Source organism: Curtobacterium sp. WHRI 8282 (assembly GCF_040223925.2).
Lineage (GTDB): Bacteria > Actinomycetota > Actinomycetes > Actinomycetales > Microbacteriaceae > Curtobacterium > Curtobacterium flaccumfaciens.
Window position 1 is genome coordinate 109,202 of the sequence record NZ_JBEHCD020000003.1, and the last position, 57,671, is coordinate 166,872.

54 protein-coding genes and 2 tRNA genes (2 of these 56 running past the window's edge) are annotated in these 57,671 nt (G+C 71.5%); 17 read left to right on the forward strand and 39 right to left on the reverse strand.

Features of this window, described 5'->3' with window-relative positions:
* The 3 genes from ABRP24_RS11465 to ABRP24_RS11475 form a co-directional block, all read left to right on the forward strand.
* Positions 1-476, forward strand: partial view of a hypothetical protein gene (locus ABRP24_RS11465; RefSeq protein WP_071248010.1) — the 3' portion only. 58 nt of this gene lie to the left of the window's left edge; only the last 476 of its 534 coding nucleotides appear in the window; the start codon falls outside the window, past its left edge; the stop codon is at positions 474-476.
* A 77-nt stretch (positions 477-553) separates the two neighbouring features.
* On the forward strand, positions 554-1,534 hold the full coding sequence (locus tag ABRP24_RS11470) for an aldo/keto reductase (protein WP_349848298.1): 981 nt from the start codon (positions 554-556) through the stop codon (positions 1,532-1,534).
* A complete protein-coding gene (locus ABRP24_RS11475; protein ID WP_349848300.1) occupies positions 1,531-2,082 on the forward strand; it encodes a hypothetical protein in 552 nt (183 codons plus the stop codon). Before ABRP24_RS11470 ends, ABRP24_RS11475 begins: the two co-directional genes overlap by 4 nt.
* An 18-nt stretch (positions 2,083-2,100) precedes the next feature.
* On the opposite strand, the gene ABRP24_RS11480 is transcribed toward ABRP24_RS11475, so the two are convergent.
* On the reverse strand, positions 2,101-3,675 hold the full coding sequence (locus tag ABRP24_RS11480) for a CoF synthetase (RefSeq protein ID WP_349848302.1): 1,575 nt from the start codon (positions 3,673-3,675) through the stop codon (positions 2,101-2,103).
* Positions 3,672-4,709 (reverse strand): hypothetical protein, encoded by a 1,038-nt coding sequence (locus tag ABRP24_RS11485; protein WP_349848304.1) that lies wholly within the window; start codon positions 4,707-4,709, stop codon positions 3,672-3,674. The genes ABRP24_RS11480 and ABRP24_RS11485 overlap by 4 nt, the downstream gene beginning before the upstream one ends.
* Before the next feature lie 106 nt (positions 4,710-4,815).
* On the opposite strand from ABRP24_RS11485, the gene ABRP24_RS11490 reads away from it, so the two are divergent.
* The 5 genes from ABRP24_RS11490 (at position 4,816) to ABRP24_RS11510 (ending at position 9,282) form a co-directional block, all read left to right on the forward strand.
* The gene (locus tag ABRP24_RS11490) at positions 4,816-5,190 is read left to right on the forward strand and encodes a holo-ACP synthase (protein ID WP_171907809.1); all 375 of its coding nucleotides are present in this window, start codon (positions 4,816-4,818) and stop codon (positions 5,188-5,190) included.
* Positions 5,191-5,271: 81 nt separating this feature from the next.
* Positions 5,272-5,559 carry an acyl carrier protein gene (locus tag ABRP24_RS11495; protein ID WP_051596691.1) on the forward strand — a complete coding sequence of 96 codons (288 nt, stop codon included), beginning with the start codon at positions 5,272-5,274 and terminating at the stop codon, positions 5,557-5,559.
* Positions 5,556-6,731: an acyl-CoA dehydrogenase family protein gene (locus tag ABRP24_RS11500; protein ID WP_349848306.1), complete on the forward strand. Its 1,176-nt coding sequence runs from the start codon at positions 5,556-5,558 to the stop codon at positions 6,729-6,731. The genes ABRP24_RS11495 and ABRP24_RS11500 overlap by 4 nt, the downstream gene beginning before the upstream one ends.
* Positions 6,728-7,699: an amino acid--[acyl-carrier-protein] ligase gene (locus tag ABRP24_RS11505; RefSeq protein ID WP_349848308.1), complete on the forward strand. Its 972-nt coding sequence runs from the start codon at positions 6,728-6,730 to the stop codon at positions 7,697-7,699. The genes ABRP24_RS11500 and ABRP24_RS11505 overlap by 4 nt, the downstream gene beginning before the upstream one ends.
* On the forward strand, positions 7,696-9,282 hold the full coding sequence (locus ABRP24_RS11510; RefSeq protein ID WP_349848310.1) for an alpha/beta fold hydrolase: 1,587 nt from the start codon (positions 7,696-7,698) through the stop codon (positions 9,280-9,282). Before ABRP24_RS11505 ends, ABRP24_RS11510 begins: the two co-directional genes overlap by 4 nt.
* A 15-nt stretch (positions 9,283-9,297) precedes the next feature.
* Here the strand turns inward: ABRP24_RS11510 and ABRP24_RS11515 are convergent, their stop codons facing one another.
* Entirely contained in the window at positions 9,298-10,224 is a 927-nt protein-coding gene (locus ABRP24_RS11515) for an alpha/beta fold hydrolase (protein WP_214522469.1), read from the reverse strand.
* Positions 10,225-10,280: 56 nt separating this feature from the next.
* Positions 10,281-10,769: a peroxiredoxin gene (locus tag ABRP24_RS11520; protein WP_071248033.1), complete on the reverse strand. Its 489-nt coding sequence runs from the start codon at positions 10,767-10,769 to the stop codon at positions 10,281-10,283.
* Positions 10,770-11,010: 241 nt separating this feature from the next.
* Here ABRP24_RS11520 and aceE point away from each other — a divergent pair, with 241 nt between their 5' ends.
* The 6 genes from aceE to ABRP24_RS11550 all read left to right on the forward strand — a co-directional run bounded on the left by aceE (position 11,011) and on the right by ABRP24_RS11550 (position 18,761).
* Positions 11,011-13,755 (forward strand): pyruvate dehydrogenase (acetyl-transferring), homodimeric type, encoded by a 2,745-nt coding sequence (aceE, locus tag ABRP24_RS11525; protein ID WP_071405343.1) that lies wholly within the window; start codon positions 11,011-11,013, stop codon positions 13,753-13,755.
* A gap of 7 nt (positions 13,756-13,762) precedes the next feature.
* Positions 13,763-14,989, forward strand: a complete 1,227-nt coding sequence (locus tag ABRP24_RS11530; protein ID WP_027465341.1) for a CdaR family transcriptional regulator — start codon at positions 13,763-13,765, stop codon at positions 14,987-14,989.
* Positions 14,990-15,067: 78 nt separating this feature from the next.
* On the forward strand, positions 15,068-16,009 hold the full coding sequence (locus ABRP24_RS11535) for an ACP S-malonyltransferase (RefSeq protein WP_176708632.1): 942 nt from the start codon (positions 15,068-15,070) through the stop codon (positions 16,007-16,009).
* Positions 16,006-17,058: a beta-ketoacyl-ACP synthase III gene (locus ABRP24_RS11540; protein ID WP_349848313.1), complete on the forward strand. Its 1,053-nt coding sequence runs from the start codon at positions 16,006-16,008 to the stop codon at positions 17,056-17,058. Before ABRP24_RS11535 ends, ABRP24_RS11540 begins: the two co-directional genes overlap by 4 nt.
* Positions 17,059-17,180: 122 nt before the next feature.
* Positions 17,181-17,429, forward strand: coding sequence for an acyl carrier protein (locus ABRP24_RS11545; protein ID WP_017886710.1), 249 nt, complete (start codon positions 17,181-17,183; stop codon positions 17,427-17,429).
* 87 nt (positions 17,430-17,516) lie between these two features.
* Positions 17,517-18,761, forward strand: a complete 1,245-nt coding sequence (locus ABRP24_RS11550; protein WP_027465338.1) for a beta-ketoacyl synthase — start codon at positions 17,517-17,519, stop codon at positions 18,759-18,761.
* A 242-nt stretch (positions 18,762-19,003) separates the two neighbouring features.
* On the opposite strand, the gene ABRP24_RS11555 is transcribed toward ABRP24_RS11550, so the two are convergent.
* The 6 genes from ABRP24_RS11555 to ABRP24_RS11580 form a co-directional block, all read right to left on the reverse strand.
* Entirely contained in the window at positions 19,004-19,504 is a 501-nt protein-coding gene (locus ABRP24_RS11555) for a DUF3145 domain-containing protein (RefSeq protein WP_027465337.1), read from the reverse strand.
* Positions 19,505-19,680: 176 nt separating this feature from the next.
* Positions 19,681-20,526: a DUF1684 domain-containing protein gene (locus ABRP24_RS11560; protein WP_349848317.1), complete on the reverse strand. Its 846-nt coding sequence runs from the start codon at positions 20,524-20,526 to the stop codon at positions 19,681-19,683.
* A complete protein-coding gene (locus ABRP24_RS11565) occupies positions 20,523-21,647 on the reverse strand; it encodes an AI-2E family transporter (protein ID WP_173033412.1) in 1,125 nt (374 codons plus the stop codon). The genes ABRP24_RS11560 and ABRP24_RS11565 overlap by 4 nt, the downstream gene beginning before the upstream one ends.
* 7 nt (positions 21,648-21,654) lie before the next feature.
* A tRNA-Ile gene (locus ABRP24_RS11570) sits at positions 21,655-21,729 on the reverse strand.
* Positions 21,730-21,742: 13 nt separating this feature from the next.
* Complete coding sequence (locus tag ABRP24_RS11575; protein WP_027465335.1) at positions 21,743-22,954, reverse strand: glycosyltransferase; 1,212 nt, start codon at positions 22,952-22,954, stop codon at positions 21,743-21,745.
* Positions 22,955-23,067: 113 nt separating this feature from the next.
* Positions 23,068-23,982: a DMT family transporter gene (locus ABRP24_RS11580; RefSeq protein WP_173033410.1), complete on the reverse strand. Its 915-nt coding sequence runs from the start codon at positions 23,980-23,982 to the stop codon at positions 23,068-23,070.
* 39 nt (positions 23,983-24,021) lie between these two features.
* On the opposite strand from ABRP24_RS11580, the gene def reads away from it, so the two are divergent.
* The gene (gene def / locus ABRP24_RS11585) at positions 24,022-24,597 is read left to right on the forward strand and encodes a peptide deformylase (protein WP_071405349.1); all 576 of its coding nucleotides are present in this window, start codon (positions 24,022-24,024) and stop codon (positions 24,595-24,597) included.
* 58 nt (positions 24,598-24,655) lie between these two features.
* Here def and ABRP24_RS11590 read toward each other — a convergent pair whose 3' ends face one another.
* The 11 genes from ABRP24_RS11590 to dusB all read right to left on the reverse strand — a co-directional run bounded on the left by ABRP24_RS11590 (position 24,656) and on the right by dusB (position 38,542).
* Positions 24,656-25,144, reverse strand: a complete 489-nt coding sequence (locus ABRP24_RS11590) for a hypothetical protein (protein ID WP_214523899.1) — start codon at positions 25,142-25,144, stop codon at positions 24,656-24,658.
* Between the two features lie 145 nt (positions 25,145-25,289).
* Positions 25,290-25,362: transfer RNA gene (locus ABRP24_RS11595), tRNA-Asn, on the reverse strand.
* Positions 25,363-25,477: 115 nt separating this feature from the next.
* A complete protein-coding gene (locus ABRP24_RS11600) occupies positions 25,478-26,536 on the reverse strand; it encodes an NAD(P)-dependent oxidoreductase (protein ID WP_349848321.1) in 1,059 nt (352 codons plus the stop codon).
* Entirely contained in the window at positions 26,533-27,462 is a 930-nt protein-coding gene (locus ABRP24_RS11605) for an ATP-binding cassette domain-containing protein (protein WP_173033404.1), read from the reverse strand. The genes ABRP24_RS11600 and ABRP24_RS11605 overlap by 4 nt, the downstream gene beginning before the upstream one ends.
* A gap of 148 nt (positions 27,463-27,610) precedes the next feature.
* Positions 27,611-29,308, reverse strand: a complete 1,698-nt coding sequence (locus tag ABRP24_RS11610; protein WP_071248066.1) for an ABC transporter ATP-binding protein — start codon at positions 29,306-29,308, stop codon at positions 27,611-27,613.
* A complete protein-coding gene (locus ABRP24_RS11615; RefSeq protein WP_349848324.1) occupies positions 29,305-30,393 on the reverse strand; it encodes an ABC transporter permease in 1,089 nt (362 codons plus the stop codon). Before ABRP24_RS11615 ends, ABRP24_RS11610 begins: the two co-directional genes overlap by 4 nt.
* A 2-nt stretch (positions 30,394-30,395) precedes the next feature.
* Complete coding sequence (locus ABRP24_RS11620) at positions 30,396-31,472, reverse strand: ABC transporter permease (RefSeq protein WP_083404423.1); 1,077 nt, start codon at positions 31,470-31,472, stop codon at positions 30,396-30,398.
* A 117-nt stretch (positions 31,473-31,589) separates the two neighbouring features.
* Positions 31,590-33,206, reverse strand: coding sequence for an ABC transporter substrate-binding protein (locus tag ABRP24_RS11625; protein WP_071248075.1), 1,617 nt, complete (start codon positions 33,204-33,206; stop codon positions 31,590-31,592).
* Positions 33,207-34,117: 911 nt separating this feature from the next.
* Positions 34,118-36,037, reverse strand: coding sequence for a DNA primase (dnaG, locus tag ABRP24_RS11630; protein ID WP_349848326.1), 1,920 nt, complete (start codon positions 36,035-36,037; stop codon positions 34,118-34,120).
* A gap of 40 nt (positions 36,038-36,077) precedes the next feature.
* Entirely contained in the window at positions 36,078-37,373 is a 1,296-nt protein-coding gene (locus ABRP24_RS11635) for a deoxyguanosinetriphosphate triphosphohydrolase (protein WP_349848328.1), read from the reverse strand.
* A complete protein-coding gene (dusB, locus tag ABRP24_RS11640) occupies positions 37,370-38,542 on the reverse strand; it encodes a tRNA dihydrouridine synthase DusB (protein ID WP_301600608.1) in 1,173 nt (390 codons plus the stop codon). Before dusB ends, ABRP24_RS11635 begins: the two co-directional genes overlap by 4 nt.
* A gap of 47 nt (positions 38,543-38,589) precedes the next feature.
* On the opposite strand from dusB, the gene ABRP24_RS11645 reads away from it, so the two are divergent.
* Positions 38,590-39,075 carry a YbaK/EbsC family protein gene (locus tag ABRP24_RS11645; RefSeq protein WP_349848330.1) on the forward strand — a complete coding sequence of 162 codons (486 nt, stop codon included), beginning with the start codon at positions 38,590-38,592 and terminating at the stop codon, positions 39,073-39,075.
* A gap of 8 nt (positions 39,076-39,083) precedes the next feature.
* Here the strand turns inward: ABRP24_RS11645 and ABRP24_RS11650 are convergent, their stop codons facing one another.
* From ABRP24_RS11650 to ABRP24_RS11665, 4 genes are all read right to left on the reverse strand, one after another.
* Positions 39,084-39,329, reverse strand: a complete 246-nt coding sequence (locus ABRP24_RS11650; protein ID WP_232749416.1) for a hypothetical protein — start codon at positions 39,327-39,329, stop codon at positions 39,084-39,086.
* Positions 39,330-39,334: 5 nt separating this feature from the next.
* A complete protein-coding gene (locus ABRP24_RS11655; RefSeq protein ID WP_027465323.1) occupies positions 39,335-40,069 on the reverse strand; it encodes a DsbA family protein in 735 nt (244 codons plus the stop codon).
* 131 nt (positions 40,070-40,200) lie between these two features.
* On the reverse strand, positions 40,201-41,586 hold the full coding sequence (locus tag ABRP24_RS11660) for a glycine--tRNA ligase (RefSeq protein WP_027465322.1): 1,386 nt from the start codon (positions 41,584-41,586) through the stop codon (positions 40,201-40,203).
* A gap of 107 nt (positions 41,587-41,693) precedes the next feature.
* A complete protein-coding gene (locus tag ABRP24_RS11665) occupies positions 41,694-42,749 on the reverse strand; it encodes an aminotransferase class V-fold PLP-dependent enzyme (protein WP_349848333.1) in 1,056 nt (351 codons plus the stop codon).
* 70 nt (positions 42,750-42,819) lie between these two features.
* On the opposite strand from ABRP24_RS11665, the gene ABRP24_RS11670 reads away from it, so the two are divergent.
* Positions 42,820-43,767, forward strand: a complete 948-nt coding sequence (locus ABRP24_RS11670) for a LysR family transcriptional regulator (protein ID WP_349848335.1) — start codon at positions 42,820-42,822, stop codon at positions 43,765-43,767.
* 41 nt (positions 43,768-43,808) lie between these two features.
* On the opposite strand, the gene ABRP24_RS11675 is transcribed toward ABRP24_RS11670, so the two are convergent.
* The 14 genes from ABRP24_RS11675 to dnaJ form a co-directional block, all read right to left on the reverse strand.
* The gene (locus tag ABRP24_RS11675; RefSeq protein ID WP_214526339.1) at positions 43,809-44,606 is read right to left on the reverse strand and encodes an isoprenyl transferase; all 798 of its coding nucleotides are present in this window, start codon (positions 44,604-44,606) and stop codon (positions 43,809-43,811) included.
* The gene (gene recO / locus ABRP24_RS11680; protein WP_027465318.1) at positions 44,603-45,457 is read right to left on the reverse strand and encodes a DNA repair protein RecO; all 855 of its coding nucleotides are present in this window, start codon (positions 45,455-45,457) and stop codon (positions 44,603-44,605) included. Before recO ends, ABRP24_RS11675 begins: the two co-directional genes overlap by 4 nt.
* A 211-nt stretch (positions 45,458-45,668) precedes the next feature.
* A complete protein-coding gene (gene leuA / locus ABRP24_RS11685) occupies positions 45,669-47,438 on the reverse strand; it encodes a 2-isopropylmalate synthase (protein ID WP_110860436.1) in 1,770 nt (589 codons plus the stop codon).
* 464 nt (positions 47,439-47,902) lie between these two features.
* Positions 47,903-49,303, reverse strand: a complete 1,401-nt coding sequence (locus ABRP24_RS11690; RefSeq protein WP_301566662.1) for an FtsX-like permease family protein — start codon at positions 49,301-49,303, stop codon at positions 47,903-47,905.
* A complete protein-coding gene (locus ABRP24_RS11695; protein WP_232749410.1) occupies positions 49,300-50,052 on the reverse strand; it encodes an ABC transporter ATP-binding protein in 753 nt (250 codons plus the stop codon). The genes ABRP24_RS11690 and ABRP24_RS11695 overlap by 4 nt, the downstream gene beginning before the upstream one ends.
* Before the next feature lie 112 nt (positions 50,053-50,164).
* Entirely contained in the window at positions 50,165-50,854 is a 690-nt protein-coding gene (locus ABRP24_RS11700; protein ID WP_035808237.1) for a response regulator transcription factor, read from the reverse strand.
* Positions 50,851-52,089, reverse strand: a complete 1,239-nt coding sequence (locus ABRP24_RS11705; RefSeq protein WP_349848339.1) for a histidine kinase — start codon at positions 52,087-52,089, stop codon at positions 50,851-50,853. Before ABRP24_RS11705 ends, ABRP24_RS11700 begins: the two co-directional genes overlap by 4 nt.
* A 73-nt stretch (positions 52,090-52,162) precedes the next feature.
* Complete coding sequence (era, locus tag ABRP24_RS11710; RefSeq protein WP_027465313.1) at positions 52,163-53,101, reverse strand: GTPase Era; 939 nt, start codon at positions 53,099-53,101, stop codon at positions 52,163-52,165.
* On the reverse strand, positions 53,098-54,420 hold the full coding sequence (locus ABRP24_RS11715) for a hemolysin family protein (RefSeq protein ID WP_138803112.1): 1,323 nt from the start codon (positions 54,418-54,420) through the stop codon (positions 53,098-53,100). Before ABRP24_RS11715 ends, era begins: the two co-directional genes overlap by 4 nt.
* Before the next feature lie 3 nt (positions 54,421-54,423).
* Entirely contained in the window at positions 54,424-54,885 is a 462-nt protein-coding gene (gene ybeY / locus ABRP24_RS11720) for an rRNA maturation RNase YbeY (RefSeq protein WP_017886675.1), read from the reverse strand.
* Complete coding sequence (locus tag ABRP24_RS11725) at positions 54,882-56,024, reverse strand: PhoH family protein (RefSeq protein WP_071248113.1); 1,143 nt, start codon at positions 56,022-56,024, stop codon at positions 54,882-54,884. The genes ybeY and ABRP24_RS11725 overlap by 4 nt, the downstream gene beginning before the upstream one ends.
* The gene (locus ABRP24_RS11730) at positions 56,014-56,367 is read right to left on the reverse strand and encodes a histidine triad nucleotide-binding protein (RefSeq protein ID WP_232749409.1); all 354 of its coding nucleotides are present in this window, start codon (positions 56,365-56,367) and stop codon (positions 56,014-56,016) included. Before ABRP24_RS11730 ends, ABRP24_RS11725 begins: the two co-directional genes overlap by 11 nt.
* A gap of 38 nt (positions 56,368-56,405) precedes the next feature.
* The gene (locus ABRP24_RS11735) at positions 56,406-57,143 is read right to left on the reverse strand and encodes a 16S rRNA (uracil(1498)-N(3))-methyltransferase (protein WP_027465309.1); all 738 of its coding nucleotides are present in this window, start codon (positions 57,141-57,143) and stop codon (positions 56,406-56,408) included.
* Positions 57,143-57,671, reverse strand: the 3' portion of a protein-coding gene (gene dnaJ, locus ABRP24_RS11740; protein WP_349848342.1) for a molecular chaperone DnaJ. Its footprint extends 584 nt past the window's final position; 529 of the gene's 1,113 nt are visible here — the last part of the coding sequence; its start codon lies beyond the right edge, outside the window — the gene reads right to left on this strand; its stop codon occupies positions 57,143-57,145. Before dnaJ ends, ABRP24_RS11735 begins: the two co-directional genes overlap by 1 nt.

Here is a 57,671-nt window from a genome sequence, read left to right on the forward strand (position 1 = left end):
CGGGTGTGACGGGCGCGGCCTTCGCCGTCGTCCTGGTCATGCTGGTCCTGTCCTCGTGGACCGAGGCGACCACCGCCGTCCTGGTCTCGGTCGGCATCCCGACCGCTGTGGCGGGTGCCGCGATCGCCGTCGTCCTGCAGCGCCGCGCCTGGCGCGCCGAGGGCGGCTACGAGCGGTCTATCGTCGTGCGCGAGTGGATCGCCGACGGCCAGGTGCCCGACGGTGTGCCGGCGGACCAGTGGATCCCGCTCGTGCAGGCCCAGGCCGACCGCGAAGGCGCCGGCTGGGGCAAGGTCGTCCTCGGCGTCCTGTGGATCGCGATGACGTGGTCGATGCGCGACCAGCACGGCACGCTCATCACGACGATGCTCATCCTGCTGTGGAGCGCGATGGCCCTGTGGGCAGCCGTCTGGGTCATCCCCCGCGCCCGTGCAGCGCGAGCGCTCCTGCGCCGCGGCGTCGCCACGATCGGCTGAACCCCGCTCGGCTGAACCCCGCTCGGCTGAACGCTCGGCTGAACCCCGCCCGTGCGCCTCTGACTACGCTCGGATCCATGCAGAGTCGCACCCTCGGCCGCACCGGCCGCTCCGTCTCCCCCATCGGCCTCGGCACCTGGCAGTTCGGCGGTGACTGGGGTCCCGTCTCCGCAGCCGACGCGAACGCCGTCATGGACGCCTCCGTCGAGTCGGGCGTCACCCTGTTCGACACCGCCGACGTCTACGGTGACGGCCGGAGCGAGCAGCTCATCGGCGCGTGGCGTGCCGCGAACCCCGACGTGCCGCTGACGATCACCACGAAGATGGGTCGTCGCGCCGACCAGGTCCCCGAGAACTACGTCGCTGCGAACTTCCGCGAGTGGGTGGACCGCTCGCGGAAGAACCTCGGGCAGGACACCCTCGACCTCGTGCAGCTGCACTGCCCGCCGACCCCGGTCTACGAGGACGACGCCGTCTACGACGCCCTCGACGCGCTCGTCGCCGACGGCTCGGTCGCCGCCTACGGCGTCAGCGTCGAGACCGCCGACCAGGCCCTCACCGCGATCGCCCGGCCCGGCGTCGCGAGCGTCCAGATCATCCTCAACGCGTTCCGCCTCAAGCCGCTCGACCGCGTGCTGCCGGCCGCCCTGGAGGCAGGGGTCGGCATCCTGGCGCGCGTCCCGTTGGCCTCGGGGCTGCTCTCGGGCAAGTACACGACCGACACGTCGTTCGCCGAGGGCGACCACCGCAACTACAACCGCCACGGCGAGGCCTTCGACCAGGGCGAGACCTTCAGCGGCGTCGACTACGACGACGGCGTGCGCGCCGCGCAGACCTTCGCGGCATCCCTGCCGGACGCCGTCTCGGTCCCGCAGGCGGCACTCGCCTGGATCATCGCGCAGGACGGCGTCACCGCGGCGATCCCCGGCGCGCGCAATCCGGAGCAGGCGCGCTCGAACGCCGCTGCCGGCGACCTGCCGCCGATCGAGGGGCTCGACGCCACCGTGCACGACCTGTACGACACGTGGTTCCGCGCGAGCGTCCACGACCGCTGGTGAGACGCCGGAGCGTCGCGGTCGCGGTGGCCGCACTCCTGCTGCTGTCCGGGTGCGCCGCATCCGGACCGGCCACCGCCCGCGACGCTCCGCCCTGGCCACGGCCGACCGACCTGACGGCCCGCGCCGAGTCCGCCGGGCTACGCAACGTCTGGGGCGAACGGCTGGCCGAGCACGTGCACACGCACCTGACGATCCTGGACGGCGACGAACCGGTGACCGTCCCGGCGAACGTCGGACACTCGGACAGCCGGAAGTTCGCCGCCGAGATCCACACGCACGACACCTCGGGCATCGTGCACGTCGAGTCCCCGACGGAGCAGACGTTCACGCTCGGGCAGTTCTTCGACGAGTGGGGCGTCTCGCTCGGTCCGGAGCACGTCGGTGGCCTGCGCGGCGAACTGACCGTGTGGATCGACGGGCACCGGAGGATCGGCAACCCGCGCTCGATCGAGCTCACGGACCTGCGCCAGATCGTCCTCGTCGTCACGACCGTCGGCGAGGTCCCGCACCTGCCGGCGCCCTTCGACTGGCCGCCGCAGTACGACTAGCGCCGGAACCGGCTCGGCTCAGGCCTCCTTCGCCGCGACCCACGACAGGTCGAGGCCCCACTGCGCGACCGACCCGGCCGGCAGCTGCCACACGTACTCGTTCTTGAGCTTCTTGCCGTCCTCGCGGAACGGCCCCGTCCGGTACGGGTAGAACGCCACCGTCGGCAGCGTGCCGGGCGGCGCCGTACGGATCGCGTTCGAGAAGTCCTTGTTCAACCGCCGCAGCTCGGCGATCACGTCGCCCCGGGCGGTATCCGCGTCGAACCCGCCGGCACCCGAGGCGAGCTGGAACGCGATGTGCAGCTGCCGGTCACCGCGGTCGTCCTCGTAGCTGATCAGCCGGTGGTTCTCGACGGCCTCGAGCAGCTCCGGGTCGCCGTACACGACGTCCCGCACCACGTCGGGTGCGACGACGGCGCCGTTGTAGTCGACGGACAGGTCGGACCGGCCGTAGTGGAACAGCAGCGGCAGGTCGAGCTCGGCCTCGGCGGCGAGCGCCGCGTGTCCGGTCGCCCGCAGCACGGACCGCAGCTCCTTCATCCGCACCACGTGTCCGCGGTCGTGGATGTTGTAGCGGATGCGTGGGCTGATGTTCTCGGAGCGGGCGATGGTGACGACGAGTTCGCCGAGGTCGTTCGTCTCGATCAGGTAGCCGAACGGGTTGAACTGGAACACCATCGGCAGCACCCCGTACTCGCCCCGCTTGGTGAGGGCGGCGGAGAGTTCCGGTGAGGCGGCGATCGCCCGGCGCAGCTGCACGCTGAACGGGGTCTCGATGCCGAGGTTGATCTCGAGGTCGCTCGCCCCGTAGGAGCCGAGCACGGCCTGCGCGTACTGCTCGATGTGGGCGCGCATGTTCTCGCTGATGCCCTCGCCCCCGAACGCGGCGACGATCGTGTACTGGCCCCAGTCGAGCCGGTCGTCCTCGAACAGGGCCTTCAGGAACGGTGGGTAGCTGCAGATGATGTAGGTGAAGTCGGTGCCGAACTCGCGCATCGTCTGCACGATCTTGTCGCGGTCCGGGCCGATCGACTTGATCATGGAGGACTCGGTGAGCGAGGCGGTCACGTTCATCCCGGTGGCCCAGGCCCCGAGCGAGAAGGCGTTGAGCACGAACGGCTGCTTCGACAGGTCCTTGGCGGTGCGGGAGAACCCGAGCTGCAGCAGCTGTCGGGTGGCCTGGCGTTCGTCGGGGCCGCGCACCCAGCTGGTCGGGGTGCCGCTCGACCCGCTGGACTCGTCGACGACGACGCCGCGTCGGGGCAGGCGTCCGTCGATGCAGCGCTCGGGGATGCTCCAGCGCTTGACGTAGGAGTCCTTGTCCATCTCGGGCAGTCCCGAGATCGCCGCGGCGATGCCGCCACGGGTGTCGAGCCTGGAGGCCCGTCCGGACTCCGCCAGGAACGCCCGGTACGCGGGGACCCGCTTCGCAGCCCGTTCCGCGGTCCGCCAGGCGCGCCAGCGTCCGAGGGTCCAGCGGAGCGGCTCGATGCCCGGCGTGAGCAGGAGCTTGTGGGTGCCGACGCGGGGCATGAACAGTGCGACGAAGGTCTCGACCACCCACACCACCGAGAACACCGCTGCGCGCTTCACCGGGTCCCCCCGACGGTCATCGCTGCGGCGGGTCGGCGGTGTGCCAGGGGTGGTGGGTCGCTGTGTCCGAAGCGGAACAGCATCCAGGCCATCCGCCCGTCGGACTCGTCGACGCCCGCGCGTTCGACGAACGCGGCGTGTGACCGCGGGTTGGTGATCACGGTGCCGAAGGGGTGCATGGCGATGCCGCGCGCGGAGAACTCGAGCCAGATGCGCATGAAGACCCGTCCGGCCTCGACGTACTCGGCCGGGGTGCTGAACGGTCCCTCGAGCCAGGCGAGCTGTCGGACGCCCCGCATGGTGGACAGGTACACCCTGCGGAAGACCCCGCCGATGCCCGGGGCCTGCCAGAGTCCGCGGTGCTCCATGGCGAACCGGAGCACCGGGCCGGGCATGAGCATCGTCTCGGCGGACAGCCCGTCGCCGGTGGCCGCTGCCTGTCGCTTCGAGAACCGCAGCCAGTGCAGGATCTCGTCGTGCACGGCGTCGTGCTGCAGGTCGTCGAACAGGGTCTCCTGGTTGACGCGCACGATCTCGTCGACGGTGGCCCGGTCGTCGGTGGTGCGGAAGCGTTGCCCGGCCGCCGACGCGATGGCGGACGCGGCCTCTATCGCGGTGGCGTCGACGAGCGTTGCGTCGTAGGGCCTGCGCGAGGTGCGCCGTGCGAGGAAGCCGGCCAGGGCCTCCCGGTCGTCCGTGGTGACCACGTGCGGACGCAACGTCACCGTGCCCAGCCGGTGCAGGTGGTCGTCCGCACCAGCGTCGAGCCGACCGAAGTCCATCTCGGCGTGGTCGAGCCGTTCCTGCACGGTGAACCCGTGCGCTCGTGCCACCACGTCGAGCCCGGCCAGGAACACCCCGGCGCAGACGTGCCCGAACGGGATGCCGAACGACTCCGCCGGCAACCCCCGTCGCAGGTCGTAGAACACGGTCGCGGTGCGGTCGTCCTCGACGCGCACGACGATCGGTTGCGAGTTGTGCGGCGACGGGTAGTGCCGCGCGTCCTCGATGATGCCCGTCCACGGTGATGCCATCGTTCCCCCTCGGTGGTCCCTGGCGACGATCATACGAACCCCCTCGGCGCCCCATGCCCCTCGGGGAATGCGCTGTGGAGAACCCGTGCGTAGCCTGCTCCTCGTGATGACCATCCGCACCGGCACCGACCTCGCCGCGGTCGAGGACGTCGTCGACGCCGTGACGGCGCACGGCGAACGGTACCTGGACCGGGTGTTCACCCTGCGGGAACGCACCGACACCGGCGACGACCCGGAGCGCCTCGCTGCCCGGTTCGCGGGCAAGGAGGCCGTCGTGAAGCTGCTCCGGCCGGCTCCGGACCAGGCGATCCCGCTGCGGGACGTCGCCGTCGTGCTCGACGCCGGCGGAGCCCCCACGGTCGAGCTGTCCGGAGCGGCCGCGGCCCTGGCGGAGTCGATCGGGTGCGGCCCGATCGCGGTCTCGTTGGCACACGAACGGGGGCTCGCGGTGGCGACAGCGGTGGCCCTCTCGGAGCGCTGACCCGGCGCTCCGGACAGGGGTGCGGTTTCCCGCACCGGCACGGCGGTTTCCCGAGGGCCGTTCCTCTTTACGGTTGCAGTCATGGAACAGGACCCGAACCCCTCCAGCACCACCGCGACGATCGCCGACCCGGCCACCGACCGGGCCGTCCGTCGCGCCCTCGCCGAGCACGGCCGGCTGACGGTCGACGCGTGGGACGTCGCGTCGATCGCCGACCTCTACGCCCTCGGCCTGACCTCGCACGCCACCGTCAACGTGATGCTCGCGGTGGAGTCGGACCTCGACGTCGAGTTCCCCGACTCCGTGCTGAACCGGTCCACCTTCGCGAGCGTCGAGTCGATCACCGCGGCCGCGGAGCTCGCGTCGTGACCCTGGTCCTGCCCGCTCCGTCGGTCATCGACCGCTTCGCCGAGCGTGCGAGCGCGGTGGCCGAGGTCGCCGCACAGTTCGCCGACGAGGTCGACCGCGACGCCCGCCCTCCGCGCGAGGCCATCGCTGCGATGCGGGAGTACGGCCTGCTCGCGGCAGCGGTGCCGACCGAGCACGGTGGCGAGGGTGCCTCCGTGGCCGAGCTCTCCGCGATCGCGACCGAACTCGGCCGGGCCTGCGCCGCGACCGGCATGGTGTTCGCGATGCACCAGGGCCAGGTCATGGCGCTCTGGCGGCACGGCGGCGACGGTGCCGGCGTGCTCGAGACCATCGAGGCCGTCCGTGGCGGTGCGCTCGTCGCGTCGGCCACCACCGAGCGCGGCGTCGGCGGCGACGCCCGGCGGTCCACGTGCTCCATCGAGCCGACCGACGACGGCCGGATCCGCCTGCGCAAGGACGCGCCGGCGATCTCGTACGCCACCGAGGCCGACGCGGTGTTCGTCACCGCCCGACGCGACCCGGACGCCCCGGCGTCGGACCAGCGACTGCTCATCTGCCGCACCGACACGATGGTCCTGTCGCAGACGTCCACCTGGGACACCATGGGCCTCCGCGGCACGTGCAGCAACGGGTGGATCCTCGACACCGAGACGACGACCGACCGCGTGTTCCGCGACGACTACGCCACGATCTCCGCCCAGACCGTCCTGCCGGTGTCGCACGTGCTCTGGGCCTCGGTCTGGCTCGGCATCGCGGTCTCGTCCGCCGAACGTGCCCGCAGCGCCGTCCGCAAGCAGGCCCGCGCCGCCGTCGGGACGACCCCGCCCGGTGCCCTGCGGCTGGCCGAGCTCCTGGTCGACCTGCAGGCCCTGGCCGACTCGGTGCGCCACGCCGCCGAACGGTTCGACGCCGCCGCCGACGACCCGGACGTGCTGGCCTCGAGCGCGTACGCCCTCGCCGCGAACGCCCTGAAGATCGGTGCGTCCGAGCGCGTCACCGACATCGTCACGAAGGCGCTGCGCATCGTCGGGATCGCGGGTTACGCCGCCTCGGGTCCGATGAGCATCGCCCGACACCTCCGAGACGCCCACGGGGCCGCCGTCATGGTGAGCAACGACCGTCTCCTCAAGAACGACGCCGACCTGGCCATCATGACGGGAGTGATCCTGTGACCATCACGGACACCACCACGCACACCACCGACACCAGCACCGCGGACACCGCCGCCGCGCTCGACGCCGCCCGCGCCGCCCTCCGCGCCCGCCTGCTCACCGACGGCGTCCTCCTCGACCTCGGCACGCCCGGCCTCTACGGCCGCACCGGGGTCTTCGAGAGCGTGTACGCCGCGGTCGACGCCGCAGCGGTGCGCAGCCAGCAGCACCTCGGCGCCGAGGTCCTGCGCTTCCCGCCGGTCGAGCCGCTCGCGTCGTTCGAGCGCACCGACTACATCGCGTCGTTCCCGGACCTCGCCGCGTCGATCTCCGGGTTCACCGGCGACGACCGCACCCACCGCGCACTGCTCGCCGCCCGCGAGCGCGGTGAGCGCTGGGAGGGGTTCCTCGAGCCGGCCGACCTCATGCTCACCCCCGCGGTCTGCCACCCGGTCTACGGCCTGATCGGCGACACCGTGCCCCGGCAGGGCCGGTTCTTCGACGTCCTCGGCGACTCCTTCCGCCGGGAGCCCTCCCTCGACCCGATGCGCCTGCAGGCCTTCCACATGCACGAGTTCGTGCACGTCGGCACCCCCGCGTCCGCGGCGGCCCACCGGGACGGCAGCATCCCGGTGATGCGCGCGCTGCTCGAGTCGTTCGGGCTCGAGATCGACGTCGTCCCCGCCAACGACCCCTTCTTCGGCCGCGTCGGGCAGATGCTCGCCCGCAACCAGGTCGAGCAGGCGCTCAAGTTCGAGTTCGTGACGAAGGTCTACGGTCCCGACCACGACGCCACCGCGATCAGCTCCGCGAACCTGCACGAGGACCACTTCGGCACCTCGTTCGGCCTCCGCACCGAGGACGGACAGGTCGCGCACAGCGCCTGCATCGCGTTCGGCCTGGAGCGCATCACCATCGCCCTGTTCGCCGCCCACGGCACGGACCTCGACGCCTGGCCGGCGTCCGCCCGCGCGGCCCTCGCCCTGTGACCACGCTCCACGGCTGGTCCGGATCGCCGGCGATCCGCGCCGCGGTCCAGCTCCCCGCCGCCGCGCGCGCCGGCGTCGTCATCTGCCCGCCGCTCGGGCAGGAGGGCGTCATCGCGTACCGCACGCTCCGTCTGCTGGCCGACCGCCTGGAGGCCCGTGGCATCGCCTCGGTGCGCTACGACCCGTCCGGACGTGGTGACGGCGCCCCCGACACCACGCCGGACGCGCAGGTCCGGTCCGCACGCCACGCCGCCGCCGTGCTCCGCACGACGGGGGTGCAGCACGTCGCCTTCGTCGGGCTGGCCTCGGCGGCCCTCGTCGCGGCGAACGCGGCCGCGGACACCGACGGCCTCGTCGTCTGGGACGCCCCGGCATCGGGCAAGGGCTGGCTCCGTCGGCAGCGCGCCCTCGCGACCATCACGATCGGTGCCGACCGCGTGGTCGACGGCGTCGAGAGCCTCATCGGGTTCGACGTCGAGCCGGACGAGGCCGCCGCACTCTCGGACCTCGCCTTCGCCCCGCGCACCGGGCCCACCGTCGCGCTCGTCCGCCCGGGTGCCCGGCCACCGAAGCCCCTCGGCGGTGTCGACGTGACCGAGGTCACCGGCAGCGCCGAGCTCCTCGACGGCACGAGCATCCACGCCCGCATCCCCGGAGCCGCCGTCGACACCGTCGTCGCCTGGCTCGACACGTGGGCACCCGAGACGGCGGTGCCCGTCCGCGCGCCCGTCCTCGACGAGGTCCTCGACGTCGACGGCCGCGTGTCGGAGCGGATCGTCCACCTCGGCGATCAGGGGCTGTTCGGGATCGAGACCGTCTCGTCCGCCCAGCACCACGACGCCCCCGTCGTCGTGCTCCACAGCGGCGGCGCCGAGCACCGCGTGGGCGCCACCGACTACCAGGTCGAACTCGCCCGCGCCCTCGCCCGCGACGGCGCCCGGGTCGTCCGGGTCGACCGCCGTGCCACCGGCGAGAGCACCGGCGTGCACGAGGACGAGCGGAGCTTCCTGTTTGCGCAGGAGTGGGTCGAGGACCAGTCCGCCGTCGTCACCGCGCTCGCCACACCATCGGACCGGCTCGTGCTCGTCGGCATGTGCGCCGGCGCCTGGGTCGCGGGCCGCGCCGTCGAGGAGGCCCCGCGCCTGGTCGTCGAGATCAGCCCGAACGACTACCGTCGCGTCCCGGCCGAGCCCGGCTCGTACGCCGACGGGGTCCGGGCGATCGACGCCCCGTCGCCCGCCCGGATGTGGGTGCGCGAGCGGTACAACCGGTTCGTGCCGAAGGCCGTCCGCGACCGGATCGCCCGTCGCGACCGGATGGGCGGGGTCGTCGGCCACGTCCGCCCGCTCGTCGAGCACGGCACCGACGTCGTCGTGATCGTCGCTCCCGAGGACGCAGCCCTGTTCGACCGGCTCGGTGGGCAGAAGGCCGTCCGGCGCTGGCCCGGTGACGACCGTCGCGGCTCGGTGTCCGTCGTCCGCGTCGAGGACGGCGACCACGCGCTGTTCTCCCCGGCCATGCGCGAGGCCGTCGTCGCCGAGGTGCGCTCCCGCGTCGCGGCGACGTTCCCCGTCCACACCTGACGCGGCCCGACCGGCTCAGCGGAGGCCGAGCTCCCGCGCGACGGCGTCGGGACGCTCGACGTGTGCGAAGTGCCCGCAGTCGTCGAGCAACACCGTCCGGACCTGCGGCACGAGCACCCGCAGCGCCTCGAGGTCCGAGACGCGGGCGAACACGTCGTCGCGCCCGGCGATCGCCGTCACCGGGCAGGTGACGGCGCGCCACCGGTCGACGTCGTACGCAGCCGCCGACCGTGCCGCCTCGGTGAACTGCTCCGGCCGGAGTTCCTCGACGAAGGCCTCGAGCACGCTCGGGTCCAGGCGTCGCACGTGCGTGAACACCGGCGCCGCGACGAGCGGCAACAGACCGACCCGGGCGATCCCCCGGAGCAGCGGACGAGCGACGCCCCCGGTCACCGTGAGGCCCGCACGCAGCAGGGTGAACGCCGGCAGGGTGCCGAGCGCCCGCACCGGGTGCCGAGCCGCACCGGCCGTCGCGACCGTGGTGCCGGACACCAGGGCGAGCGACCGCACCCGCTCGGGCGCCACCACCGCCAGGTGCAACCCGACGAACGCGCCCATGGAGTGCCCGACCGCGTCGACCGCGCCGAGACCCAGCGCGCCGAGGACCGCCGACACGGCACCCGTGACGGCGTCGAGCCCGAGCGGACCGTCCGGAGCCGGCGAGGACCCCCAGCCGGGCAGGTCGACGAGCACCAGGCCGCGGTCGCCGACGCCCTGTGCGGCGTGCAACAAGGGTGTCCACGTCGACCAGGAGCCGGCGACGCCGTGCAGCAGCAGGAGCGGGTCCGGGCCGGCGCGGTGGTGCACCACGACGGGGCCGGTCGGGGCCTCCACGACCGTGCGGGTCAGCCCCCAGGTGCCGGGCGTGACGCGCACCGGGTACGGGGCGTACGCATCAGAGGTGACCCCGTGACCACGTGGGTCGGTGTCGATGGCGTGCACCGGGCCTCCTGTCCGACCGTCGACGCGGACGCGTCCGTCAGGAGGGATTCGGAACGCTAGCCGACGGGGACGGGTGCCGAGCAGGCGGCGAGCCGGTCGAGGGCAGCCTTGTACTCGGCGACGTCGCGCTGCAGGCCGGGCTCGGTGATGATCGAAGCCTTGATCCGACCCTGCACGTCGATGACGAAGGTCGCGCGGGTGGCGAAGCCCTTGTTCTCGAGGAACACGCCGTACTCCTTCGAGACCGCGCCGTGCGGCCAGAAGTCGGCGAGCAGCTCGAAGTCGTAGCCGTTCGTCTCGGCGAACGACCGCAGCGTCGCCTTCGAGTCGACCGAGATGCCGAGGAGCTCGATGCGCTGGTCCTGGAACATCGTGATGTTGTCCTGCAGGGTGCAGAGCTCGTTCGTGCACCCGGACGAGAACGCCAGCGGGAAGAAGACGAGTGCGACCGGGCGGTTGCCGCGGAAGTCGCTGAGTCGGACGTGCTCACCGAACTGGTTCGGGAGCTCGAAGTCCGGCGCGAGTGAGCCGATCTCCAGTGCCATCGCTACGTGTGCTTCTTCCTCGGGCGAGGGGTGTGCCCGTCGGGTCCGTGCGCCGCAGATCGCGTGTGCACGATCGGCCATGCTACGCCGACGACACGCGAATGCAAGCACCCGTCCACCTGCACGTCACCATCAGCATCAGCGTCGGTCCTGGGGCCTAGAGTGGACGGGGCCCCAGCCGGTCGCGACCCGACCACCGGAGCCACCATGTCCACCACCACGAGAACGAACGAGGTCAAGGGTGACGGTGAACGACCAGGACCCGTACAGCGCCGGGGCGAACGACCAGGATCCGCAGGAGACCGCCGAATGGCGTGAGTCCCTCGACGGGCTGGTCCAGACCCACGGACACCAGCGCGGTCGCGAGATCATGCTGAGCCTGCTCAAGCGGTCCAAGGAACTGCACCTCGGTGTGCCGATGGTCCCGACGACGGACTACGTGAACACCATCGCGCCGGAGAACGAGCCGGAGTTCCCCGGCGACGAAGAGCTGGAGCGCCGGTACCGCCGCTGGATCCGCTGGAACGCGGCCATCACGGTGCACCGTGCACAGCGTCCCGGCATCGGGGTCGGCGGGCACATCTCGACGTATGCGTCCAGCGCTGCGATGTACGAGGTCGGCTACAACCACTTCTTCCGCGCGCAGGACCACCCCTCCGGTGGCGACCAGGTCTTCTTCCAGGGCCACGCCTCCCCCGGCATGTACGCCCGCGCGTACATGGAAGGGCGCCTCTCCGAGGACCAGCTCGACGGGTTCCGGCAGGAGAAGTCGCACGCCGGCGGCGGCCTGTCGTCGTACCCGCACCCGCGCCTCATGCCGCACTTCTGGCAGTTCCCGACCGTGTCGATGGGCATCGGCCCGATCAACGCGATCTACCAGGCGCAGCAGGCCAAGTACCTGTCGAACCGCGGCATCAAGGACGCCATGGACCAGCAGGTCTGGGCGTTCCTGGGCGACGGCGAGATGGACGAGGTCGAGTCCCGCGGGCAGCTCCAGGTCGCCGCGAACGACGGCCTCGACAACCTGAACTTCGTCATCAACTGCAACCTGCAGCGACTCGACGGTCCGGTCCGTGGCAACGGCAAGATCATCCAGGAGCTCGAGGCGTTCTTCCGCGGTGCGGGCTGGAACGTCATCAAGGTCGTCTGGGGCCGCGAGTGGGACGACCTGCTCGCCCGTGACACCGAGGGCGCGCTCCTCAACCTGATGAACCAGACGCCGGACGGCGACTACCAGACGTACAAGGCCGAGAACGGTGCCTACGTGCGCGAGAACTTCTTCGGGCGCGACCCGAAGGCGCTCGAACTCGTCAAGGACTACACCGACGACCAGATCTGGAACCTCAAGCGCGGTGGCCACGACTACCGCAAGGTCTACGCCGCGTTCAAGGCCGCGACCGAGCACAAGGGCCAGCCGACCGTCATCCTGGCGAAGACGGTCAAGGGCTACGGCCTCGGCCCGAGCTTCGAGGGCCGCAACGCGACCCACCAGATGAAGAAGCTCACGCTCGACAACCTCAAGCAGTTCCGCGACGAGATGCGCATCCCGATCTCCGACGCGCAGCTGGAGGAGAACCCCTACACGCCGCCGTACTACCACCCGGGCAACGACGACGAGGCGATCCAGTACATGCACGAGCGTCGTCGCGCGCTCGGTGGCTACGTGCCGGAACGTCGCACGAAGTACACGCAGTTCACGCTGCCGGACGATTCGAAGTACCAGGTCGTCAAGAAGGGCTCCGGCAAGCAGGAGGTCGCCACCACCATGGCGTTCGCGCGCCTGCTGAAGGACCTGCTGCGCTCGCCCGACTTCGGCGACCGCGTGGTCCCGATCATCCCGGACGAAGCACGCACCTTCGGCATGGACGCCTACTTCCCGTCGGCGAAGATCTACAACCCGAACGGCCAGCACTACACGTCGGTCGACCGCGAGCTCCTGTTGGCCTACAAGGAGAGCCCGCAGGGCCAGATCATCCACGTCGGCATCAACGAGGCGGGCGCCCTCGCGGCGTTCACCGCGGTCGGCACCTCGTACTCGACGCAGGGCGAGCCGCTCATCCCGGTCTACGTCTTCTACTCGATGTTCGGGTTCCAGCGCACCGGCGACGCCATCTGGGCCGCCGGCGACCAGATGACCCGTGGCTTCATGATCGGCGCCACCGCCGGCCGCACCACGCTGACGGGCGAAGGCCTGCAGCACGCGGACGGCCACTCGCCGCTCCTCGCCACGACGAACCCGGCCGTCGTCTCGTACGACCCGGCGTACGGCTACGAGATCGGCCACATCGTCAAGGCCGGCCTCGACCGCATGTACGGCACGAACGAGGACGGCTCGCCGAAGCACGCCGACCCGAACGTCATGTACTACCTGACGGTCTACAACGAGCCGCTGGTGCAGCCGGCCGAGCCCGAGGGCGTCGACGTCGAGGGCATCCTCAAGGGGATGTACCTGCTCAAGGCGAGCGAGCACGACGGCCCGAAGGCCCAGCTGCTCGCGTCCGGTGTCGCCGTGCCGTGGATCCTCGAGGCGCAGCAGCTCCTCGCCGAGGACTGGGGCGTGTCGGCCGACGTCTGGAGCGTCACGAGCTGGGGTGAGCTGTACCGCGACGGTGTGGCCGCCGAGCAGCAGGCGTTCCTCAACCCGAACGAGCCGGCCCGCACGCCGTTCGTCACCGAGCGCCTGCTCGGCACCGAGGGCCCGGTCGTCGCCGTGAGCGACTTCATGCACCTGGTGCAGGAGCAGATCCGCCCGTTCGTGCCGACCGACTACGCCACGCTCGGCGCCGACGGCTTCGGCTTCTCGGACACCCGTCCGGCCGCTCGCCGCTTCTTCCACATCGACGGCCCCTCGGTCGTCGTGCGGACGCTGCAGCAGCTCGCCCGCCAGGGCAAGGTCGACGGCGCGCTCGTCCAGCAGGCGATCGACAAGTACCGCCTGCACGACGTGACCGCCGGCACCACCGGCAGCGCGGGCGGCGAGAGCTGATCAACCCGTGACGACGGTCCGCCCGGACCACGAGAGCCAGGAGAGCGCGCGCGAGCGTGCGCTCTCCTGGCTCCGTCAGGTGTCCGGAGAACTCTCCACCGCCACGATCAAGCGCCTCGAGGACACGCTCCCCTGGTACAGCGAGATGCCACCGGGGCGCCGCTCCGCCGTGGGCCTCGTCGCCCAGGCCGGCATCACCTCGTTCATCAGCTGGCTCGAGGGCACCGCGTCGACGCCGTGGATCGCCGCGGCCGACGTCTTCGGGTCCGCCCCGCGGGAACTCCTGCGCTCGGTGAGCCTGCAGCAGACCCTGCAGCTCATCCGCGTCGTGGTGACCGTGGTCGAGGAACGCGCCGCCGACGACGAGATGCTGCAGGAGGCGATCCTCAAGTACTCCCGTGACATCGCGTTCGCCGCCGCCGACGTCTACGCCCGCGCGGCCGAGGCCCGTGGCCTGTGGGACGCCCGGCTCGAAGCGCTCGTGGTCGACTCGATCCTCTCCGGCGAGTACGACGACGAACTGCCCTCCCGCATCGCCGCCCTCGGGTGGCACGGCCACGGCGAGGTCGCGGTGCTCGTCGGCACCGCACCGAAGCAGCTCGAGGTCGACCAGGTCCGGCGCACCGCACGGCACATGGACGCCGACGTGCTCGTCGGGGTCCAGGGATCGCGGCTCGTCGTGGTGATCGGCCGCGCCACCCCGCGCGACGACGTCCCCGAGGGCGAAGAGCCCGTCTCCTTCACGACCATCGCGCAGGCCCTCGAACCCCTGTTCGGCGAGGGCCACCTGGTGCTCGGCAACGAGGTCCCCGGGGTCGTCGACGCCTCGACGAGCGCGAAGGCCGCCCTCGCCGGGTTCGCCGTCGCGCGTGCCTGGCGTGGCGTGCCCCGCCCGGCCCTGGCCGACGACCTGCTGCCCGAACGGGCCCTGGCCGGCGACCCCCTCGCCCGGTCGGCCCTGGTGCAGCGCATCTACGTCCCGCTCAAGGACCAGTCCACCGAGCTCCTGCAGACGCTCTGGTGCTACCTGGACACCGGGCGTTCGCTCGAGGCCACGGCGCGCGAGCTCTTCGTGCACCCGAACACCGTGCGCTACCGACTGCGCCGGGTCGCCGACATCATCGGCTGGGACGCCACGCACGCCCGTGACGCCCTGATCGTGCAGTCGGCGCTCATCCTCGGCGCGATGTCCGAGTCCGCGACCGGACGCCGCCGCATCACCCCACGGCGGTAGAGAACCAACAATGTCCCGCGGGGATTCGTGTGGGAAGTCCACACGGGCCCCGCGGGACGAGAACGCGAGGATTGTCCGGTGATCGTCGTCGTCGCGCCCGGACAGGGCTCCCAGACCCCCGGCTTCCTCGCCCCCTGGCTCGAGGACGCCACCGTTCGTGAACGAGTCGGGCAGTGGTCGGAGTCGATCGGCGTCGACCTCGCCGAGCACGGCACGAACTCCGACGCGGACACCATCAAGGACACCGCGCTCGCACAGCCCCTCATCGTCGCCGCCGGCCTGGTGACCGCCGACGCACTGCTCGCCGAGGGCCGTCGCGCCCTGGTGGGCGGGGTCGCCGGACACTCGGTGGGCGAGTTCACCGCCGCCGCGGTCGCCGGGATCCTCGAGCCGACCGACGCCGTCGCCCTGGTCGCCGAGCGCGGCCGGGCCATGGCCGACGCCGCCGCGCTCGAGCCGACCTCGATGGCCGCCGTCCTCGGTGGCGACGCCGACGCAGTGGCCGCAGCTCTCGCCGAACACGGTCTGGTGCCCGCGAACCACAACGGTGGCGGCCAGACCGTCGTCGCCGGTGCGGCCGACGCGATCGCGGCCCTCGCCGCCGACCCGCCCGCCAAGGCCCGCGTGATCCCGCTCGCCGTGGCCGGTGCGTTCCACACCCGGTACATGGCCCCCGCCGTCGAGCGGGTCGCCCCGGTCGCGGCCGCCGCCACGGTGCAGGACCCGACCCTGCCGATCTGGACGAACGCCGACGGCTCCCGGGTCGGCGACGGCCGCCGCTTCGTCGACCTGATGGTCCAGCAGATCGCGAACCCCGTGCACTGGGACGCGGTCATGGAGTCCTTCTCCGCCGCCGGCGTGACCGGCATCATCGAGCTCGCACCCGCCGGTGCCCTCGTCGGCCTGGCGAAGCGCGGCCTCCGCGGCACGCCGACCGTCGCCATCAAGACCCCCGACGACCTGCCTGCAGCGATCGACCTGCTGCAGCGCGCGGGCCAGGAAGCAGACGCAACCGCATGACCGACCCGACCACCCCGACGGACGCCCCCACGGGCCTCCCGACCGGATCCGCGCGCCCGCTGCTCCAGCAGCGCCGCGGCCACGAGTTCACCCGGATCCTGGCGTTCGGCGCCGCCCGCGGCGAGAACGTCGTGCCGAACGACGACCTCGTCGGCCCGATCGACTCGTCCGACGAGTGGATCCGGCAGCGCACCGGCATCATCACCCGCAAGCGCGCGGGCAAGGACGTCGAAGCCGTCGACCTCGCCGAGGCCGCCGCGCGCGAGGCCATCGAGAAGGCCGGCATCGAGCCGTCCCAGATCGGCGTCGTGCTCGTGAGCACCGTCACGCACACCGTCGCGACCCCGTCGATGGCGTCGCTGCTCGCCGAACGCATCGGGGCCACCCCGGCGGCCGCGTACGACATCAGCGCCGCCTGCGCCGGGTACGCCTACGGCATCGCCCAGGCCGACTCGTTCATCAAGTCCGGACTCGCCGACCACGTGCTGGTCGTCGGCGCCGAGAAGCTCAGCGACGTCGTCGACCCGACCGACCGCTCGATCTCGTTCCTGCTCGGGGACGGTGCCGGCGCCGCCGTGATCGGCCCGAGCGACTTCCCGGGCATCGCCCCCACCATCTGGGGTTCCGACGGCTCGAAGTGGGACGCCATCGGCATGACCGCGACCTACAACGAGTGGGAGGCCGGCGCACCGCGTCCGACCATGCGCCAGGCCGGGCAGACGGTGTTCCGCTGGGCCGTCTGGGAGATGGTCAAGGTCGCCCGCCAGGCACTCGATACCGCCGGGGTCCGCCCCGAGGACCTCGCCGCCTTCGTGCCGCACCAGGCGAACATCCGCATCATCGACGAGTTCGCCAAGCAGCTCGGCCTGCCCGAGACGGTGACGATCGCCCGCGACATCACCACCACCGGCAACACCTCCGCCGCGAGCATCCCGCTCGCCACGCACCGCCTGCTCGAGGAGCACCCGGAACTGTCTGGCGGCCTCGCCCTGCAGATCGGCTTCGGCGCCGGACTCGTCTTCGGCGCGCAGGTGGTCGTCCTCCCCTGATCCCCGCCCGGTCGCGCAGCCGCGCGCCCGGCCCCCATCCCGACGAGCCTCCGCGCACCCGGACCCCGCGTGCCCTAGGCTGGTCAACGGTCAAACGACACCCCCCTTCAAGGAGAACACTCATGGCCCTGTCCAACGAAGAAGTCCTCGCCGGCCTGGCCGAGCTGATCAACGACGAGACCGGTATCGCCACCGACACCGTCGCCGCCGACAAGTCCTTCACGGACGACCTCGACATCGACTCCATCTCGATGATGACCATCGTGGTCAACGCCGAGGAGAAGTTCGACGTGAAGATCCCGGACGAAGAGGTCAAGAACCTCAAGACCGTGGGCAACGCGGTCGACTACATCGTCAAGGCCCAGGCCTGACACGAGCTTCCTGAGCGCCGCGGCCCGCGGACCCCTGCGGGCCACGGCGCTCATCTTGTTCACCCCAACGAAAGAACACGTCGTCCCATGACCAAGAAGACCGTCGTCGTCACCGGGATCGGTGCGATCTCACCCCTCGCCGCGACCGCCCCGGACACCTGGGACGCGCTGCTCGCCGGCAAGTCCGGCATCACCCGCATCGAGGACCCCCGCTACGCCGAGCTCGAACTCCCCGTGGAGTTCGCCGGCCAGGCGCGCCGGTTCCTCACCGACCAGCTCACCCGCCCCGAGTCGAAGCGCCTCGACCCCTCGTCGCAGCTGTCGCTCGTCGCGGCGCGTGAGGCCTGGGCCGACGCCGGCATCGACGACGAGTCGGTCGTGCCCGAGCGTCTCATCGTCGACTGGGCGACCGGCATCGGTGGCGTCAACACGCTGCTCGACGCCTGGGACACCCTGCGCGAGAAGGGCCCGCGTCGCGTCCTGCCGATGACGGTCCCGATGCTCATGGCGAACGGCCCCGCCGCCGCCATCGAGATGGAGTTCGGCGCCCGTGGCGGCGCCCGCACCTACCTGTCGGCCTGCGCGTCCTCGACCGAGTCACTGGCCGAGGCGTACCGGCACATCGCCGACGGCGACGCCGACATCGTCATCACCGGTGGCGCCGAGGCCGCGCTGCACCCGCTCCCGCTGGCCGCGTTCGCCGCGATGCAAGCCCTGTCGCGCCGCAACGACTCCCCCGAGACCGCCTCGCGTCCGTACGACGTCACGCGTGACGGCTTCGTGCTCGGTGACGGCGCAGCAGCGCTCATCCTCGAGTCGAAGGAGCACGCGGAAGCCCGCGGCGCGACCATCTACGCCGAGGTCGCCGGCTCCGGCATCACCTCCGATGCCTTCCACATCACTGCGCCAGACCCCGAGGGCAGCGCCGCCGCCCGTGCGGTCCTGCAGGCCCTCGAGCACGCCGACGCGAGCATCGAGGACGTCGTGCACGTCAACGCGCACGCCACCTCGACCCCCGTCGGTGACGTCGCCGAGTACCACGCGATGCGTCGGGTCTTCGGCGACCACCTGGACGACGTCGTGGTGTCCGCCACCAAGGCGTCCACGGGCCACCTGCTCGGTGGTGCCGGTGCGATCGAGGCGGTCTTCACCGTCCTCGCGCTGCACAACCGCGTCGCCCCGCCGACGATCAACCTGCACGACCAGGACCCGGAGATCGTCATGGACGTCGCCCGCGAGCCGCGTGCGCTGCCCGAGGGCGACCTGCTCGCGGTCAGCAACTCGTTCGGCTTCGGCGGCCACAACGCCGTGGTCGCGTTCCGCAGCGTCTGATCCGTCACACCCGCTGCCAGGAGGCCCGTCCCGCGTCGTCGGGGCGGGCTTCCTTCGTTCCGGTGCCGGTTCGGAGTCCCGCCAAAACGCCGTCGTGTCGCTGAGGCGCCCCGGGAACGACGAGACGCCGCCGTGTTCGGCGGCGTCTCGAGTCTTCAGCGGTGTCAGGACAACACGCCGGCGTGTTGCGCACCCGACGCCGGCGTCCGCGCACCCGAGACGCCGGCGTGTTGCGAGTCGGGTCAGCCGACGCGGTGCAGCCAGACGACCGGGTTGCCCTCGGCCGCGTGGCGGAAGGGCTCGAGCTCGTCGTCCCAGGCCTGCCCGAGGGCGAGTCGGAGTTCACGGTGCAGCTCGAGGGCATTGCTGCCCGCGACCTCCATCGCGTAGCGCACCCGGTCCTCGGGGATGACCATGTTGCCCGTGACGTCGGTCTGGGCGTAGAACACACCGAGGTCGGGCGTGTGCATCCAGCGGCCGCCGTCCGAGGCGCTCGTCGGCTCCTCGGTGACCTCGTACCGCAGGTGCTCCCACCCGCGCAGGGCCGACGCGATCGCGGCACCGGCGCCCACCGCACCGGTCCACGTGTACTCGGTCCGGCGCGCACCGTCCTGTGCGGGCTGGTCGAGCCACGAGAAGTTCACGGCGCGGTTCATCGCGCGACCTGCTGCCCATTCGACGTGCGGGCAGAGCGCGCGGGGTGAGGAGTGCACGTAGAGCACTCCTGTCGTCGTTCCGTTCACGGTTCCTCCGATACGTCAGGTGCGACTTCCCCATCGACCTGGTGCGGAGGATCCTGACCCGAGGGGCCACGGAACCATCGGTATGCGATTGTGATGTCCCGACGGGACACGCCCATTATGCAGCGCCACGCCTGGGAACGGCAAGGACCCGACCGGATCAGTGCCATCGCAACCCGTCAGTGCAGGACGGCACCGTTCGCGTCGACCGGGTACCGCTCCCCCGCCGTGATCGGCACCGGGACGCGGTTGTCCTCCGGTGGGATCGGGCAGGCGTACTGGTACGAGAACGCGCACGGCGGCAGCACCAGCCGGTTCCAGTCGAGCTCGACCGTGGCCTCGGCGCCGGGGTCGTCGAGGTACAGGAACCGACCCATCGAGTAGGTGCTGCCCGGGTCGTCCTCGGGCAGGGCACTCGTGGCGTCCTGCACGATGAGCTGCAGCCGGGCGGCTCCGCGGTGGGCAGCCGACCGGACGGCGACGAAGCGCACCGCGGCACCACCCACGACGGTCTCGACGTGTCCGGCGACCGGCAGGGCGTCGCCGGCGGCGTCACGGACGCTGCCTCGGGCCTCCAGGGCATCCCGGACCAGCGGGACGTACGTGCCGGACGTCACCCAGTCGCCGGACCAGGCGAAGCGGGCGATCTGCGCGAAGCGGGCGATCGCCTCGGAGGACGGGTCCCAGACGCGCAGGGTGTCGCCGCTGACGGTGCCGGCGAAGCCGTCCGGCAGCGCGACGGTCGACGGCACGACGGCGGTGTCCCCGGCCACCAGGACCGTGCCGTCGACCGGGACGCCGTCGACCACGACGCCGTCGGATGCCTCGGCCGTCACGGTGAGTCCGCCGACGGCCGGGGCCCACGTCCCGGGGACCGGCCAGACCGGCTGCGGGTGGTCGACGTGCTGGGCGTTCACCAGGGCGAGCGGCCCACGGGCACTGCGCGCCCAGCGGTCACGGTCGTGGACGTGCTCGGCGAAGGCGGCGACGACCGCGTCGTCGGGTGCGCCGGTGCCGTTCGTCACGCCTGCTCCTGGCGGGGGTAGATGACCTTCTGCACGATGATGATGACCGACGCCGCGACGGGCAGCGCCACGAGCGCGCCGAGCACGCCGCCGATCGTGCCGCCGGCGACCGCCGCGATGACCACGAGGGCGCCGGGCACCTGGACGGCCCGCGACATGATGCGCGGGGAGATCAGGTAGGCCTCGACCTGCATGTAGACCAGGTAGTAGATGCCCGAGAACAGGGCGGTGGCCGGCGACGCGAAGAAGCAGAGCAGCGAGATCACGATCGCGGCGGCCAGCGTGCCGACCAGCGGGATCAGCGAGCCGAGGAACGCGATGAACGCGAGCAGCACGGGCAGCGGTGCACCGATGATGAGCAGGAAGATGAAGCTCAGGATGCCGTTGATGAGCGCCTGCGACACCTGCCCGACGACGTACCGGCCGACCGCCTGCGTGATCTGCTCGCTCACGTCGATGAAGTTCTGGCGACGGGACGCCGGGACGAACCGGTAGGCCGCGCGCTTCATGCCCCGCATCGACGCGAGGAAGTAGAGCATCAGGATGATGACGATGAGCGCCCCGGTGACCCCGGACAGGATCCCGCTGCCGACCGCCAGGATCCCGCCGCCGACGCTGAGCAGGTTGCCCGGCTTCTCGACGAAGGACTGCAGCGACTGCAGCGCGTGGTCGATGTCGAACGACCCCGCGAACTGCTTCGACAGGTCCTGCACCCACGGCTGCTGCGAGATGTCCTGCACGATCTCGGGGAAGTTCTGGACCAGGTTCGAGGTCTGCTCCACCAGGATCGGGACGACGGCGAAGACGATGCCGGCGAAGGCCCCGAGGACGACCACCACGACGATCGTGATCGCGGACCAGCGCGGGATGATCCGCTCGAGGAACGACACGAGGGGGTCGATGCCGAGCGCCAGGAACAGCGCGACCCCGATGTAGACCAGGACCGTGCTCAGCTCGTTGATGATCGACCCGGCGAGCAGCGCGACGAGCACCCCGATGGCGCCCATGAACCCGATGCGGAAGGCGTTCACGCGCACGCCGGTACCGCCGCGGGTCACCTCGAAGGTGACGTTCGGTGTCGGTGCATGGTCGTCCTGCGACGTGTCGCGCTTCCTTGGCATGTGCACGTAGGGCGGGCGGGACTCGAACCCGCGGATCGTTCGGTTATGAGCCGACTGCCTTGACCAGCTTGGCTACCGCCCCTCGCCGGAGACCCTCAGGCCACCGGCTCACCACGATACAGCGACTCGAACGTCGACAGCGTGCGGTTGATGTCGTGTGCCTCGATCATGGCCAGGCTGCGTTCCCGCATCGCCACGTACTCCGACTCGGGCGCGGTGAGCACCGTCGTGAGCTTCGCCGCCAGGTCGTCCACGTCGCCGGGGGTGAACAGGTACCCGTTGCCGTCGATCAGGTGCGGCAGCGCCATCGAGTCGGCGGCGACGACGGGCAGTCCCGAGGCCATCCCCTCGAGCGACGAGATGCTCTGCAGTTCCGCCGTGGACGGCATCGCGAACACCGTCGCGTTGGTCAGCGCCTCCTGCTTGCGCTCGTCGGAGACGAAGCCCAGGAACCGCACGCGGTCCTCGAGCCCGAGCTCCTTCGCCAGCGCGGTGAGCTTCGGGATCATCTCGCCGTCGCCGACGATCGTCAGCGTCGCGGACAGCTCGGCGGGCAGCAGCGCCACCGCGCGGACCAGCACGTCGAGGTTCTTCTCGGGGGCCACACGACCCACGAACACGATGTCGTTGTTGACCGGGCGTCCCTCGCGCGCCACGTACCGGGACGCGTCGATGCCGCACGAGATCGCGAGGACCTGCTGTCCGGCGATGGCCTTCCGCAGGTAGTCGGCGGCCAGGTTCGTCGGCGTCGTGATGGTGTCGGCCAGCCGGTAGGTCTTGGCGGCGTCGCTCCACGCGATCTTCAGCGCGAGGGGCAGCGTCCACTTGCCGAACGGCGTGTACTCGAGCAGGTTCTCCGGCATGAAGTGGTTCGTCGCGATGACCCGGATGCCGCGGTCGTTCGCCTCGTGCACGATGCCGCGGCCGATGACCACGTGCGACTGGATGTGCAGCACGTCGGGCTTCACGGCGTCGAGGATCGGGCCGGTCCACTTCCGGACGCTCCACGGCCACACGAAGCGCAGCCACGGGTGCAGCGGCCACTTGTACGACTTCAGGCGGTGCACGACGAGCGTGACGCCGTGGTGCTCCTCGTCGAAGGTGCCGTACTGGCGGCTCGAGGCCGGGGCCACGACGTGCACCTCGTGCCCGCGCTCGGCGAGACCGACGGCGAGCTGCTCGGCGAAGGTGGCGGCGCCGTTGACGTCGGGGGCGAAGGTGTCCGCTGCGATCAGCACGCGCAACGGTCGGTGACCGCCCGTCGCACCCGTCGGTCCGGCGGTGGCGGTGGTGGCGTCTCCTGACACGGCTGAGTTCGTCCTCTCGTGGGCGATGGCTGGTCGGCAGTGACGCTATCGCACCAGGATCGACGGTCGCGTCAGCCGCGCGGATGAGGGCGGCGACCTCCGGGCGCGCGGCGTCAGGCCCGGGTCTGCGGGTGGTGCTTGGCGAGCAGGAACACCCCGGTGATGGCGATGCCGGCTGCGACCACGAACCCCGCCACCGCGAACCACGGCGCCCCCGAGGCCTCGCCGAGCACGATGACGCCGATGCCGACCGCGACGATCGGGTCGATCACCGTCAGCCCCGCGATCACGAGGTCGGCCGATCCGCTCGAGTACGCGTTCTGCACGAAGTACCCGCCGAGCGACGCCGCCACGACCACGCCGGCGATGGCGAGCACGGTCAGCCAGTCGAACGTGCCGTTCACGAACCGGTTGAGCACGACCTTGGCCAGTGTCGCCACGAACCCGTAGAGCACCCCCGCCCCGACGATGTAGTAGAGCGCGCTGCGGTGCTTGGCCACGAGCCGGAACGACACCAGCACGAGCACCAGCACGACGGCCAGGATCACCAGCACGGTGACGAGCTGCTGGCGGGTGATCGCACTCTCGTGCCCGACGAACGCCGCGATCCCGACGAAGATGCCGACGCCGATGATGCACGTCCACACGGCCCGCCGGGCACGGCGACCGAGCGGCACACCCGACGACCGCGACGAGAACCACGTCGTGATGACCAGGGCGACGGCACCCAGCGGCTGCACGACGATCAGGGGCGCGAACGTGATGCTGATGAGCTGGAGCACGACCGCGATGCCGAGCATGAGCGTGCCGAGCACCCAGTAGCCGCTCGAGACGAGCCCGACGACGTGCCGGACGCTCAGCCCCTTCGACTGCCGACCGAGACGTGCTTCGACCCGCTGCACCCCGCGGCTCTGGAACTGCGCCCCGAGCGACAGGAACACCGCACCGATCAGGGCCACCGGGATCATCAGCGCCTGGAACGGCGTGAGGTTGCTCACGGCGTCCGGCAGCTGGAGGTCCGTCGTCACGCGTCGAGGCTACCGTCCCCCGCCGGATAACCTGGGTGAATGGCCGTTCTCCCGATCCGCATCACCGGCGAACCCGTCCTGCACGAGCGTGCAGCCGAGGTCACCGCGTTCGATGACGACCTCCGCACCCTCGTCGCCGACATGCTCGAGACCATGGACCTGGCCCCCGGCGTCGGCCTGGCCGGACCGCAGGTGGGCGTCGGCAAGCGCCTGTTCGTGTACTCCTACACCGATGACGACGACGTCCTGCACCGGGGCGCCGCCGTCAACCCGGTCCTGTGGATCACACCCCCGGTCCCCGAGTCCGTCGAGGAGCTCGACGAGGACGAGGAGTCCGAGGGCTGCCTGTCGATCCCGGGCGAGCGGTTCCCGCTCCGCCGCTCCGAGGGCGCCCTGCTGCGTGCCTTCGACGAGCACGGCACCCCGTTCGAGGTCGAGGCGCACGGCTGGCTGGCCCGCATCTTCCAGCACGAGTACGACCACCTGGACGGCTGGCTCTACGCCGACCGCCTGGTGCACCCCTACGGCAAGCAGGTCGCCAAGGCGATCCGCAAGAGCAGCTGGGGCGGACCCGGCCAGTCCTGGTTGCCGGGTCGCGACCACCCCGAGGGCTGACGCCCGTCCTGCCGCCGTCGGCCCCTCGCTGGTGCGGCGGTCGGTCTGGAGGCCCGGCTCAGCCCCGGTAGGCCGCCAGCGCGTCCCGCAGGTGGTCGGTCTCCGGGTGTCCGGGGCAGTACCGCAGGAGGCCTGCGGCTACGTGCGCACCGCGCTCGTCGGCGACCGCCGACGTCCACGGGTCCGAGCCGCGCACCGCGCAGGCGCTCGCGAGCTCGACCAGGGTCGCGTCGCCACGCGCCGCCGTCACCGCGGCCTGCTGCTGACTCGACGGCACCGAGCCGGTCAGGCGCTTCGCCGAGCAGTCGGCACGCTCGGCATCCCACACCGCCGAGTAGGTCGTGTAGGTCTCGCTGTCCGATCCGCCGCGGTCGCAGACGAACGCGAAGACCACCGGCGACGCGCCCGAGCCCAGCCCGGTGTCCGAGCTCGTCGGGTCCTCGGACGCATCGGTGTCCGGGCCGACGCTGCTGCAGCCGGTGAGCACCGCCGTCGCGGCGACGACCACGCCCAGGAGCGCGAGTCGAGGCGAACGGGAACGGTGCACCTGTGAACGCTAACAGCATCGACCGGGCACGAGCCGCGCGAACGCTGCGGATCCGGTGCGCAGGTGCGCAGGTGCGCTGGCGTGCTGGTGCAGTTCGGCAGCGGGAACGCAAAAGGTCCCCACCCCGAAGGATGAGGACCTGTCGCTCCCCGAGTTGGACTCGAACCAACAACCTGCCGGTTAACAGCCGGCTGCTCTGCCAATTGAGCTATCGAGGATCACTGTTCGCTGGCGAATGACGTGCGAACAACGGGTAACAGCATAGCAGGACCCTGCGGCCCTCCACCGCATCGGACACGCCGCCCGGGCGCGCCGCGCGGTGGAGCCCCCAGGTCAGTACCCGGCGACCGGGTCGACGACGCCGACGAAGCCCTCGCCGTCGCCCCCGAGGAACGCCGTGGCGTTCAACCGGACGCGCTCGGCCAGCAGGGGCGCGACCATGTCCGGGGTGTCGGCCTGGTGCGGGGTGATGACCGCGCCGGGCTCCGACCAGAGCGGGTGCCCGTCGGGCAGCGGCTCGGGGTCGGTGACGTCGAGGCCCGCCGCGGCGATCTCCCCGGTGCGCAGGGCGTCGACCAGGGCGTCGGTGTCGACGAGTCCGCCGCGCGCGATGTTCACCAGCCTGGCGAAGGGCTTCATGATCCGGAACTGCCGCTCACCGAAGAGCTTCGCGGTGCCCGAGGTCATCGCCGCCGCGATCATCACGACGTCGGCGTCGGGCAGGACCTGGTCGAGCTCGTCGGTGGTGACGGTCCGCGCGGCTCCCGGCACGGGCTCGGGCGAGCGGCGCACGACGGTGACGTCGACGTCGAACGGCGCGAGCAGCCGGAGGTACTCGAGCGCGATCCCCCCGGCACCGATCACGACGACGTTCCGCCCGTACAGCGAGACCCCCTCGGGCTCGGTCGCCCACGACGACGCACGAGCGCGCTTCTGCAGGACCCGGAGCGTGCCGAGGGTCAGCGCCAGCGCGTGCTCGGCGACCGGCTCCGCGTAGGCGCCCTTGGCCGAGGTGAACAGCACGCGGTCGCCGTGCTCAGCGATGAGGTGCGCGAAGGCGTCCACGCCGGCGAACGGCAGCTGCACCCACCCGACGGCGGGGTGCCGGCGCAGGGTTTCGTCCAGGCCGGCGGGATCGCGGTTGTCGAGCCAGACGATGCCGCGGGTGTCCGGGCCGAGCGGCCCGACCGTCCCGCCGGCCTCGGTCACGACCCGCGCGTGCAGGTCGCTCGGTCCGACGGTCCCGCTGGCCTCGGGGGCCGCGCTCACGGGCCGGTCGGCCGGCGCGGGCAGCACCGCGACGGGGCCGGACTCCGGGGGTCGGATCGGCAGGGGCGTGCGGGCAGTGGGGACGACTGCCCGGTGCCCGCGGGCCGGCTCCGCGGCGCTCACAGGCCCTCGGGCCGGTCGGTGCGCGGGCCGGTGCCGGCGGCGAGCGGACGGCGCGGCGCCGACGAACGGCGGGACGTGCTCGGTGCCGGACGACGCTTCACCCCGCGGGCCGCGGTCGAGGCGAGGGTCTTCACGTAGGGGTCGACGGGGTTGTCGAGGACCTCGTCGAAGGTGCCGAGCCCGACGAGCCGAGCATCGGCCATCACGGCGACACGGTCGGCGAGGGCGCGGGCCTCGCGCAGGTCGCTGGACACGACGACGGCCGAGAACTGCCGGCCACGCTGCAGCGTCGCCAGGGCCTCGAGCACGGACTGCCGCACGAGCACGTCGACCCCGCGTGCCGGTTCGTCCGCGACCAGCAGCTGGGGTTCGAGCACGAGCGCCTTCGCCAGGGCGACACGCTGGCGCTGCCCGCTCGAGAGCTCCCACGTGTTCAGGCGCATCGCCCCGAGCGGCAGGTGCACCGCGTCGAGCAGCCGGGCCACGATGAGCCCGGCCTCGCGCCGGTCGAACCGGCGGTCGCGGGCGTAGATCGGTTCGGCGACGGCCTCGCCCACGGTCAGGTCCGGGCTGAGCCGGTCGGCGCCGTCCTGCGGCAGGTAGCCGATCCGGCCGCTCAGCCGTTCGAGCTTGCGCGACGACGGGCGGAGGCCCCGGGTCTTCTGGCCGAGCACGGTCAGCTCGCCGCCGACGATGTGCCGACGGAGGGCCCCCTCGCCCTCGCCGTGGGACCCGAGCTGGCCGGCGATGGCGGCGGCGAAGGTCGACTTGCCCGAGCCCGACTCACCGAGCAGGGCGAGGATCTCCCCCTGCCGGACCGTCAGGCTCACGCCGTCGACGGCCCGGATGGACTCGCCCCCGCGTCCGCCCCGGTACTCGATCGACACGTCGTCCGCGACGACCGCCGGTCCGTTGACCGCGATCATGGGTCCCCTTCCACGCCGCCCCCTGGCGGCGGTTCGCGACGGACCGCCCTGGCAGGTCCGTCGTGCGTACAGCAGTGGAGCCGACCACCCTGGAGGCCCGGCGTGCGTCGGCGACGCTGGCCGGGCCTCCAGGGTGGGTCACGTCGGGTCAGGACCCGGCGTGCTCCAGTCGCTCCAGCGTACGCCGTCGCTCCGCCTGCTCTGCTGGGTCCGGCACCGGCAGCGACGCGAGGAGCCGCTGCGTGTAGGGGTGCTGCGGCGCGCCGAGGACCTGCGCCGTCGTGCCCGTCTCGACCAGGTCACCGCGGTACAGCACCGCGATCCGGTCGGACAGCGCGCCGACGACCGCGAGGTCGTGGCTGATGAACAGCGAGGCGAAGCCGAGGTCCTGCTGGAGCTCGAGGAAGAGCTCGAGCACGCGCGCCTGCACGGACACGTCGAGCGCACTCGTCGGCTCGTCGGCGATGAGCAGCTTCGGCCGGAGCGCGAGCGACCGGGCGAGCGACGCGCGCTGGCGCTGCCCACCGGAGAGCTCGTGCGGGTAGCGGTCGCCGTACGCGGCCGGCAGCTGCACGGCCTCGAGCAGCTCGTCCACCCGCTTGCGCGCGGCACGCGGACTCGAGACCTCCCGGTGCACGACCAGCGGCTCGGCGACGCACTCGGCGATCGTCAGCAGCGGGTTGAACGAGGTCGCCGGGTCCTGGAAGACGAACCCGATGTCCTTCCGAAGGTGCTTGAAGTCGCGTTCGCGGTACCCGAGCATCTCGGCGCCGAGGACCTTGAGCGAGCCGCCGGTGACCTTCGTCAGGCCCGCCATCGCCCGGCCGATGGTGGTCTTGCCGGAGCCGGACTCCCCCACCAGGCCGAGGACCTCGCCCGGACGGATCGCCAGGTCGACACCCTTGACCGCCTTGAACGCCGGCGAGCCGAGCCGCCCGGGGTACTCGATCTCGAGCCCCTTCGCCTCGACCAGCGGGGTGACGTCCTCGGCGATCGCGGCGCGCCGGGCCACCCCGGTGGACGCCTCGAGCCGGGGCACCGCCGCCAGCAGCCGCTTGGTGTAGTCGGCCTGGGGCGTCGCGAACAGCGCCGACGCCGTGGCCTCTTCGACGATCTCGCCCTGGTACATCACGGCGACGCGGTCGGCCAGGTCGGCGACCACACCCATGTTGTGCGTGATGACGACGATCGCGGTGCCGAACTCGTCACGGCAGCGGCGCAGCAGGTCGAGGATCTCGGCCTGCACCGTCACGTCGAGCGCCGTCGTCGGTTCGTCCGCGATGATGACGCTCGGCTCGAGGGCCAGTGCACTCGCGATGACCACGCGCTGCTTCTGCCCGCCGGAGAACTGGTGCGGGTAGTGGTCGACGCGGGTCTCGGGGTCGGGGATGCCGACGCGACCGAGGTAGTCGATGGCCTTCGCCCGTGCTTCCTTCTTCGACACGCCGCCGTGGGCGCGGAGCCCCTCGGCGATCTGCCACCCGACCGTGAAGACCGGGTTGAGGGCGGTCGACGGTTCCTGGAACACCATCGCCCCGGCGGTTCCGCGCAGGCTGCGGAGCTTCTGCGCGCCGACGCTCACCACGTCGGTGCCGTCGAGCAGCACCGCGCCGCCGAGCGTCGCCGTCTCCGGCATGAGCCGCAGCATGCTGCGCGCCGTGACGGACTTGCCGGAGCCGGACTCGCCGACCAGGGCGAGCACCTCGCCGGGGCGGACGTCGAGGCTGACGCCCTTGACCGCGTCGACGGCGCCGCCGTCGGTCGCGAACGTGACGGTCAGGTCGTCCACGACGACGACGGGTTCGGTGGTGGTGTCGCCCGGTTGCAGGCGGGTGGTCGGGGTCATGCGCCCGTCCCTTCCGTGTCGTTCCCGGCGGTGCGCGTTGCCTCGGCGTCGCGCGTGTCGCGGGGTGTCGCGGCGTCGCGCGTTTCGCGCGTTTCGCGCGTCTCGCGCGTCTCGCGTGTTTCGCGCGTGGACACGAGCTGCTTCAGGCGTCGGCGTGCACGCAGGCGGGGGTCGGAGATGTCGTTCAGGCTCTCGCCGATGAAGGTCACGCCGAGCACGAGCACCACGATCGCGACACCCGGGTAGACACCGGTCCACCAGACACCGCTCGCGACGTCGGAGAGCGCGCGGCTTAGGTCGTAGCCCCACTCGGCGCCCGACGTCGGGCCGATGCCGAACCCGAGGAAGCCGAGGCCGGCCAGGGTCAGGATCGCGTCGCTCGCGTTGAGCGTCAGGATGAGCGGCAGGGAACGCGTCGAGTTCCGCAGGACGTGCCGCGTCATGATGCGCCACGGGTTCGTGCCCATCACGCGCGCCGACTCGACGAACGCGTCGTTCTTCAGCCGGACGGCCTCGGCCCGGACCACGCGGAAGTACTGCGGCACGTACACGACGGTGATCGAGATCGCCGCCGCGATGATGCCGCCCGAGTAGCTCGAGTTGCCGCCGGAGATGACGATGGACACGATGATCGCGAGCAGGAGCGACGGGAACGCGTAGATGGCGTCGGCCACGACCACCAGGACGCGGTCGAGCCAGCCGCCCAGGTACCCGGAGACCATGCCGAGCAGGACGCCCACGATGATCGAGACGATCACGGCGACGATGACGACGAGCACGGCCGTGCGGGCACCGTAGAGCACGCGGCTGAACACGTCGAAGCCGCCGACCGTGGTGCCCCAGATGTGCTCGGCACTCGGTTCGCCGGTGCGCGGGAAGCTCTGCCCGTCCGCGCCCTGCAGCTGACCGAAGCCGTACGGGGCGAGGAGCGGTGCGAAGACCGCGACGAGCAGGTAGAGGGCGCAGATGACCACGCCGACGATGAGCATGGCGCGCTGCCAGCCGGTGCTCCGGCGGAGCTGGACCACCACGGGGAGCCGCTTCCAGAGCGGCTCGTGGCGGTCGACGAGGGTGGTGTCGACCATCGTCAGAACCTCACTCTCGGGTCGATCAGGGCGGCGACCACGTCGACGATGAAGTTGGTCACCGCGACGATCACCGCCAGCATCGCGACGATGCCCTGCACCGCGACGAAGTCACGGGCCGACAGGTACTGGTTGAGCTCGAAGCCCAGGCCGCGCCACCCGAAGGTCGTCTCGGTGAGCACCGAGCCACCCAGGAGCATCGCGATCTGCAGTCCCATCACGGTGATGATCGGCACGAGGGCCGGACGGAACGCGTGGGTGCGGACGAGGCGCGACTCGCGCACGCCGCGGGACCGGGCGGCGTCGACGTACTCCGAGCCGAGCGACCCGATCATGTTCGCGCGCACCAGGCGCAGGAAGATGCCCGCCGTGAGCAGACCGAGCGTCAGCGCCGGCAGGACGGCGTGCTGCAGCACGTCGCCGATGACCGCGGCGTTGCCGGTGCGGAGCGCGTCGATGATGTAGATGCCGCTCGCGCCCGGGATGCCGTCGAGGATGAGCGACACCCGGGTCGAGGCACGGTCGCCGAGGGGCAGCCAGCCGAGCCACACCGAGAAGACGAGCTTGAGCAGCAGACCACCGAAGAACACCGGCGTGGCGTAGGTCAGGATCGCGAGCGCACGGAGCAGCACGTCCGGCCACTTGTCGCGCGTGTACGCGGCGAGCATGCCGAGCGGGATGCCGAGCACGAGCGCGACGATGAGCGCGTAGAACACGAGCTCCGCGGTCGCGCCGCCGTACGTGACGATGATGTCGGTGATCGGACGGTTGTCCGTCGACGAGGTGCCGAAGTCACCGCGCAGGATGTTGCCGAGGTACTCGAAGTACTGCACGAGCACCGGCCGGTCGTACCCGGCGGCGTGCAGGCGTTCCTGCAGCTGGCTCGGCGTGAGACGACCGCCGACCGATGCGGTGATCGGGTTCCCGATGACGCGCATCAGGAAGAACACGAGCGTCACCAGGATGAAGACGGTCGGGATGATGAGGAGGAACCTGACGAGGATGTACCGGCCGAGTCCGCCGCCACTGTTCTTGGCACTGCGTTGTGCCTGTGGCTTGGTGGGATCGGTGCCGTTCACGTCCTGCGTCGCCTCGGGAGTGCTGAGGGTCACGGGGTGTGTGCCTTTCGTCGCCGTTGCACAGGCACGCGGGCGTTCCTCGTGGGAACGCCCGCGGCCTGCACGTGGGGCTTGGTGCTACTTGCTCAGGGTGGCGTACCGGAACTTGAACGAGGCGTCGAGGGTCAGGCCCTTGACGTCCTTGCCAGCGACCGCGACGGACTTGCCCTGCAGCAGCGGCAGCGTCGAGATCTGGGTGGCTTCGCGCTCCTGGGCCTGCTCGATCAGGGCAGCACGCTTGTCCGTGTCGGACTCGGCCTGCTCCTTCGCGATGAGGTCCTGGATCTCCGGGTCGTCGTAGTGGTTCTGGACGAAGTTCTCCTTGGTGAAGAACGGCGACAGGTAGTTGTCGGCGTCGGAGAAGTCCGGGAACCAGCCGAGCTGGTACACGGGGTAGGCGTCCTTGGTGCGCTCCTGCGCGTAGGTCGTGTAGACCGTCGACTGAATGTTGACGGTGAACAGACCGGAGTCCTCGAGCTGCTGCTTGAGCAGCGCGTACTCGTCGTCCGAGGCCGAACCGTAGTGGTCGGGCGCGTACTGGATGTCGAGCTGCACCTTGCCCGTGACACCGGCGTCCGACAGCGTCTTCTTGGCCTTCGCCACGTCCGCTCCGCCGTCGCCGTCGCCGTACATCTCCTTGAACGGCTGGACCGCGCCGGTCAGGCCGTCCGGGACCATCGAGTAGAGCGGGGTGAAGGTGTCGTTGTAGACCTCCTTCGCGAGCTGGGCACGGTCGACCACGTCGGCGGCAGCCTGACGCACGGCCAGGGCCTTCGCCTCGTCGGCGTCGTCCTGCCCGGTGCCGAACGGCTGGGTCTTGAAGTTGAAGACCACGTAGCGGATCTCGCCGCCGGGGCCGTCGGTGACCTTGAGGGAGTCGTCCTTGCGCAGGTCCGAGATGTCGGTCGGCGTCAGGGAGCGGTACGCCACGTCGACGTCGCCCTTCTGCACGGCGAGCTTGAGGTCGGTCTCCTTGGTGTAGTAGCTGGCGGTGACCTCGTCGGTCTTCGCCTTGCCGAGCAGGCCGTCGTACTTCGGGTTGGTCTTGTACTGGATCGTGTCGTTCTCCTTGTAGGAGCTGATCTGGTACTGCCCGGCGAAGGCCTTGCCCTTGACGATGTCGTCGGCGCTGGTGAGCTTCGTCGCGCTGAAGACGTCCTCGTCGACGATCGGACCCGCGGGGCTCGAGAGCACCTGCGGCCAGGTCTGGTCGGCGTGGTCCAGGTTGAACACCACGGTGGTGTCGTCCGGGGTGTCGATGCTCTTGAGGTTGGCCAGCAGCGACTGCGGACCGTTCTCGTTGTTGATCTTCAGCTCGCGGTCGAACGAGAACTTCACGTCGCTCGACGTGAGCTTGTTGCCGTTCGCGAACTCGAGCCCGTCCTTGAGGGTGACCTCGTAGGTGGTCGGGTTCGTGAACTCCGCCTTCGTGGCGATGTCCGGCTCGACGTCCGGGCTCCCCACGGGCGTGTTCATCAGGAACGGGAACACCTGGTTCTGCACGGCGAAGGAGCCGTTGTCGTAGGAACCGGCCGGGTCGAGGGACGTGATCTTGTCCGTCGTCCCGATGCTCAGGCCGTTCAGTTCGGTGTCACTCACGCTGCTGCTCGCGCAGCCGGTCAGCACCAGCGCCGTCGCTGCTGCACCGGCGCCGAGCGCGATGCCGCGCTTGCCCCACTTGGTCACGGATGCCATGTCCGCTGCCTCTCTGGTCATGATTGCAAGGGTCCTGAGCCGGAGGGTGGAACGTCTGTGTGCCCGGCCAGGAACGCTCATTGGTATCACCCTGTCACGGAACAGAACGAACCGGGGGCGATTTGTTTACACCGCTGTAATGCACGGGCCCGCCGCGTGATGCATGATTCCGCCGGAGTCGAGCGGCGCGTCACGCACGAAAGTTGCGTGGTGCAACCCGGGGCGTCTGGCGCTCGTTCTCGGACGTTCCTGCCCTTCCCGCCCTGAAAGTGCCGGGGCTGCCGTCCCACGGGACGCCCGGCGACGGTTCCCGCGACCTCGGGGGTGCGCCGGCGGCGCGTCGTGCGACTTCACCCCCGGCCGGGAGGCCCGCCCCGCGCCCCTCCCGCCCCTCGCCCCCGCCGACTGGTCACGACTCCCCGCCCGACCCGCCCCGAGCGGTCACGTCCCGTCGTCCGAACCCCGGCCAGCCGACGCTTCGCGACCACTCGACGCCCCACGCGCGGCACGTCCCGACCACTCACGCCGGCGCCGACAGAACCACCTGCCGCTCGCAGCCGCACCAGCCGACAGTTCGTGCCACCTCGGCGAGACGCACCCGGCGCGTCGTGCGACTTCGCCCCCGGCCGGGAGGCCCGCCCCGCGTCCCTCCCGCCCCTCGCCCCCGCCGACTGGTCACGACTCCCCGCCGGACCCACCCCGAGCGGTCACGTCCCGTCGGCCGGACCCCGGCCAACCGACGCTTCGCGACCACTCGACGCCCCACACGCGGCATGTCCCGACCACTCACGCCGTCGCCGACAGAACCAACCGCCGCTCGCAGCCCCACCGTGCGACAGTTCGCGCGACCTCGGCGAGAGGCACGCGGCGCGTCGTGCGACCCCGCGCCCACCAACAGCGCGGGAAGAGCCCTAGGACGCCTCGGCGTCGGCGCGCAACCGCATCCGCTGCCCGTCGATGTCGACGAGCTGCCGCTGGATCTCCGCGCGACGCTCCGCCTGTTCGTGCGGATCGGCGCGCTGCAGCTGTCCGAGCAACGAGGCCTTGCGGGCGAGCAGGTCGCGCTCGACCAGGGCCACGACGATGCTCCGGCAGTAGGCCGCCAGGTCCTCCGCGTTGCGCGCGGGGATCGGCGCGAGCGCGAGTTCGTGCGTCAGGGTGCGGAGGGGCGCCGGCACGTCGGCGAGCAGCCGGTCGAGCCAGTCCCCCGCGCCGATGACGTCGACGTTGGCGACCACGGCGTCCCGCACGGCGGCGAGCATCGGCGTCGAGAACGTGGCCGACGCGGCGAGCCCGAGCATCGGTGCCCCGACGGACGTGGGCTGCTGCACCATCGCCATCACGGCGTCGCGCTCCATGCGGCTGATCGGGTCGTTCGGCAGCGAACGGATCCCGGCGACGGGCTCGTCGGGGGTGTCGGCCCGGTCGGTACCGGTTCCGGCACGGCCGTCGCGCCCCGAGCCCGCGGACCGGTCGTCCTGGGCAGCGGACCCCGCACGACGCCGGGCGGTCTCGACCGACCGACGGACCTCGGGGATCTCCATGCCCAGCCAGCCGGCGAGTTCGCGCACGTAGCCCTGCGTCAGTGAGCGATCGCGGATACCGGCGAGCACGGGCGCAGCAGCGCGCAGGGCACCGACGCGCCCCTCGACGGTCTCGAGGTCGTGGCCGTCCAGGGTGCGGCGGATCATGAACTCGAACATCGGGCGCTTGTTCGTGACCAGTCGGCGGATCGCGTCGTCACCACGGGCGAGCCGGAGGTCGCACGGGTCGAGCCCGCCGGGCGCCACGGCGACGTAGGTCTGCGCGGCGAAGCGCTGTTCTTCCGCGAAGGCACGCGAGGCTGCGCGCTGCCCGGCCTCGTCGGGGTCGAACGTGAACACGACCTCGCCGTTGGCGTTCGGGTCGGCGCCGGCCAGGTCACCGAGCATCGGGCGCAGCACCTTGATGTGGTCGACACCGAACGACGTGCCACAGGTGGCGACGGCGGTCGTGACGCCCGCGACGTGACACGCCATCACGTCGGTGTAGCCCTCGACGATGACGACCTGCTTCTGCTTCGAGATGTCGCGGCGTGCCAGGTCGAGCCCGTAGAGCACCTGGCTCTTGTGGTAGATCGGGGTCTCGGGCGTGTTGAGGTACTTGGGACCCTTGTCGTCCTCGAGCAGGCGGCGCGCCCCGAAGCCGATGGTCGCCCCGGTGACGTCGCGGATGGGCCACATCAGGCGCCCGCGGAACCGGTCGTACGGCGAGCGGTCACCCTGGCTGACGAGGCCGGCGGACACGAGTTCCTCCATCGTGAAGCCGCGCCCGCGCAGGTGGTCCTTGAGCATGTCGTAGGACTTCGGGGCGAACCCGACGCCGAAGTGCTGGGCGGCCGAAGGGTCGAACCCGCGCTCCCCCAGGAACCGGCGGGCGGGGTCGGCGGCAGCGGTGGTGAGCTGCCCCGTGAAGTACTCGAGCGCGGCTTCGTTCGCGGCGATCAGCCGGGCACGGGTGTTGTAGTCGGTACGCGGCCCGTCGCCCTCTTCGTAGTGCAGGGTGAAGCCGATCTTCGCGGCCATGCGCTCGACGGCCTCGGCGAAGGTGGTGTGGTCCTGCGCCATGATGAAGCTGAAGACGTCGCCGTCCTCACCGCAGCCGAAGCAGTGGTAGCGGCCGACCTGGGGCCGGACGTGGAACGACGGGGAGCGTTCGTCGTGGAAGGGGCAGAGGCCCTTCATCGACCCGACGCCCGCGTGCTTCAGCGTGACGTAGTCGCCCACGACGTCGGCGATGTTGACACGCGAGCGGACCTCGTCGATGTCGTTCCGCGCGATCCTGCCAGCCACCCCTCGATCCTAGTTCGTGGGACCGACGTCGGCGGACCGGTCAGACGGCGATGTGGACCGGGTCACGGTCACCCACCACCAGACGTCGGTGCCACGCGAGTGCACCCTGGTCGGTCAGGCTCGCGACCTGGTCGACGACGGCGCGCAGTCGGCCGGCGTCGTCGCCCGCGGCGTGCCAGTCGGCAGCGAAGCCGGGCTCCAGGTCGGTCGCCCCCGTCGCCGCCAGCGCGTCGAGCAGTTCGGTGAGCACGCGGCGCTGGTCCTCGTACACCGGCTGACGGTCGCCCTGGGTCATCACGAAGGCCGCGACGATGCCCTTGAGCACCGCGATCTCGCCGATGATCTCGGGCGGGGTGACGACCGACGCGGCGAACCGCACGAGCGACCCCGAGGCGTAGGACTCGCGGGTGGCCGTCGTGGCGGTGCGCGCGAAGCGTCCGATCAGCTGCGACGTCAGGTTCTTCAGGCGTGCGGCGTCACGGCGGGAGCCGTCGTACGCGGTCATCCAGAGCGGCAACTCGCGCAGGCGGTCGAACGCCTCGAGCAGCTCGTCGCGGCTCAGGTCGTCACCGACCCAGGCGTGCATGGCGCTGACGATGTCGTTCTCGCCGACGCGGTCACCCAGGGCCGCGACGTCGATGAACCCGGCGACGACGGCGTCCTCGAAGTCGTGCACCGAGTACGCGATGTCGTCGGCGAGGTCCATGACCTGCGCCTCGATGCAGCGCTGACGACGCGGGGCGCCGGCGCGGAGCCACTCGAAGGCGTCGTGGTCGTCGTCGTAGAAGCCGAACTTGGTGCGCCCGGAGGACGACTCGGAGACCCCCTGCGCCGCCGGCCACGGGTACTTGCAGCTGGCGTCCAACGACGCGCGGGTCAGGTTGAGCCCGTACGGACGGTCGACGTCGGAACCCGGCCGGACGCCGTAGACCTTCGGCTCGAGCCGCGTCAGCAGCCGGAGGGTCTGCGCGTTGCCCTCGAAGCCGCCGATCCCGGTGGCCCAGGCGTTCACGGCGGTCTCGCCGTTGTGCCCGAACGGCGGGTGCCCGATGTCGTGCGCCAGGCACGCGGTGTCGACCACGTCGGGGTCGAGCCCGAGCGAGTCGGCGAGCTCGCGGCCGACCTGCGCGACCTCGAGCGAGTGGGTCAGCCGGTTGCGGGCGAAGTCGAGCCCCGCCGTCGGGCTGAGCACCTGGGTCTTGGCGGCCAGACGCCGGAGGGCACTGGAGTGCAGCAGTCGGGCGCGGTCACGGGCGAAGTCCGAGCGGCGGTTGCCGTGTTCTTCGGGGAGCCAGCGCTCCGCGTCGGCCGGGCCGTACGAGGCGGTGGCGCTCATCCGCCGCTGTGGTGCAGCTCGGCGGCGGCCAGGACCTTGCGGAACTCGGAGTCGACGTCGCGGCTCTCGAGCCAGCGGTCGGGCAGGGCGGTGCGCTTCGGGTGCCCGGCACGACCGCGCGGCCCCTCGGCGTCGGCACCCGGGTACGGCGCGTCGTGGTCGAGCTGGCCGAGGAAGTCGTCGATCTCCTGCAGGCTCGACGCCATCGCCAGGCCGGCCCGGACGTCGCTGCCGATCGGGTACCCCTTGAAGTACCAGGCCACGTGCTTGCGGATGTCGCGGCAGGCGTGCTCTTCGTCGCCGAAGAACTCGACGAGCAGCTCGGCGTGCCGGCGGAACCCGTCGGCGACCTCGCCCAGGGACGGCATGTACCGCAGCCCCTCGCCGCGGAAGGCCGCGGCCAGGTCGCCGAACAGCCACGGGCGGCCGAGGCAGCCACGCCCGACGACCACGCCGTCGGCGCCGGTCTCGTCGATCATCCGGAGCGCGTCGGCGGCCGACCAGATGTCGCCGTTGCCGAGGATAGGGATGTCGGTGACGGTCTCCTTGAGGGTGGCGATCGCGGACCAGTCGGCGTGCCCGGAGTAGTGCTCGTTCGCGGTGCGGGCGTGCAGCGACACCGCGGCGACACCGGCGTCGCGCGCGATGCGTGCGGCGTCGAGGTAGGTCAGGTGGTCCTCGTCGATGCCCTTGCGCATCTTCACCGTGACGGGGACGTCACCGGCGGCACGCACGGTCTTCGTGACGAGTTCGCGGAACAGGTCGAGTTTCCAGGGCAGCGCCGCTCCGCCGCCCTTCCGCGTCACCTTGGGAACGGGGCAGCCGAAGTTCAGGTCGATGTGGTCGGCACGGTCCTCACCGACGAGGATCGTCGCCGCCTCGGCCACGGTGTTTGGCTCGACGCCGTACAGCTGGATCGACCGCGGGGTCTCGGACTCGTGGTGCTGGATGAGCTGCATCGACACGGGCGTCCGTTCGACGAGCGCGCGCGAGGTGATCATCTCGCACACGTACAGGCCGGCGCCGTACTCGCGGCAGAGCCGGCGGTAGGCCATGTTCGTGATGCCCGCCATCGGCGCGAGCACGACCGGCACGTCGACCTCGATGGGGCCGATGCGCAGGGGCTTCGCCGGACGGGTCGCCGTCCCGGGTGCGTCAGTGATCGTCATACGTCTCCCATTCTCCCACGTCGGTGCGCGCCGGTAGCGTTCTCCACATGACGACCGACGCCAGCACCCGGTTCGACGCCGACGCCCAGGCCCGTGGCCTGCCGGTCGAAGTGGTCGAGCGCCCGGCCGCGAACTCCCTGCACGAGGCCGCCGGACTGCTCGGCATCGAGCCCGGCGACATCGTCAAGACCCTGGTGGTGAAGCGCCACGACGGCGGGTTCCTGCTCGCCCTGGTGCCCGGCGGCCGCAGCATCGCCTGGAAGAAGCTCCGCACGGTCGTCGGCGTCAACAAGCTCTCGATGCCCGACGCCACCACGGCGCTCGAAGCGTCCGGCTACGAGCGCGGCACCATCACGCCGATCGGTGCCACGGGCGACCTGCCGGTGTACGCCGACGAACGCATCGTCGGCCGCCGGATCGCCCTGGGCGCCGGCCGGCACGGTGCGAGCGCCTTCGTCGACGCCGACGCGCTCGTCGCCGCCTACGGCGCGACCGTCGCCGACATCACCGACGAGGAACCGCAGCGCGACTGACGCAGCCGTCAGTCCGGCACCTCGGACCAGTCGCCCTCGGCCCCGGCGAACGAGCCGGCGTCGATCAGGCAGGCGTCGCCCTCGCAGACCGGCGCACCGCCGGGCGTGACGAGCGTCAGCAACGCGGGACGGGCCTCCAGACCGGGCACGCCGGAACCACCGAACGCGCCCGGCAGTCCCGTGATCGCGTCCGGTACGGAGGGCACCGACGTCACGGCCTGGAGGCGCACCGCGCCCTGGTCGCTGATGGTCATGTCCGTCATCGGGTCACCGCCACGTCCGCGCTCGCGTCGTCCGCAGCGCGCTCGGCCGCCGAGGCGACCTCCTCCGGCGTGGTCTCGCGGAGCGCGACCACCTGGCGGAGCACCTGCTCGAACGCCGTCGGGTCCTGGGCGCCGGAGACGCCGTACTTGCCGTCGATCACGAAGAAGGGCACGCCGTTGATCCCGTACGCCTGCGCCTGGGCCTGGTCGGCGCGGACCGCGGCGAGCTGGGCGTCGTCGCGCAGGGTGCTGAGGACCTCGTCGCGGTCGAGGCCGATCTCCGCCGCCAGGTCGGCGAGGGAGGACTCCTGTCCGACGTGCTCGCCACGCTCGAAGTAGGCGGTGAACAGACGCTCGACCATCTCGAGCTGCTTGCCGTGCTGCTTGGCGAGGTGGATGACCTGGTGGGCCTTCACGGTGTTGGTGTGGTGCATGGCCTCGAAGTCGTAGTCGAGACCGACGCCAGCGGCGATGGCGGTGACCTGGTCGAGCATCTGCTGCGCCTGGTCGACGGGCATGCCCTTGTGGCCCGAGAGGAACTCGGCCTCGGTGCCCTCGAAGTCGACGGGGGTGTCCGGGCTGAGCTCGAAGGAGTGGTACTCGACCTCGACGGGGCGGCCCTCGCTCGAGGCGCCGAACGCGGCGACGCCGGCCTCGAACTTGCGCTTGCCGATGTAGCACCAGGGGCAGGCGATGTCCGACCAGACATCGACCTTCACGGAGTCGTTCATGCTGACCCCAACGCGCTCGTGCGGCGCGCATTCCCGCCGCTGCCAGCAAAACACCGGTGTTCGCAGGTCGAACACCCTGCTGCGGGTGTGCAACACACGAACACCGGTGTCTTGCGGAGACGCGACGACCCCTACGCGCCGAGCAACCGCTGCGCCAGGTACCCCTGCAGCTGGTCGAGCGAGACGCGCTCCTGGCCCATGGTGTCGCGCTCGCGCACCGTGACGGCCTTGTCCTCGAGCGTGTCGAAGTCGACCGTGATGCAGAACGGCGTGCCGATCTCGTCGTGGCGACGGTAGCGACGGCCGATGGCACCGGCGTCGTCGAAGTCCACGTTCCAGTTCTTGCGCAGGTCGTCGGCCAGGCCGCGGGCGACGGGCGAGAGCTGCTCGTTGCGCGACAGCGGCAGGACGGCGGCCTTCACCGGGGCCAGGCGCGGGTCGAGGCGCAGGACCGTGCGCTTGTCGACGCCGCCCTTCGCGTTGGGGGCCTCGTCCTCGTGGTAAGAGTCGAGCAGGAACGCCATGAGTGCGCGGGTCAGCCCGAACGACGGCTCGATGACGTACGGCACGTACTTCTCGTTGGCGGCCTGGTCGAAGAACCGGAGGTCCTGGCCGGACGCCTCGATGTGGTTGTTCAGGTCGAAGTCGGTGCGGTTCGCGACGCCCATCAGCTCGCCCCACTCCGAGCCGGTGAAGCCGAAGCGGTACTCGATGTCGGCGGTGGCGTCGGAGTAGTGCGCCCGCTCGCCGTCCGGCACGTCGAAGCGGCGCAGGTTCTCCGGGTCGATGCCGAGGTCGGTGTAGAACGCGACCGAGTCGGCGATCCACTGCTCGTAGTGCTCCTCGGCCGAGGCCGGCGGCACGAAGTACTCGATCTCCATCTGCTCGAACTCGCGCGTGCGGAAGATGAAGTTGCCGGGCGTGATCTCGTTGCGGAACGCCTTGCCGACCTGACCGATGCCGAACGGGGGCTTCATGCGGCTGGTCGTGACGACCTGCGCGAAGTCGACGAAGATGCCCTGGGCCGTCTCGGGGCGCAGGAAGTTCAGGCCCTCTTCCGACTCGACCGGGCCGAGGTAGGTCTTGAGCATCCCGGAGAACTCGCGGGGCTCGGTCCACTCGCCGCGGGTGCCGCAGTTCGGGCAGGCGATCTCGGCCATGCCGCCCTCGGGGGCGCGGCCCTTCTTCGCCTCGAACGCCTCGAGCAGGTGGTCCTCGCGGAACCGGTGGTGGCAGTGCAGGCACTCCACCAGCGGGTCGGTGAAGGTCGCGACGTGCCCGGAGGCCTCCCACACCTTGCGGGGCAGGATCACCGCGGAGTCGAGGCCGACCATGTCCCCGCGGCCGCGGACGAACCGCTGCCACCACTGGCGCTTGATGTTCTCCTTGAGCTCCACACCGAGGGGCCCGTAGTCCCATGCGGAGCGGGAGCCTCCGTAGATCTCACCCGACTGGAAGACGAAGCCGCGGCGCTTGGCCAGGGCGATGACGCTGTCGAGACGGGAGGGCTGTGCCAAAGGGTGCTCCAGAGGTCGCCGAGCTGGGTGCTCGGTGCGGAAACGGTCCGGGCAAGACTACCGGCGATCCTGGCCCGGGAGGCCCGCCCCGCGTCCGCCTTCCACGCTCACCCGCGCGACGTGCCCGGCCCCACCCCGCCGAGCGCGGCCACGACGTCGGTCACGTCGGACTCGTCGTTCCACAGGTGGAACGCGATGCGCAGTCGCCCGGCACGCCCCGAGGCGGTGACGCCTGCGGCAGCGAGGGCCCGGAGGGCCGCCCCGTCGGCGTCCGCGAACGTCACGATCGCCTGCCCGTCGCCCTGCCGAGGCGACCCGAGGGCGTCGCACAGCCGATCCGCGAGACCGGTGGCGTGCCTCCAGACCGCCCGCTGGTCGAGCGCGACCGCGTGTTCGAGCGCGGCCACGGCACCGGGCCACGCCTGCCAGGCCGGCGAGACGTCGAAGCGACGCGCGTCGTCGGCCAGGTGCATGGCGGGGCCGTAGCAGGAGGACCAGACGTCCGCTCCCGCGTACCAGCCGGCCTGCACCGGGCGGAGCCGGCCGAGGGCGGTGTCGGAGAGCGTCATGAAGGCGACGCCGCGCGGAGCGCAGAGCCACTTGTAGGTGTGCGTGAGCGTCACGTCGAACGCTGCGGCGTCGACGGGCAGCACGCCGGCGGCCTGCGTGAGGTCGCAGAGGGTCAGGGCGCCGACGCGACGGGCGGCGGCCACGACCGGGTCGGGGTCGGTGACCACACCGGTCGCGGACTGCACCGCGGACCACGCGACCAGGGCGGTGTCGGGCCCGACGGACGCCGCGAGCCGCTCGAGCGGGACGCTCCGGACCCGGACGCCGCGGTGCGCCTGGGCGAGGAACGGGAAGACGACCGAGCTGAAGTCGCCGTCGGGGACGACCACCTCGGCGCCGTCCGGCAGCGCGTCGGCGACGACCGCGGCCATCACCGAGGTCTGCGATCCCGTCGCCACGCGCTCCACCGGGACGCCGACCAGCGCGGCGAAGAGCGCACGTCCCTGCTCGACCAGCGCGCCGTACCGGGCGGGCGACGTCTCGGCCCGGGACCACGCGTCGAGGTCGGCGCGCTGGGCGGCGAGGGTGCCGCGGGTCGGCAGGCCCGCGGTGCACGCCGCCAGGTAGCCGCGGCCGGCGGGGAAGGAGTCCATGCGGACAGCGTCCTCGTTCCCGCCCCATCACGCCAGAGCCGGTTCGTTGTGCCACCGATAACATCGGGTGATGGACGAGATCGATCCCCAGTTGCTCCGGGTCCTCCGCGCCGTGGCCGACGGCGGGTCGATCACCCGCGCTGCCGCCGCACTCGGGTCGAGCCAGCCGGCCGTCAGCCAGCTGCTGGCCCGGGCCGAACAGCGCCTCGGCCACGCGCTGGTCCTGCGGGGCGGACGGGGCGCGACCCTCACGCATGCGGGGCAGGTGCTCGCCGACCACGCCCTGCACGTCCAGGCCGCGCTGACCGCGGCGCGCGAGGACCTCGACGCCGTCGGCGGACTCAGCCGTGGCCGGGTGCGACTCGCCGGGTTCCCGAGCGCGTCCTCCGCCCTCGTGCCCGCGGTGCTCGCCCGGCTCGCCGCGACGGTGCCCGGCGTGACGACCTCGTACGTCGAGGTGGAGCCGCCCGAGGCACTCGACCTGCTGCGCGGCGGCGAGGTCGACGTCGCCCTGACCTTCACCTACGTCGGTGACGAGGTCGGGACCACCCCGGACCCGGGCCTCGTGACCCGGGCACTCGGTCGCGACCCGCTCGCGCTGGTGACGCCGGTCGAGCCAGGAGGCGCTGCGCGACTCCGCCCTGCCGGCTCCACCGTCGTGGACCTCGCGTCCCACCACGACGCCCGGTGGATCGGGGGCTGCCCGCGTTGCCGTGGGCACCTGCTCGCGTCGTGCGCGAGCGCGGGGTTCACCCCGGACATCGTGCTGGAGACGGACAACGCGGCTGCCGTGGTGGGGCTCGTCGCCGCCGGGCTCGGGGTGGCGCTGCTCCCCCGGCTGGCACTCGCGACGACGGTCATCCCCGCCGGTGTCGCGATCGACCCCGTGGACGACGAGCTCGCCCGGCGTGTCGAGGTCGTCGTCGCGCGTGGTGCCGACCGTGTGCCGAGCGTCCGTGCGGCGCTCGACGCGGTGCGCTCCGCCGCCCACCTGCTCGAGGGGCCGCTGCCGGGTTGAGGGGCCGGGCTCGGGGGCTCGGGCTCGGGCTTGGGCTCTGGCTAGGCCGTCGGGGTGTCGACCGCGCCGCCGTAGCGTCGGTCGCGGCTGGCGTACTCCTCGATCGCACCCCACAGGTCGGTGCGACGGAAGTCCGGCCAGAGCCGGTCGAGGAACACCATCTCGGCGTAGGCGGACTGCCACAGCAGGAAGTTGCTGGTGCGCTGCTCCCCCGAGCTCCGGAGGAACAGGTCGACGTCGGGCATCTCGGGCACGTACAGGCGCTTGGCGAGTGCCTTCTCGGTGACCTGGCTCGGCTTCAGGCGTCCGGCGGCGACGTCCTCGGCCATGCCCCGCACGGCGTCGACGATCTCGTTCCGGCCGCCGTAGTTCACGCACATCGTCAGCGTGAGGACGTCGTTGCCCGCCGTCATGCGCTCGGCGGTCTCGAGCTCGTCGATCACGCTCCGCCACAGCCTCGGACGGCGGCCGGCCCACCGCACCTTGACGCCCCACTGGTGCAGCTGGTCACGGCGACGGCGGATGACGTCACGGTTGAAGCCCATCAGGAACCGGACCTCTTCCGGGGAGCGCTTCCAGTTCTCCGTCGAGAACGCGTACGCCGACACGTGCCGGACGCCGATCTGGATCGCCCCGGCGACGACGTCGAGCAGCGAGGCCTCACCCGCCTTGTGTCCCTCGATCCGCGTCAGGCCGCGGCCGTTCGCCCACCGGCCGTTGCCGTCCATGACGATGGCCACGTGCTCCGGCACGAACCGGGCCGGGATCGCCGGGGGCGTCTCGCCGGTCCAGTCGATCGGGCGGAACGGTTCGACGTCGTCGGGGCGGCGGGGGCTCATGCGGTGGGGGCTCCTTCGACAGCGGGATCAGGATCGGGCTCGGGTACGGCGGGTGCCGGGGTCGAGGCCACCGCGCGCGCCGTCGCCTCGGGTCCGCCGTGGGTCTGCGGCACCGGCATCGGGTGTTCGGAGCGGTCGACGTGCGGCAGGGACCGGAGCGATCGTTCCAGGTGCCACTGGGCGTAGGCCGCGACCACGCCGGAGGCCCGCGAACGCGTCCGCTCGTCGGTGGCGTCGACCGTCGCCCAGTCTCCGGCGAGCAGGGAGCCGAGCACCCCGAGCGTCGCCGGGTCGAGCCGCGGGGTCCCCGGTGGTGCCGCACGGTCGGCGACGACACCCCCGAGCTGCACCACGAACGCCGAGTGCGGGCCGGGCTCCCCCGTCACCGCACAGTCGCTGAACGAGGGGGCCCACCCCGCGATGCTCATCGCGCGGAGCAGGTACGAGTCGAGGGTCGCGCTGGACTGGTGCTCACCGCGCGACAACGAGCGGAGCGCCCCGACGAGCAACAGGTACTGCTGCAGCCCGGCGTCGGCCTCGCTCAGTCGGTCGGCGGTCTCGACCATGGCGCTGGCCGCGGTGTACGCGCCGTAGTCGGCGACGATCTGGGCCCCGTACGCGCCGAGCGACTCCGCCTGGGTGACGATGTCGAGCGACCGGCCCTCGTAGAACTGGGCGTCGACGACCATGAACGGCTCGAGTCGGCTGCCGAACTTCGACGCCGTCCGCCGCACGCCCTTGGCCACGGCGCGGATCTTGCCGTGCTGCCGCGAGAGCATCGTGACGATGCGGTCGGCTTCACCGAGCTTGTGGGTGCGCAACACGACGCACTCGTCCCGGTACAGCGGCATGCCCCCAGTATCCCCCGACCCGCCGACAGCCGCGTGCGCTGCGGGCCGGGGGCTCGGGGTACCGAGTGGAATCGGGCGTACCTGGTCGGAAGAATCGACCAGGTACGCCCGATTCGACCTGCCATCGCGCGTGACGGGGGAAAGACCAGGCACAGACGGGAGGCCCAAGTGCGGGACGGACCCGCACCGCGCCTCCAGGGCTGGTCGCGTCTCAGGCCGAGACGAGCTCCGGCGCGCCGGCCGCGGCACCCGCACGCACCGCGCGGTTCACCGCGGACACGATCGCCTTGAGCGACGCCGTCGAGATATCGGCGTCGATGCCGACGCCCCACAGACGCACGCCGTCGACGTCGAGCTCGACGTAGGACGCGGCCTTCGCGTCACCGGAGGCGCTCATCGTGTGCTCCGAGTAGTCGTACAGCGTGACCTGGACGCCCTGCTCGGCGAGCACCTTCAGGAACGCGTCGATGGGACCGGTGCCGACGGCCTCGGCCGTGACCGCGCCCTCGTCGACCCGGAGTGCCACGGACAGCGAGGTCGTGCCCTCGAAGTCGCTCGACGTCGCCGTCTTGGTGAGCTCGTACCGGCCCCACTTCTCGTCGTCGATCGAAGCGGGCAGGTACTCGTCCTGGAACACGTCCCAGATGCGCTGCGACGAGAACTCGCCGCCCTCGGTGTCGGTGTGCCGCTGCACGACGCCGGAGAACTCGATCTGCAGCTTGCGGGGCAGGTCGAGGGCGTGGTCGGTCTTGAGCAGGTACGCCACACCGCCCTTGCCGGACTGCGAGTTGACGCGGATGACGGCCTCGTACGACCGGCCGATGTCCTTCGGGTCGACGGGCAGGTACGGCACCGCCCACTCGATCTCGTCGATGTCCTTGCCCGCTGCGGCGGCCTTGGCCTTCATCGCCTCGAAGCCCTTGTTGATGGCGTCCTGGTGCGAGCCGCTGAACGCCGTGTAGACGAGGTCGCCCGCCCACGGCTGGCGCTCGGGCACCGGCAGCTGGTTGCAGTACTCGACCGTGCGCTTCACCTGGTCGATGTCGGCGAACGAGATCTCCGGGTCGATGCCCTGCGTGAACAGGTTCATCCCGAGGGCGACCAGGTCCACGTTGCCGGTGCGCTCACCGTTGCCGAACAGGCAGCCCTCGATGCGGTCGGCGCCGGCCATGTAGCCGAGCTCGGCGGCCGCGACCGCGGTGCCGCGGTCGTTGTGCGGGTGCAGCGACAGGATGACGTCCTCGCGGTGGGCGAGGCGGCGGGACATCCACTCGATCGAGTCGGCGTAGACGTTCGGCGTGGCCATCTCGACGGTGGCGGGCAGGTTGATGATGACCTTGCGCTCGGGCGTCGGCTCGAAGACCTCGAGGACGGCGTTGCAGATCTCCAGTGCGACCTCGAGTTCGGTGCCCGTGTAGGACTCCGGCGAGTACTCGTAGTAGATCGTCGTGTCGTGCTGCAGCGTCGCCTCGGCGGCCTTGCAGAGCTTCGCGCCGGTGACCGCGATGTCCACCACGCCCTGCACGTCGGTGCGGAAGACGACCTCGCGCTGCACGATGCTCGTCGAGTTGTACAGGTGGACGATGGCCTGCTTCGCGCCGTCGATCGCCTCGTAGGTGCGCTGGATGAGGTGCTCGCGCGCCTGGGTCAGCACCTGGATGGTGACGTCGTCCGGGATCGCGCCCTCGTCGATCAGCGACCGGACGAAGTCGAAGTCGGTCTGCGAGGCGCTGGGGAACCCGACCTCGATCTCCTTGTAGCCCATCCGGACGAGGAGGTCGAACATCGCCCGCTTGCGCTCGGCGTCCATCGGGTCGATGAGCGCCTGGTTGCCGTCACGCAGGTCGACGGCGCACCAGCGCGGCGCCTTGTCGATGCGCTTCGTGGGCCACGTGCGGTCCGGCAGGTCGACGCTGATCTGCTCGTGGAACGGGACGTACTTGTGGATCGGCATCCCGGAGGGCTGCTGGGTGTTCTGCATCGTTCTTCGCTTTCGTCGCGTGTTCGTGAGCTGTTGTGGTGCGGCCACGACGGACTCCGCGACGAGGTGGGCCGGAGTGTCAGGCCTCGTCGCGGCAGCGAAGGAGGAGGAGTGCCGAGTACATCGGGACCCACGGTAGCACCGGTGTACCAGGCTGGCGCAAGCGTGTGACGCGGGACCGCCCGGTGCCGTCGAACGGGGCGCCGAGTGGCTGCCGGGTGGGTGCCGGGGAGGTGCCGGGTGCGGTGCCGGGTGGTCGAGACCCGCCGCGGGCTGGTCGCCGAGCGGTCAGGATCTGTCGCCCGGGCCGCGTCCAGACGACGGTTCGTGACACCTCGGCGGACGTGAGCGGCGTGGCGGAGCCGGGCAGGGCACGTCGGCGCGACCACACGACGAACGGGAGGCCCGGTGCCAGCTGGCACCGGGCCTCCCGTGTCGTCGCGTGGTGCGACCAGGGCGACGGGTCAGTCGACCGCGAGCGCCTCGGTCGGCGGGACGCGCATCGCGCGCCGCACCGGGGCGATGGTGGCGACGACTGCCAGGACCAGCGCGCCGATCACCACGATGCCGATGGTCAGCGGCGGCAGCACCGGTGCCACGGGCGTCCCGAGCGAGCCGAGCAGCGTCTGCCCGCCGACCCAGCCGTACAGCGTGCCGAGTGCGAGCCCCGAGACGACGGCCGCGACGACCATCTGCACGGCCTCGGTCACGATCATCCGTCGGACCTGCGCGCCGGTCAGGCCGAGCACCCGCAGCAGCCCGAGTTCGCGCCGACGCTGGAGCACCCCGAGCGCCAGGGCGTTCACGACCCCGACGGCGGCGATCACGGCGGAGAAGCCGACGATCACGCTGACGACGGCGTTGATCTGCACGAAGAGGTCCCGCTGCGCCTCGATCATCCCGGGGGTGGCGCTCCCCGCGCTCATGGCGCGCATCTCGGTCTCGAGCACGTGCTGCATGATGCCGAGCGCCACCGCGAAGGTGACGAGCAGGGTGACACCGATGACGAGCCCGATGGTCGCCCGCGAGGACCGCCCCGGCGCCCGCATCGCGTTCCGTCCGGCGAGCAGGACGACGGGGTCGTGCGAGCCGATGCGGCCGATGAGCTGCAGCACGGGTGGCATCACGATCGTCGCCCCCACGGCGATCCCCGCGAAGGACACGAACCCGCCGAGCGCCGCCGGAAGGACCGCGACCGGGGACAGCGAGCTCACCGCGAGCCCGAGCAGCATCAGCACCGCGCCGCCGGCCATGAGCACGATGGCCCAGACCTTGCGGGCCGTACCGGACCGGACGTCGTCGTGGCTCGGCTCGACGGACGACGACAGCGCTTCGAGCGGAGTGACGGTGAGCACGCGGCGCGACCCGGCAGCGAAGGCACCCCAGGTGGCGAGGACGACGGCCACGACCGGCAGGACGAGTTCCCACGGCACGTACGTGTACTCGGCGTCGGGCAGGACCCCATTGCCCCGCAGGACGACCACGAACAGGGCCGAGAGCGCGGTGCCCACGACGGCGCCGACGACCCCGCCGAGCACGCCGACGACCAGGCCGGTGCGGGTGATCCGCGCACGGAGGGTCGCACCGGTCGCACCGACGAGCCGCTGCAGCGCGATGATCCGGGTCTGCCCGGCGATCAGGGTGGCGCAGGTGTTCGCGGTGACGATCGCGCCGACGTAGAGCGCGATGCCGAGGAACAGCCACCCGACCACCGACAGGATCGCCTTGATCGGTCCGAGGTCGGCGACCCCGGCGGCTCGGAGCGCCTCGGTCACGATCCCCGGTGCGATGACGAGGGCGGAACCGAACGTGGTGCCGAGGGCGGCGACCAGGACGGTGGGGGCGAAGGATCGGATGCCGTTCACGCTGCTGCCTCCATCCCGAGCATCGTGGTGGAGATCGCGCCGGCGTCCATCGCGGGGCGGTCGGCGACGATTCGGCCGTCGGCCAGGAACAGGATGCGGTCGGCGTTCGCGGCCGCCACCGGGTCGTGCGTGACCATGACGACGCTCTGGCCCCATTCCTGGACGGCGCCGCGGAGGATCGCGAGCACGTCGCGCCCGGTGCGGGAGTCGAGCGCGCCGGTCGGTTCGTCGGCGACGACCACCGCCGGCCGCGAAGCGAGCGCCCGTGCGATGGCGACGCGCTGCTGCTGCCCGCCGGAGAGCTGGTGCGGCCGGTGCGTCAGCCGGTTGCCGAGCCCGAGCATCTCGACCAGCCGGTCGATCCAGGCGGTCTCCTCGTGCGAGGGCTTTTGCCCGCCGAGCAGGAACGGCAGTCGGATGTTCTCGCTGACGTCGAGCGTCGGGACGAGGTTGAACGACTGGAACACGAAGCCCAGCCGACGACGACGCAGCTCGGTGAGGTCCTTGTCGCCCAGGGCCGTGATGTCGACGCCGTCGATCTGGATCCGGCCGGCGGACACGGCATCGAGGCCGGCCGCGACGTGCATGAGGGTCGACTTGCCGGACCCGGACGGGCCCATCACCGCGGTGAACTCCCCCGCGCCGATGTCGACGCTGACGTCGTCGAGCGCGGTCACACGTCGGGCGTCGTCGCCGTAGTGCTTGGACACGTGGTCGAGGCGGATGATCGGGGCGTGGCTCGTGGTCATGCATCCACGATGGCGGTCAGGGGTCCCGTCCCGCGTCGCCCGCTCGGCTCCTGTGGATCGTCCGCTCGGCTCGGTTGCCTGTGGAGGGGTCATCCCCGCGGATGACCCGGCATCAGTCGGCCTTGGTGACGAGCCCGTGTTCGTGGGCGAAGACGACGAGGCGCACCCGGTCCCGGAGCTCGAGCTTCGTCAGGACCCGCGAGATGTGCGTCTTCACGGTCGCCTCGCTGACGTACTCGTGCTGGGCGATCTCGCTGTTGCTGAACCCCCGGGCGGCCAGGTCGAAGATCTCGCGCTCACGCGGCGTGAGGTCGGCGAACGCCGCGGGGACGGCGGCGGCGCGTCCGACCGAGTCGTCGTACCGCCGCAGGAGCTCCCGCGTGGCCGACGCGGCGAACACCGCGGTGCCGGCGTGCACGGTCCGGACCGCCGCGAGCAGGAACTCGGGGTCGGCGTCCTTGAGCACGAAGCCGCTCGCACCGGCGCGGATGGCCTTGGCGGCGGCCTCGTCGAAGTCGAACGTTGTCAGCACGAGGACCTTCGCACCGTCGGTGCCGGACTGCTCGACGATGTGACCGGTCGCCGTGATGCCGTCCATCACGGGCATCCGGACGTCCATCAGCACCACGTCGGGACGGGTCCGTCGGACGAGCTCGACCCCCTCGGCACCGTCGCCCGCCTCGCCGACGAACCGCAGGTCGGGCTGCGAGTCGATGAGCATCCGGATGCCGGTGCGGAACAGCGCCTGGTCGTCGACGAGGGCGACGCGGATCGAGTGCTCGTCGGTCGGGATCGTGGTCATCGGGCGGTGCGCTCCTGCTCGGTCTGGGTGATCCGGCCGCGGGGCATCTGCCCGCTGGCCGGGACGGTCGGCATCCGGACGGCGACCGCGAAGTCGTCCCCTCGGGCGCCGGCGGTCATGGTGCCGCCGGTCATCACGGCGCGCTCGCGCATGCCGACCAGACCGTGGCCCGTGCCGGGTCCGCGGACACCGTCGTCGGCACGTCGGTTCACGACGGCGATCTCGACCGTGTCCGGCCGGTAGGTCAGGGCGGCACGCACCGGGCTGCCGGGCTCTCCGTGCTTGTACGCGTTCGTCAGGCTCTCCTGCACGATCCGGTAGACGGCGAGCTGCGTGGTGGTGGGCAGCCCGGCGGGGTCGCCCTCGCGTTCCACCCGCACGTCGAGCCCGAGCTGCCGCATCTCGTCGACGAGCCGGTCGATGTCGTCGATCTCGGGCGTCGGCGCGGTCCCCTGCTCGTGCCGGAGCGCGCCGAGGAGTTCGCGCACGTCGCCGAGGGCACGCCGGGCCGTGGCCGAGATGGTGCTGAGGGCCTGGTCGGCCACCGCGGGGTCGGCCTTCAGGGCGTACCGGGCACCGTCGGACTGCGCGATGACGACCGCGAGCGAGTGCGCGACGATGTCGTGCATGTCGCGGGCGATCCGCACGCGCTCCTGCTCGACAGCGACGGCCCGGTCGGCCCGCGCGGCGTCACGCTCGGCAAGCAGCTGGGCCTCGCGACTCATGCTCGCCGAGCGACGGGTCCGGACCACGAGTCCGGCGAGCCACGGCAGCAGCAGCAGGAGCAGGACGACGGCGAAGAACGACAGGGTGACCTGCAGCGACTCCTGCAGCGGCGTCGAGGCGGTCTCGTAGGTGAGGCGGTTCTGGTAATCGTCGAAGCCCATGTACGCCGCCGCCGCCACGGACCCGAGGATCGCCGACACGAGCCCGGCCAGCCGCACACGGCGGCTGCCGTACGCACTCGTCGTGTACATGACGCCGGCGATGAACGCGTTCGACACGTCCGGCACCTGCAGGGTGACCATCTCGAAGACCGCGAACACCCACGCCACGGCCAGGGCGAGCCCGGGTGACAGGCGCCGGATTGCCAGGGCACCGGTCATCCCGACGACGGTGACCACCGACAGCGGCCCGTCGAGCCCGCGCCCGCTGGCGACCAGCACGAGGCCGCCGAGCAGCACGGCGATCAGCAGGTCGGTGATGACCTGCGCACGCAGCATGGGACGGAACACCCGTCCACGGTACGGCGGGTCGCTCGTCCCCGCGTCCCTCGCCCGGATGACCCGGGGTGCGAGCGGCCGACGGTCAGAAGCCGAGGCGTCCGAGCTGCTTCGGGTCACGCTGCCACTCCTTGGCCACCTTCACGCGGATGTTCAGGTAGACGTGCCGGCCGCCGAGCAGCGACTCGATCTCGACGCGGGCCCGGGAACCGACGTCCTTCAGGCGCTCACCCTTGTGTCCGATGACGATCGCCTTCTGGCTGTCCCGCTCGACGAACAGGTTCGCGAAGATGCGCAGGGGGCCGTCGGCGTCGTCGTCGGCGTCGGGCTCGACGATGTCCTCGATGACCACGGCGAGCGAGTGCGGCAGCTCGTCACGGACACCCTCGAGCGCAGCCTCGCGGATGAGCTCGCCGATGCGCTCCTCGTCGGTCTCCTCGGTCACCGCGCTCGAGTCGTACAGCTGCGGCGACTCGGGGAGCAGGGCGGTGATCACTCCGAGCAGGTCTTCGAGCTGCATGCCCCTGGTGCCCGAGGTCGGCACCACGGCGTCCCAGTCGCGGAGCTTCGAGACGGCCAGCAGCTGCTCACCGACGCGGTCCTTGGAGGTGCTGTCGATCTTCGTGACGATCGCGATCTTCTTGGCGCGCGGGTACTGGTCGAGCGTGTCGTTGATGAACCGGTCGCCGGGACCGACGGGCTCGTTCGCCGGCACGCAGAACCCGATCACGTCGACGTCGCCGAGTGTGGACTGCACGAGGTCGTTGAGCCGTTCGCCGAGCAGGGTACGCGGACGGTGCACGCCCGGGGTGTCGACGATGATCACCTGGCCGTCGGGCCGGTGCACGATCCCGCGGATGGCGCGCCTGGTGGTCTGCGGCTTCGACGAGGTGATGGCGACCTTCTCGCCCACCAGGGCGTTGGTCAGCGTCGACTTGCCGACGTTCGGACGGCCGACGAACGAGACGAAGCCCGCGCGGTAGGGCTTCTCCGAGCCGGCCTGGGTGGTGTCGGGGTCGGTCATGCGTGCGTGGTTCCCGTCGTGGTGGGTTCGGCGTCGTCGAAGGCGTCCTCGACGTCGGCCAGGGCGTGGGTGCGCTCGGCGAGCACGGTGATGAGGTGGCGGCGCTTGCCCTCGACACGGTCGGCGGTCAGGACGACCCCGGACACGGTGACGGTGTCGCCGGAGACGGCGAGGTGTCCGAGTTCCTTGGTGAGCAGGCCACCGGCGGTGTCGACGTCGTCGTCGTCGAGCTCGATGCCGAACAGGTCGCCGAGCTCGTCGATCGGCAGTCGGGCGGAGATCCGCCAGATGCCCGGTTCGACCTCGGTCCGGTCGACGACGGCGCGGTCGTACTCGTCGGAGATGTCGCCGACGAGCTCTTCGATGAGGTCCTCCATGGTCACGAGCCCGGCGACACCGCCGTACTCGTCGACCACCAGCACCAGGTGGTTCTTGGCGACCTGCATGTGCCGCAGGGTGTCGTCGGCGTGCTTCGACTCCGGCACGAACTCGGCGGGCCGCAGCAGCCGGCTGACCCGCTCGCTGCGGGACGCCGGCCGTTCGTACAGCGACCGCGCGACGTCGCGCAGGTAGAGCACACCCCGCACGTCGTCGCTGTCCTTGCCCGTCACCGGCATCCGGGACACCCCGGCGGCCAGGAACTGCTCCATGGCCGCGGCCAGCGTCTCCGCTCCGTCGACGGTGAGCATGTCGGTGCGGGGCACCATGACCTCGCGCACCAGGGTGTCGCTGAACTCGAACACCGAGTGGATGAGCTCGCGGTCTTCGTCCTCGAGCACGTTGCTCTCGGTGGCCTCGTCGACGAGCGAGAGCAGCTGCTCCTCGCTCGACACGGTGGAGGCGCTCCGGCCGCGGCCGGGGGTGACCCGGTCGCCGATCCGCACGAGCAGCCCGGCCAGCGGACCGAGCACGATGCGGACGCCACGGACGATGCCGCCGGTCGCACCGATCAGCCGCTCGGCGTGGGCGCGCCCGACGCTGCGCGGGCTCGACCCGACCAGCACGAACGACACCGCGGTCATGATCGCGGCGGAGACGACGAGTGCGATCCACCAGCTGTCGAAGGCGCGCACGAGGGCGATCGTCACGAGCACCGCAGCGGCGGTCTCGGCGAGGACCCGGAAGAAGTTCAGCGCGTTGACGTGCGCCCCGACGTCGTCAGCGATCGCCTCGATGGCGCGGCGGCGCTTGTTGCCCCTGGCGATCTCCTCGAGGTCGGCACGGGAGACCACCGAGAGCGCGGCATCGCTCGCGGCGAGGAGCCCGCCGAGCACGACGAGCCCCAGCGCCACCGCGAGGAGTCCGGCGACGACGACCACCGGCTACCGCCCTCGGTGCTGGGCGGCGAAGGCGGTCAGGATCTCGCCCTGGATGCCGAACATCTCGGCCTTCTCGTCGGGCTCGGCGTGGTCGAAGCCGAGCAGGTGCAGGATGCCGTGGCAGGTGAGCAGCAGCATCTCGTCGGTGCTCGAGTGCCCGGCGGTCTTCGCCTGCTCCTCGGCCACCTGCGGGCAGAGCACGATGTCGCCCAGCAGCCCGGCCGGCGTGGGGTCGTCCTCGGTGCCGGGGCGCAGTTCGTCCATCGGGAAGCTCAGGACGTCCGTCGGTCCGGGCTCGTCCATCCACCGGACGTGCAGCTGCTCCATCGCGCCCTCGTCGACCAGCACGATCGCGAGCTCGGCATCGGCGTGGACGTGCATCGCGTCCAGGGCGAACGCGGCGAGCCGCTGGATCGCGGCCTCGTCCACCTCGACGCCGGACTCGTTGTTGAGCTCGATGCTCACCGGGTGCCTCCTCGGGCGTCGTTCTGGGGGTACGGGGGTCGTGCGCGGTCCTGCGGCGGGCGCCCACGGCGTTCGGCGCGGTTCGCTCCGTCGGGGTTGCCGACCGGGGCGGTGCCGCGGCCACCGGGGCGCTGCCCGGCCTGCTCGGCGAGGCGCTCCTCGTCGTAGACCGTGTACGCGTCGACGATCCGGCCGACGAGGGTGTGGCGGACCACGTCCTCGCTGCCGAGACGGGCGAAGTGGATGTCCTCGACCTGGTCGAGGATGCGCGTCACGAGCCGCAGACCGGAGACGTTGCCCGGCAGGTCGACCTGGGTGATGTCACCCGTGATGACCATCTTCGAACCGAACCCGAGCCGGGTCAGGAACATCTTCATCTGCTCGGGCGTGGTGTTCTGCGCCTCGTCGAGCACCACGAAGGAGTCGTTGAGGGTCCGGCCACGCATGTACGCCAGCGGGGCGACCTCGACGGTGCCGGCCGCCAGGAGCTTCGGGACCAGCTCCGGGTCCATCATCTCGTTGAGGGCGTCGTACAGCGGGCGCAGGTACGGGTCGATCTTGTCGGTGAGCGTGCCCGGCAGGAAGCCGAGCCGCTCGCCGGCCTCGACCGCGGGACGGGTGAGGATGATCCGGTTGACCTCGCGCCGCTGCAGCGCCTGCACGGCCTTGGCCATCGCCAGGTACGTCTTGCCGGTACCGGCCGGACCGATGCCGAACGTGATGGTGTGCTCGTCGATGGCGTCGACGTAGGCGCGCTGCCCGTCCGTCTTCGGACGGACGGACTTGCCGCGGCTCGACACGATCGGGGTGCCGAAGGTGTCGGACGGCTTGCGGTCGTCGTCGAGGATGCGTGCGGACATCGGGATGTCGGACGGGCCGATCTCCTGCCCGCGCCTGACCATGCCGACGAGCTCGTCGACGAGCGCCTTCGCGCGTGCGACGTCGCGCTCGGGCCCGGTCAGCGTGACCTCGTTGCCACGGACGACGACCCGGACGCCCGGGTACTGGCGCTCGACGGTCTTGAGCAGACGGTCCTGGGGACCGAGCAGCTGCACCATGGCGATGCCGTCGACCTGGAGCGAGACCGAGACGGACTCGTCGTCGGCGGCGGTGGGCTGTACTGGTTCGTTAACCGGCAAGGGTGCCTTCCTGCAGTTCACCTGCGAGTACGTGCGCGTGCACGTGGAACACGGTCTGACCGGCGGCTTCGCCGGTGTTGAAGACGAGTCGGAACTGGCCGTCGGCGCGCTCGTCGGCGATGCGCTGGGCGGTGCCGACGACGTGGGCCAGCAGGTCGGGGTCGCCCGCTGCGAGTTCGCCGACGTTCGCGTACTGCTCGGTCTTGGGGACGACGAGCACGTGGACGGGAGCCTTCGGGGCGATGTCCTCGATCGCGATCACACGGTCGTCCTCGGCGACGATGGTCGCCGGGATCTCGCGCGCGATGATCTTGGAGAAGACGCTGGGCGTGCTGCTGCTCATGGCTCCATCGTAGGACGCGCCCGACGGCGTGGTCCGGCTCACCAGCGACCCAGTCGCGCCTGCAGGACAGCGAGTGCCGCCGGTCCGGCGGTGGACGTACGGAGCACGCTGTCGCCGAGTCGGACCCGCACGGCGCCCGCGGCCTCGAGCCGGTCGAGCTCCGCGCCGTCGATGCCTCCTTCGGGGCCGACGACGAGGGCGATGTCCTCGGCGTCCGTCGGGGGCTCCCAGGTGGCGAGCCGCACGGTCGCGGTCGGGTCGAGCAGGACGAGGGTGGTCCCGTCCCCGAGCGCGGACACGAGCTGTCCGGTCGTCACCAGCGGCGCGACGACGGGCACCCGCGGACGGATCGCCTGCTTCGCCGCCTCGTGCACGATCGCGGCCCATCGGGCACGGCCCTTCTCGACCTTCGCGCCGTCCCACCGGGAGACGCTGCGCGCGGCCGACCACGGCACCACCCGGTCGACGCCGATCTCGGTCGCCGCCTGCACGGCCATCTCGTCGCGACCGCCCTTGGCCAGGGCCTGCACGAGCGTCAGCGACGGGCGCGGTGCGTCCTGGTGCTCGACGGTCTCGACCGCGAGCTCCAGCGTGTCCTTGCCGAGTGCCGTCACCGGACCGGAGACCACGGTGCCCCGGCCGTCGGCGATCCGCAGGACCTCGCCGACCCGGACGCGCGCGACGGAGACCGCGTGCCGGCCCTCGGCGCCGTCGAGCGACACCGGGTCACCGACGGCGACGCCGTCCAGCGAGTCGACGAGGTACAGCGACGCCATCAGTGGTTGAAGAACCGGTCGCGGAGCTTGCCGAACATGCCCTGCTGGAACCGGGCGAGCTGCGGGGCGGTGGTCTTGTGCGACTTCGCGAGCTGCTCGACCAGCTGCCGTTCCTTGTGGGACAGCTTGGTCGGCGTGACGACCTGCACGCCGACCCGCAGGTCACCGCGGCCGTTCCCGCGCAGCTTCGTGATGCCGCGGTCCTTGATGACGAGGACGTCGGCACTCTGCACACCGGGACGGATCTCGAGCTCGATCGGACCGTCGAGGCCGTCGATCGTGGTGGTCGTGCCGAGGACGGCGTCGGTCATGCCGACCTCGAGCGTCGCGAGCAGGTCGTCGCCGTCGCGGCTGAAGACGTCGTCGTGGCGCACGCGGATCTCGAGGTACAGGTCGCCGGACGGGCCGCCGGCCGGACCGACCTCGCCCTGGCCGGGCATCTGCAGGCGGAGTCCGGAGTCGACGCCGGCGGGGACGTCCACCGGCACGGTGCGCCGCGCGCGGACGCGGCCCTGACCCTGGCAGGTC

What these genes read in the sequence shown, in the direction of transcription:
- ABRP24_RS11470 (WP_349848298.1), top strand. Translation starts at nt 554, where the DNA reads ATGCAGAGTCGCACCCTCGGCCGCACCGGCCGCTCCGTCTCCCCCATC.
- ABRP24_RS11485 (WP_349848304.1), bottom strand. Translation starts at nt 4,709, where the DNA reads ATGGCATCACCGTGGACGGGCATCATCGAGGACGCGCGGCACTACCCG.
- ABRP24_RS11490 (WP_171907809.1), top strand. Translation starts at nt 4,816, where the DNA reads ATGACCATCCGCACCGGCACCGACCTCGCCGCGGTCGAGGACGTCGTC.
- ABRP24_RS11495 (WP_051596691.1), top strand. Translation starts at nt 5,272, where the DNA reads ATGGAACAGGACCCGAACCCCTCCAGCACCACCGCGACGATCGCCGAC.
- ABRP24_RS11520 (WP_071248033.1), bottom strand. Translation starts at nt 10,769, where the DNA reads ATGGCACTGGAGATCGGCTCACTCGCGCCGGACTTCGAGCTCCCGAAC.
- ABRP24_RS11540 (WP_349848313.1), top strand. Translation starts at nt 16,006, where the DNA reads ATGACCGACCCGACCACCCCGACGGACGCCCCCACGGGCCTCCCGACC.
- ABRP24_RS11545 (WP_017886710.1), top strand. Translation starts at nt 17,181, where the DNA reads ATGGCCCTGTCCAACGAAGAAGTCCTCGCCGGCCTGGCCGAGCTGATC.
- ABRP24_RS11550 (WP_027465338.1), top strand. Translation starts at nt 17,517, where the DNA reads ATGACCAAGAAGACCGTCGTCGTCACCGGGATCGGTGCGATCTCACCC.
- ABRP24_RS11565 (WP_173033412.1), bottom strand. Translation starts at nt 21,647, where the DNA reads ATGCCAAGGAAGCGCGACACGTCGCAGGACGACCATGCACCGACACCG.
- def (WP_071405349.1), top strand. Translation starts at nt 24,022, where the DNA reads ATGGCCGTTCTCCCGATCCGCATCACCGGCGAACCCGTCCTGCACGAG.
- ABRP24_RS11605 (WP_173033404.1), bottom strand. Translation starts at nt 27,462, where the DNA reads ATGATCGCGGTCAACGGACCGGCGGTCGTCGCGGACGACGTGTCGATC.
- ABRP24_RS11610 (WP_071248066.1), bottom strand. Translation starts at nt 29,308, where the DNA reads ATGACCCCGACCACCCGCCTGCAACCGGGCGACACCACCACCGAACCC.
- ABRP24_RS11615 (WP_349848324.1), bottom strand. Translation starts at nt 30,393, where the DNA reads ATGGTCGACACCACCCTCGTCGACCGCCACGAGCCGCTCTGGAAGCGG.
- ABRP24_RS11625 (WP_071248075.1), bottom strand. Translation starts at nt 33,206, where the DNA reads ATGGCATCCGTGACCAAGTGGGGCAAGCGCGGCATCGCGCTCGGCGCC.
- ABRP24_RS11635 (WP_349848328.1), bottom strand. Translation starts at nt 37,373, where the DNA reads ATGAGCGCCACCGCCTCGTACGGCCCGGCCGACGCGGAGCGCTGGCTC.
- dusB (WP_301600608.1), bottom strand. Translation starts at nt 38,542, where the DNA reads ATGACGATCACTGACGCACCCGGGACGGCGACCCGTCCGGCGAAGCCC.
- ABRP24_RS11645 (WP_349848330.1), top strand. Translation starts at nt 38,590, where the DNA reads ATGACGACCGACGCCAGCACCCGGTTCGACGCCGACGCCCAGGCCCGT.
- ABRP24_RS11650 (WP_232749416.1), bottom strand. Translation starts at nt 39,329, where the DNA reads ATGACCATCAGCGACCAGGGCGCGGTGCGCCTCCAGGCCGTGACGTCG.
- ABRP24_RS11655 (WP_027465323.1), bottom strand. Translation starts at nt 40,069, where the DNA reads ATGAACGACTCCGTGAAGGTCGATGTCTGGTCGGACATCGCCTGCCCC.
- ABRP24_RS11665 (WP_349848333.1), bottom strand. Translation starts at nt 42,749, where the DNA reads ATGGACTCCTTCCCCGCCGGCCGCGGCTACCTGGCGGCGTGCACCGCG.
- ABRP24_RS11670 (WP_349848335.1), top strand. Translation starts at nt 42,820, where the DNA reads ATGGACGAGATCGATCCCCAGTTGCTCCGGGTCCTCCGCGCCGTGGCC.
- ABRP24_RS11675 (WP_214526339.1), bottom strand. Translation starts at nt 44,606, where the DNA reads ATGAGCCCCCGCCGCCCCGACGACGTCGAACCGTTCCGCCCGATCGAC.
- recO (WP_027465318.1), bottom strand. Translation starts at nt 45,457, where the DNA reads ATGCCGCTGTACCGGGACGAGTGCGTCGTGTTGCGCACCCACAAGCTC.
- leuA (WP_110860436.1), bottom strand. Translation starts at nt 47,438, where the DNA reads ATGCAGAACACCCAGCAGCCCTCCGGGATGCCGATCCACAAGTACGTC.
- ABRP24_RS11695 (WP_232749410.1), bottom strand. Translation starts at nt 50,052, where the DNA reads ATGACCACGAGCCACGCCCCGATCATCCGCCTCGACCACGTGTCCAAG.
- ABRP24_RS11700 (WP_035808237.1), bottom strand. Translation starts at nt 50,854, where the DNA reads ATGACCACGATCCCGACCGACGAGCACTCGATCCGCGTCGCCCTCGTC.
- era (WP_027465313.1), bottom strand. Translation starts at nt 53,101, where the DNA reads ATGACCGACCCCGACACCACCCAGGCCGGCTCGGAGAAGCCCTACCGC.
- ABRP24_RS11730 (WP_232749409.1), bottom strand. Translation starts at nt 56,367, where the DNA reads ATGAGCAGCAGCACGCCCAGCGTCTTCTCCAAGATCATCGCGCGCGAG.
- ABRP24_RS11735 (WP_027465309.1), bottom strand. Translation starts at nt 57,143, where the DNA reads ATGGCGTCGCTGTACCTCGTCGACTCGCTGGACGGCGTCGCCGTCGGT.